The organism is Cryobacterium sp. PH31-L1, assembly GCF_030063145.1.
In the GTDB taxonomy this organism is placed as follows: domain Bacteria; phylum Actinomycetota; class Actinomycetes; order Actinomycetales; family Microbacteriaceae; genus Cryobacterium.
The window spans coordinates 114,176-171,846 of the sequence record NZ_JASISM010000006.1 but is presented as its reverse complement, the minus strand read 5'-3'; the positions used below and the strand labels follow the sequence as shown (position 1 = coordinate 171,846).

Below are 57,671 nucleotides of genomic sequence, written 5' to 3'. Positions count from 1 at the left end.
CCTTGCCGCGGCGGAGCCGCATGGAAGCGCAGGTGACTGCGGCGTAGCGTCCGAGAGTCCGCTAGCCCCTACATGACTGCACGGGCCCCGCTTCTCCGGTTGTAGGAGCGGGGCCACTAGCGCTGGTCGTACGTGAACTCACCGTTCATCATCGTTGCCGCGACCCCGATCTGGGCGATGGACTCAACCGGTGTCGTCAACGGGTTGCGATCGAGCAAGACGAAGTCAGCGAGCTTTCCGGGTGCGATACTCCCGACGACGTTGCCAGCGCCCGTCGTTTGCGCCGAGCCCAGCGTGTAGGCCCTCAGCGCCTCGGCGACACTGATGCGCTCGTCCGGCCCATAGACCGCGCCGGCAGCGTCGAGTCGTTCGACAAAAGCCTGAACATTGCGCAGCACGTTGCCCGACGTCACCGGACGGTCCGAACTGCCAGGTAAAGGAATACCTGCCGAGAGAAGTGATGCTGCGCGGTAGGACAGCGGCACCCGGTCAGCTCCGAGGGCGCGGGCCATCTCCACACCAAAGGCTCGGATGAAGCCTGGCTGCGGCACCACGATCGCACCCACGGTTTTGATTCGGGCGAGGTGAGCATCCGTTATGACGCCACCATGCTCGATACGATTCGGCACAGGGCGGTCGCCGTAGAGTGACCGCGCTTGCTCGAATATCTCGATCGCGAGGTCTATGGCGGAATCCCCAATGGCGTGCGCTGCGATGGACCAGCCCGACCGGTAGGCAGCGAGGATGCGCTCCGTGAGCTGCCCGACATCGCCCTGAAAATAGCCGTGGTTGTGCGCCGCACCCACGCAATACGGATCATTCATTGCGGCAGTCAGACCCAGCAACGAGCCGTCCAGAAACACCTTCGTCGGCCCGACTCTCAGGAGATCGTTGCCGAATCCGGTTCGCACGCCAAGGTCGAGCCCCAGCTTGATCGGGTCGTCTGCGTGCCCGACCACGGGGTGGAGTGCGTCGAGTGCCACCATGAGTTGTGCCCGCGCAGAAAGCACGCCAGTGTCGAGTGCCGCCTGATACGCCGCCAGCTCGAGCGGGCTGTGACCAATCCAACCGCCGCCGATTCCTGCTTCAGTAAAGCTCGTGATTCCTTCTGCTGCGTAGACCGACGTAGCTCGGTCTATCGCAGCCGTGATTGTTCGCTGGGAGTGCGGCAGGAAGAGATCTTGGACCTGCTGTTGGGCACGCTCTTCGAGCAATCCAGTGAAGTGCCCCCCGGCGTCACGCACGGCTAGGGCGCCGTCTTCCTCGACCCAATCCGCGGCCAGGAACCCGGCCAGTTCAAGTGCCGCCGTGTTAACGATGCCGGCATGACCGGAATTGTGTCGAATAAACAGTGGATGCTTCGGTGCGAGCCGGTCCAAAATGGCGATATCGGGATACTGTCCGCCAAACGACTGGTGGTTGAACCCGGACGCTAAAACCCAGTTTCCCTCCGCCGTCTCAGCGATATTCGCGGAAAGGGCCGCGTACACGTCGTCCAGTCGACGGAGCGGAGCGCAATCGATTTCAGTGAGAGACAAGCCAAACCACGTGGTGTGGCAGTGCACGTCGTTGAATCCGGGCAAAACGGTCAACCCTGCACCATCGATCTGCCGCGTTGCCGCATACCCATCGAGGTCGGCCCCGACCGCGACGACTCGGCCATGGAGGACTCCGATCGCCCCAGCCCCCGGCCGGCGGTCGTCCATGGTGAGCACAGTGGCATTTCGAATGATGAGGTCGAGCGGTGGCATGGCCATAACGTCTATCTGCTTTCTGGAGCGCCGACGGGTACGAGACCTACGAGTGTTTCTGCGACGAGGCACGGTTTCGCGGCACCCTCAACCTCGATGCTGTAAGTGACACCGAAAACTCCTAGTTCCCCTTTCATGGCGAACGATCCGACAACGGCGCGGGCACGAATGCGCGAGCCGACCGGAACGGGCGCAGGAAAGCGCAGCTTGTCAATGCCGTAGTTGAGCACGTGAGCGACGCCCTCGACACGGTACAGCTGACCGGCAAAGAAGCTGAGAAGCGACATCGTCAGATATCCGTGAACGATGGTCGTGCCCCACGGTGACAGCGCCGCAAACGCAGGGTCGCAGTGCAGCGTCTGCCAATCCTGCGTGACGCGGGCGAAGGCATCCACATCGTCCTGGCTGATCAGCAGCCAAGGGGTGGGTCCAAGCTCCTCGCCGCACGCAGCCGTCACGGCGTCAACCCCCGAGAACACCCGTGGCAGGGCCGATTCAGCCATGCGGACCGCCGGCCACATACAGAATCTGACCGGACACGAAGCCAGCACCGACTCCGACAAAGAAGGCCACCGCCTCCGCGACGTCGTCGGGGTCGCCAACCCGGCGCACAGCAATCGTGGCCGCAGCGCTTGCCTGGAAGTCTTCAAAAGTGACGCCGAGCCGCTCGGCCGTAGCGCGAGTCATATCGGTCGCGATGAACCCTGGCGCGACCGCGTTCACGGTCACCCCGTATGGGCCGAGTTCCCAAGCCAACGTCTTGGTGAATCCCTGAACTCCCGCTTTAGCCGCCGCGTAGTTGGCCTGACCGCGGTTGCCGAGCGCCGAAGTGCTTGACAGGTTGACGATGCGTCCCCAGTTCGCCGCCACCATGTGGCTTTGCACCGCGCGGGACATGAGAAAAGCGCCGCGCAGGTGCACACCCAGCACGAGATCCCAGTCGACAGTCGTCATCTTGAACAGCATGTTGTCGCGCAGAACTCCCGCGTTGTTCACAAGAACCTGGGGGGCTCCAAGCTGCTCTGCAACGAGTGCCACAGCGCTTGCCACAGAGACCTCATCCGCTACATCGACCTGCACGGCGATGGCTGTGGCTCCCCCCGCAACGAGGTCTCGCACGCAGTCCTCGGCAGCGGCGAGGTTTAGGTCAAGAACGGCGACCGCCATTCCGTCTGCGGCCAGCCGTCGCGCGATCGCCGCACCGATGCCTTGTGCGCCACCCGTCACAATCGCGACCGGTCTCGTTGTTGTTGTCATTGGACTCCCCACCCGTTAGTTGTTGCGATTGGTTGTGCTGATCAGCTCATGCGTTCAAGTGCCAGGGCCATGCCCTGCCCGCCGGCAACGCACATTGCTTCCATTCCGAATTGCTTGTCGTGAACCCTTAAGGAGTTCACGAGGGTTGTCGCAATCCGGGCGCCGGTCATGCCGTAGGGGTGGCCAACAGCGAGGCTTCCGCCGTTCACGTTTACGCGCGCCGGATCAATTCTCAGGGCCCGAATGTTCGACAGCACTTGCACGGCAAAAGCTTCGTTGATCTCGAATTCATCGATCTGGCTCAGGGGCATTCCCAGCCGATCGAGAAGCCGAGAAATTGCACCAACTGGCCCGATGCCCATGATCTCCGGTGACACTGCGGACACTCCGGTCCCGAGGATGCGTGCCAACGGCACGATACCCAGCTCCCGTGCCCGGTCATCGGACATGATCACCACGGCTGCAGCGCCGTCGTTGAGCGGACAGCTGTTGCCCGCCGTCACCGATCCGCCAGCCCGAAATGCCGGTTGCAGCGCGGCAAGTGCTTCGAGCGTAGTCTGCGGCCGTGGGCTGTCATCTGCGCGTACGAACGAACCGTCTGCGCGGCGATACGGACTGATTTCCTCAGCCCAGAAACCGCTGGCGGCGGAAGCGGCCGTAAGCGTCTGACTGCGCAGGGCAAAAACGTCCTGGTCGAGACGAGTGATCCCCGTTAGGGAGGCTACGTTTTCGGCAGTCTGACCCATCTGAATGTAGACGTCGGGCAGCGCTCCGTCTTCGCGCGGGTCACGCCACGGCGCGGCTGATTGAGCGTTCAGAGCGGCTCTCAGCCCGCTTCGCTCGGCCGCAGCCGCAAAATTGGGGCTGTGCGCCTGGGGTGAGCCGTCAACATTCGTTTGAGCGAAGCTCGAAATGGATTCGACGCCCGCGGCGATAAAGACGTCGCCCTCGCCGGCGCGAATCGCGTGGGCCGCCGAGCGGATGCTTTGGAGGGACGATGCGCAGAACCTGGATACGATCACGCCCGGCACTGTGTCCCAGCCCAGCTGAACGGCGATGACCCGGGCAAGGTTGCTGCCTTGAATCCCGCCGGGCACACCGCAACCGACGATGAGGTCGTCGATCTCGTGCGGATTCAGCTGCGGAATCTGGCTTAGTGCTGCGGTGATCGCCGCGGCAGCAAGGTCTTCGGGACGTTCGGCGGCCAGACTGCCCTTGAAAGCGCGTCCGATCGGGGTGCGCGCGGTGGCGACGATGACCGGCTCAGACACGAGGGGCCTCCCATCCGGCCAGTTCAGCGCGGGACGCGTTTAGCTTGTGCTGCTTTTGTGCCCGGGGAACTCGCCCGCTCGGGCAATCGAATGGCCCAGATGCTCTCCACCAGCTCGTGGATGTCCAGGTGCGGTTCCGTTTGTGGGCGGTCGAAGCGGGTGCCGCCACCGTGCAGGAGACTCGCGGCGAGGTCGACGTGGATGTCGGCAATCTCATCGACGGAGTACTTGCCTCCAGCTGAGTACCAGCGAGCAACGCCGGAGGACATTTCGAGGATTGCCATGCGCGCCGAGCTCTGGTCGGGTACGTGGAAATATCCGGCATCGACGCCGTCGCGGATCGCGTGCGCCCAGAAACGCTCGTAGGCGTCTCGTTGTTCCACGATGACCAAGCGGTCGACCGGATCAAGGGCTCCGACTTGGTTGTCGACAACATTGGAGGCATCACGGCTGAGGGCGTGAGTGACGACGTGCATGCGCACGAGACGGTCAAGACGTACCCGCACGTCGTCCGATTGCGCTTCGATGATCGACGCGGCCAGTACGAGGCGCTGGAGTGCGTCATGCATGATCTGAAAGAGCAATCGTTCTTTGGTGCCCATGTAGTGATAGAGGCTGGCCGTGGACAGTCCTGCGCTCGCGGCGAGCTCACGAATACCTGTGCCGTAGAACCCACGGTCTGCGAACAGTCGCACGGCGGATTCGAGGATGCGCTGGTGCGTCTCATTGATGGCCGGTGACGGCACGCCGGGTTTAGACAAAACAACTCCTTCAGACACGAACTCAGAGTCCGATCGTTCGATCGATTGTATTCGGTGAAACTCGGGGATTCAGTCATTCCATCGGCCTTCCGTTGCATCCCAGGTACCCGACAGGCTGCCGGCTTGGGCCAACTCGTGCTTGGCGATCCGTTCCGAGACGGTGCGGGGCAGGTCATCCAGGAGCTTCCAATATCGGGGCACTTTGAAGTAGGCCAACTCGGCAGCGCAGTGCGCCTGCACGCTCTTGAAGAGCTCACGCGCCGCATCAGACTGAGGCCGAATGCTGCCGACCGTTTCCGCACTGACGATATACGCGAGCACCTCCTCGCCCCGAAGCTCGTCGGCGATCGGCACGACGGCTACGAGATCGACCGACACATGCATGCCGAGCACTTCTTCAACCTCGATCGCGGAGATATTCTCGCCGCTTCGCCGAATCATGTCCTTGGTGCGCCCGCGATAGTAGAGGCGCCCCGCCGAATCGACACTGGCAAGGTCACCGGTGTGGAACCATCCCCCCGCAAAGGCGCTTTCAGTGGCTGCAGGGTCGTCGTAGTAGGCGTCCATCAAGCCGGCACCGCGCAGGAGCAGCGCACCGACCTCCCCCGAAGCGCACGGTTGGTTGGCACTATTGACAACAAGTGCTTCGCGGTGGCTTCGTGGTCGGCCCAGGCATCCGCTGCCTACGAGTTCGTCGTGTTCGAGTTCATCGACGTACAGGTCTGCGCCAGTCTCGGTCATGCCGTAGGCCTCGTACCACGGCACGCCCCATCGTTCCTCGAGGGTGCGATGTAGCCCCGCCGGAATGGCTGAGGCCTGGATCGCCCGAACGCGGTTGTTGCGGTCGTCTGGTGAAACGGGCATTTTCAGCAGCAGCGTGGGCATGAGGCCGAGGCAGTAGAAGTAGGTGACCTCGTACGCGCGTACCTGCTGCCAGAACGTGCTCGGGTGGAATCGGTCGAGCACCACGAGTTCGGCGCCCGAGAGCAGGGCGCTGACGACATTCCACTGCGGGTCGATGTAGTGAAACGGCTGAACGGTGAGCATCACATCGGTGGGCGCGAGGAACGGAAAGTCGTTCTCCATGGTCGTGGCGATCGACAACCAATAGTCGTGGCCCAACACGCATCCCTTCGGCTTGCCCGTCGTACCCGAGGTGTATTGAATGTTCGCGGTGTGGTCGCGCGTGGACTGATCCAGAGTCGGGACGATGTTGGCCGGGCCACCAGAGCGCCACTTGGTCAGCATCTCGTCGAGCGATAAGACTGCGCGCACGTTGGGGCATCGCTCGCCAACCTCGGTGGCCAACAGGCGAAACTCGTCAACGGCGAGAATAAAGCTTGCCCGGGCGTGGGCCACGACGTGGCTGGCGTCGGTGAGTCGGTAGTTCACATTGAGCGGCACAATAACCGCACCCAGACGGGCCAGGGCAAGCCAGGCCGCTGGAAAATCCAGAGTGTTACGCGCGAGCACGGCGACGTGATCGCCCGAGCGGATGCCGGCAGCGGCCAGTTCCCCGGCCAAGTTGCGGGTGACCAGCTCGACTTGGCTGAACGAAAGGGTGTCAGAGGTCTCATCGAAACGCCATGCGGTCTGTTGGGGCCACCGCGCTGCGGCGCGCAGGATGAGCTGCCCGAGGTTGTCGATCCCGGCGCCCGGCGTGGTCAATGGAGTATCGGTCGGTGTGGCGCTGGAGCTGCTTTCGGTTTGCCCGCGGATCATCTTGATGTCCTTCATGTGTTGTCCAATTTCAATCTATCGATCGATCGGTAACCCCTCCATGCTACGGTGCAATTGCAGTCCCACCAAGCACACCACCGGCCAAAAGAGGAAAAATGTCTGTTCGACTCGCCACCCACGCTGATCTCGAAACGATCCGTTCAATGCTGCGCACGCATGCCAAGACGGAGAGCGGCGTGGCCGCGGTTGCGGCCACGGACGATGGACTCGAGCAAGCCCTGACTGGGGCAGCACCGACCGTGTTCGTGACTGTCGTTTCACTGCCGGATGCACCCGAAACCATCGCTGGTTTGGCGATGTGGTATCCGACTTTCTCCTCATGGTCTTTGGCCAGCGGGATATGGCTCGAGGATCTCTTTGTGGATGACAGCTATCGAAATGCCGGCCTCGGTTTGGAGTTGATGAACGACCTGCGTACCCGCACGACTGGACGCCTCGAGTGGGACGTCTCAGCCGGCAACGACGGCGCCGAGCGCTTCTACCGCAAGTTGGGTGCCGTGGCCCAGTCCGGCTGGACCACCTATCGGTGGCTGCCGGCAAGCTGACGCGGGAGCCGGGCGATTGAGCTCGCCCGGCTCCAATCCCGACTACTGGCCCTTGGTCGCGAATTCTGCTTTGGCCACGTCTGCGTCCGCCGAATCTCCCGTGAGAAGTGCGTTGGATATTTCCACGGCCATAGCCGACTCGACCTGGCTGCGCACGGCAACCTCGAATGACTCCTTGGCGAGCGCTAGCGCGTGGTGCGGCTGGCTCAGAATCTTGTCGGCCAGTTCACGCGCCACGACGAGTCGCTCCCCCACCGCCGTAACACGGTTCACTAGACCGAGCTCGAGTGCTTTCTCCGCCACGAAATTCTCGCCGAGAAGAATCAGCTCTTTGGCCCGCGGCAGTCCGATCGCCTGCGGCAGGAGGTAGGAGATGCCGCCGGTTACCGACAACCCCACGGACACTTCGGGGAAACCGAAGGTAGTGCCCTCCTCCGCCACGATCAGGTCGCAGCTCAAGGCAAACTCGATGCCAGCTCCGAGCGCATACCCGTGGACGGCCGCAATCGAGATGATGGAGGCACTGCGAAGTAGCCGGGTGATGTCCTGAACGTTGTGTAGATGTTCGAGGGCCTCAGGAGATTCCGGTTGCAGCGTGCTCGACTTCAGATCGTGACCGGCACAGAAGGCCCGCCCCTCTCCTGTGACGATCACGACGACGGCCTGGTCGGAAATGGCACGGTCGAGCGCTGCCTTGAAGTCCGCAACGAGCTCGGGCGATGCCGCGTTCAATCTGTCGGGGCGATTGAGCCGGAGGACTGCTACACCGTCCTTCTGGGTTAGGGTGACGAACTCGGGTTGAGAGGTCGTGCCGGTCACTGTTTGTTCTCCTTGTCGGTCGTGCGGGTATGGGCGACAATACGCGTGCGCCGCCGTTCAGCCATCGGCTCGAATTTGGCTCAGGAAGCTCCGTGCACGCTCGGATTCGGGAGCGTCGAGCACCTTCTCGGGTGGGCCCTCTTCGACGATGCCGCCGTCGGCGAGGAGGACCACGTGATCGGCCACCTGACGTGCAAAGCGCATCTCGTGGGTGACGACGACCATGGTCATGCCCTCATCGGCGAGCTCCCGCATAACCTGGAGTACTTCACCAACCAGCTCAGGATCAAGGGCAGACGTGGGCTCGTCGAACAGCATCAGCTTTGGTGTCATGGCCAGCGCTCGAGCGATGGCCACGCGCTGCTGCTGACCACCCGAAAGCGCGCTCGGATAGCTGTCTGCCTTTTCGGCCAGCCCCACTCGCGCGAGCAAGGCCATTCCACGATCACGGGCATCCGCTTTGGAACGTTTGGAGACTCGGGTTTGCGCCATCGTAATGTTTTCGAGGGCGGTGAGGTGAGGGAAGAGATTGAAGGACTGAAATACCATGCCGACGTGTTCGCGCATGTGGTTGAGAGCGCTTTCTCGATACTCCAGGCGCACACCGTCAATGTCAACGGTCCCGGCCGTGAGGCGCTCGAGCCCGTTTATACATCGCAGCAGAGTGCTCTTGCCGGCCCCGGAAGGGCCGATCAGTACGGCGACTTCGCCGGAGCGAACTTGCAGGTCGATGCCGTTGAGCACAACGGTGTCTCCGAATTTCTTCACCGCCCCGGTGATGGTGACGCGCGGGGTGGTCGTGAGGGATGCGGTATTGATCATGGTCTAGCCTCGCTTTTCGAAGTAACGCTCGACGCGACCGGAGAAATAGGTCATCGCTCCGACGATTGCCAGGTAGTACAGGCTGACGATTGCGTAATAGGTGAGGGGCTGGAAGGTTGCCGCGGAAAGCCGTTGAGCGCTCATGAAGAGTTCATCGACAGTGATGAAGGACGCTACCGCGCTGTCTTTCAGAGAAATGATGGCTTGGTTGACGAGCGCTGGCACGACAACTCTCAGAGCCTGGGGTGCCACGACCTTACTCATCGTGGCTATGCGGCTCATCCCGAGCGAGCGGGACGCTTCAATCTGGCCGTTGTGGACCGAGTTGATGCCTGATCGAAAGATTTCGGCGACATAGGCAGAACTGTGCACGCTCAAGCCGATTGCTGCGGCGGTGAATGCATCCACCTTGACGACGGACACAATGCCGAAGTAGATGACGAAGAGTAGAGCGATGAGTGGTACCCCGCGCACTATGGCAAGGTAAGCAGTGGCGAATGCCGACAGGGCTCGTATCTTGCTCATCTTGAGGGCAACGATTATTGCGCCGAGGATGACTGAGAAAACGAGCGTGAGTGCTGTGAGGCTCAGTGTGACAGTGAGCCCTTTGATCAAGGTGGGCCAGCTGGTTATCAGGGCATTCAAGAATTCCATGTAGTACTCCTGGTGGTTGGCGACGATTCAGGTGGACGGCCGACATTGAGTTCGGCCGCCCACCGGTTGGCTAGCTGATGTCTTCGCCAAACCAATCAATGCTGATGGCGGCGTAGGTACCGTCTTCGTGCATCTTGACGAGGGCTTCGTTGATCGCGGCTAGCAGCTCTGGGTTGTCTTTGTTCACGGGAATGGCCGCGATATCGGGGTATAGAACGTCACCCACAGCAACGACCTCAAGGTCGGCGTTCTTAGCGAGGTAGCGTCCCATGAAGCCTTGGGTGATCACAGCATCGACTCGACCCGCTGCGAGATCACGCAGGGCATCAATGTCAGCTTGGTAGGTTGTGACATCGCTCACACCCTCGAGGGTGTTGGCATATTCCTCAAACGTGGTTCCGAGAGCGACACCTACGGTCGCACCCTGCAGGTCGGTCACGTCCTTGATCGATGAGTCCTTGCCGACGAAGAGCTCAGCGCCCGTCGAGTAATAGGAGTCGCTGAAGTCCACCTGGGTCTGGCGCTCCTCCGTGACCGCCATTGATCCGATAATTGCGTCGTATCGGCTGCTGGTGAGACCCGCAATCAATGTGTTGAAGGCACCCGTTGTCGGGGCCGCCTTGAGCCCCATCTCGGTGGCGATGGCGGAGCATATGTCGACGTCGAATCCCACGAGGGTATTTGTCTCATCGTAGAAGTTGAACGGTCGGTATTCCCCGCTCATCGCACACGTAAGTTTGCCCTCTTCTACCGTCGCAACCGTTGATGCCGATGCGGATGGGTCCGTTTCAACTTCAGCTGAGCATGCGGTAAGGCCGAGTAGCGACACAACTACGAGCGTTGCTGCCGCCAAACGACCGGGCGTAGCCCTTGAGGTGTGGATGTGGTTCATCAAATGTCCTTCTTTCATCTGGTGTGATTCGGTCGAGAAATAAAATTTTCGGGTCAGCGAAGTGATGGGGTGCCTAGCCGGCTAGAAACCGGGCCGGGTTGTCGCTCGCCATCCGGCTGAAGAGCCCCTCATCGAGTCCCGCGCTGAGGGCCCGACTTTTGAAGAGACCGTGAACGAGACCGAATCCGGGACCTCCATTCGCCTGAAGTTGGGACGGCACACAGACGTCCTGGGAGAGCAGAACCTGGTCGGCGAAACCGGCGTCCACAAGGCGAAGAACTAGTTCCACGCGATTTCGAACTGCATGTTCGGTCGCTTCAAACATTGTGTCGATCCCGACAAAAACGCCGCGTTTCGCAATGGCGATCGCGTAGTCAACGGCCGGCACGGTGTCTACATGGCCAACCGCAATCCGATCGGGCTGCATGGATTCTTCGGCGAGCAGATCCAGCTGGGCAAGTCCGACCGGCCAGCGCGCGGCGTGGGTGTAGAGCCCGGCATTGGTGCGGCGCGAAGCACGTGCTGCGGCCCGAAACGAGCGCTCTTCGCGCGCCGAAATGAACCACTTATCGGAGCCGATCTCGCCGATCACACCCGCACGCGCATGCGTTCCAGGAAAGCCCTCGGTTAAATCGACGACCATGCCGTCGGCAATTTCGTCCACAGAATGAGTGTCGAAGAATTCTTGGTTGAGGAATGGGTCCCGGTAATGCCCGGTGCCGAGCACGATATTCAATCCCGTGGTCTTCGAAAGGCGGGCAATGGCTTCGACATTCTCTATCGGACGCGTTGACCGGCCCCGGTCGCTCGCCGCCGTCACGGAAGCGCCCACGGTCAGGTCATGAGACGAAAGTTCGACAACCGTAGATCCACCTTGCTCGCGGAACACTGCCAATTCGGCAGCCAGGAGGTTTTCGTCGTGGCTTAGGCCGTCTCCCCGACGTTCCCGAAGAAGGTTAATGAAGAGGTGCTCGTGCGGAAGGGTTATACCGAGATCGGAAACCGGTATCGGACCCAGGACAGTCTGTATTGTCATGATTTTCTGCAGCCCCACTCAATTGGCAACAAGCTGAGCCTCCCCCTGCGTTGATCGATCGATCGATCGATCATGTGTTTTACAATAGAGGCGGCACCGGCCGCTAAGCAAGCCTCAGGTGCAAACGAAACACGAACGTCACATAGCAACTCCCAGAGAACGGAATCGTCCATGCCAGCGGAACAGACCATCGAAGTTGCGCTGAGGTGGGCGGACGTGGACGCCAACCGGCACGTAAACAACGTCGAATTCTTTCGGTTGCTGGAAGAAGCGCGGGCACGCTGGTTTCCGACCACGGGCGATGGTGCGTCTCTGCTCACCAGTGGAGTTGTCGTCGCGAGACAGGGCCTCGACTATTCCATGCCGTTGACTTATAGACACGAGCCGGTGCTGGTTGGCCTCAGAGTCTCGCGAGTCGGAACCTCGTCATTCACTTTGAGATGTCGCATTTACGATGCAGTAGTCGATTCGGACGATCGCGTCTATGCCGCAGGAACGGTAGTCATGGTTGTCGTCGAGGAGGGTCCTGGCCGATCGCGCCCGTTCACAGTCCCGGAGCGTCGGTGGCTGGAATCTCTCGTGGGATAGCGCGATCATCACGCTGTCGCACTGGACATTTGTCCAGGCAGCAGGGTCGCGAACCTGCCGTTCGGAAGGTGACAGGACTCAGCGCCCGCTGGTGAGATGGCTCTTAGCGGCCAACGCTGCGGCACTCCAGCCCGAGCAAAGGATTCAATTGTGACTTTCAGAGTGGGCATCGACACGGGCGGCACCCACACCGACCTCGTGCTGCTCGACGAGGAAACCGGTGCCGTCTGGGTGGACAAAGTGTCCTCGACGCCAAGTGATCCCGTCATCGGCGTCATCAACGGAATTGAGCGGGTTCTAGCAACGGCCGGAGTTAGCCCGGCACGGGTGTCGACAGTGGTCTATGGCACCACGGTGATGGTCAATCGAATCATCCAAGGCGATGGAACCGTCAGCGGACTAATCACAACGGCTGGATTCACCGACGTTCTCGAACTCGCTCGTTCACACCGGGCCGGCAGCATCTACAACATCCAGTGGGAACAGCCCATCCCACTCATTCCCCGCGAGCTCCGGCTCGGCGTGCGGGAGCGTATTGATTTTCGCGGACACATTGTCGAGCCGTTGAATGAAGCGGATGTGCACCATGCGATTACAGCGTTCGCGAACCGCGGCGTTGAATCGGTCGCTATTTGTCTATTGCACTCGTACAAGAACGATCAACATGAGCAGCGAATTGCCGCTCTGGTACGCGAGCAACTGCCAGCTGCATACATCTCAGTGTCATCGGACCTGAGCCCCACCATCGGCGAATATGAACGAGCCAGCACCGCCGCCGTCGATGCATTCGTCAAACCACGCTTGGCTGAGCATTTCGCACATCTGGAGGAGCAGTTGCGGAATATGGGCATCGATGCCGTTCTGCTCACCATGCAGGGCAACGGAGGCACGATGTCCTTCGACGCCGCACGGCGCCAACCGATCCGCGTGACGAATTCCGGTCCAGTCGCTGGCGTTATCGCCGGAGCTGCGATCGCGCGCAACCTCGACCTGCCTGCGGTGATCACGCTCGACATGGGCGGAACGAGCACCGACGTCGCCCTCGTATTGGACGGAGCGCCCATCGAGGTGCCCAGCGATGCCATGCAGGGTCATCCAGTGCAACAACCGGCCATTGAGGTCGACCCGATCGGCGCTGGGGGCGGCTCGATCGCTTGGGTCGACGACGGCGGGGCATTGCGGGTGGGCCCAGAAAGCGCCGGCGCACATCCTGGTCCAGCTGCTTACGGTGAAGGTGGAGTTCGTCCAACTGTCACCGACGCCGCTCTTGCTCTTGGTTACCTCGGGACCAGCGCGTTCCTCGGCGGCCGTCGAAACCTCGATCGCGATGCAGCGGTGCGAGCCATAGAAACCGTCGCCGAGCCCTTAGGCATGTCGATGCCTGCCGTTGCAAGCGGAATCATGGCCTTGGCCGCTGCCGCGTCGTTACGTGCCATCCGCCGACTCACCATCGCTCGCGGCCACGATCCCCGCGACATGGCACTCATCGCTTTCGGCGGCGCCGGCGGACTCATCGCCGCCGCACTGGCTCACGAATTGGGTACCCCCCGCCTCGTGATTCCTCAGAATCCCGGCAATAGTTCCGCCCTTGGCCTACTGCTCACGGACCAGCGCCACGACGTCCTTTCCTCATTCCTCTCCCTCTTGGCTGGAAGCGACGTAGAAGCACTAACCACCGCATTCGGAGGGCTCGAATTGGACTGCGCGCTCCAACTGGAACAGGACAATGTCCAGGAGGATTCCCGGGAAATCCGTCGATTCGTCGAGCTGCGCTACCTCGGCCAGACTTTCGAGCTCATTGTGCCGTGCCCGCCCGGGCCGATCACAACCGCCATTATCGACGGTCTGGAGCGCGAATTCCATCGCCAGCATGAGGGCCGATATGGACACGCGTCCCACTCCGATCCGATCGAGCTCGTGAACCTTCGCGTCACCGGAATCGGAAAGACCTACAGCCCCCTTCCGGTTGCGCTTGCGCGCGCGGAGGATGGCGTCGCGCCGATGCCCACCACGACTCGTAGCGCTTTCTTCAGTACTTGGCTTAACGTACCCGTCTTCGCTCGCGCCGCCATCCGGCAGGGCGATTCCATCACGGGCCCGGCGATCATCGAGGAATCCGGAAGCACCATTGTCGTTCCGCCCGGCCATCTGCTGGAACCCGCCGACGACGGAAGTCTCGTGATCTACGATCTCGCACCGGCCCTCGCCTCGTCTACTTCCTCAAGGAGCGTCTGACCCATGCCCACATCTCTCGTTCCAACGAGCACACTCGATGTCATCACGGTTGAGGTCATCCGCAGTGCTCTGGAATCTCTCGCCGAACAGATGACCGACACCATGGAGCGCACCAGCTACTCCCTGCTTCTCAAAGAAGGCAAGGACTGCTCCTCGTCTATTTTCGACGTCTCGGGTCGGCTCGTCGCTGAAGGCGCGAACATCCCCGTACATCTCAACGCTCTGGGACCGTGTCTGCGAGCAATGCTCCAGGAGCACATCCCGGCGAGCGACATGAAGCCTGGCGACATCATCCTGACCAACGACCCTTACGTCGGCGGCAGTGTCGGAGCTCACCACACGTCGGACTTTATCGTCTATCACCCGATATTTCTCGGCGAAAAGTTGATCGGATTCTCGACGATCTTTGCGCACCTGGCTGGTTCCGGCGGAAATGATCCTGAAGGCTGGCACACGACCATCTTCGAGGAGGGTCTGCGTATTCCGCCCATAAAACTGTTCAATAAAGGCGTTCTCGATGAGCAACTGTTCAAGCTCATACTTGCCAATACGAACTCTCCGTATGAACAGCGTGGGGATATTCTCGGGCAGGTGGCAGGGGCGAAGGTCGGTTCAAATGGCTTTCTCGCCTTAGTTGAGAAATACGGTCTTTTCGCGATCGATGAGGCCATCGACAGTCAGATCGACTATGCAGAGCGGCGTACCCGTAGTTATATCTCCCAGATCGCCGACGGACGGTATTTTGCCGAGACGACCCTGCTCGAAGACGGGAGCATGTGCGGCCCGGTCAAGCTTGCACTGACGGTGATCGTCGCTGGCGACGAGATCACCTTTGATTTCACCGGAACAGATGCATCCGTTGCCGGACCGATCAATTGCCCCATGTCGGCAACGATATCGGCCAGCTTGTTCGGCCTCTTGTCGCTTCTCCCGACTGACATTCCCAAAAATGAAGGCTCGTCAAACCCTGTGCATATCGTCGCACCGGAGGGCTCGCTCGTGAACCCGCGGTTTCCGGCCGCTGTGTACCAGCGCATGGCGGTCACCCACCAGATCGTGGACCTCGTCTTCGAAGCTCTCGCGCCGGCGGTCCCTGCCGCTGTCGTGGCCAATTCGTGCGGGATGGTCTATTGCGTCGCGTCGGCCATCAATCTCGAAAGTCACCCTGATGGCGGCGACGTTTCCGGGCGCCGAGGCTGGGGCAACGGTGCGGGACCGAGCGTCGGCGGGCTTGGCGCTCGCGCTACCAAAGACGGTCTGACGGGAATGCCCGGTTGGATTACCAATGTTGCGAGCACATCGATCGAGAGCTCGGAAGTCGAGGGGCCCGTTCGTTACCTGCGCAAAGAACTGCGCCCCGGCTCCGCGGGCCCGGGCAAGTATCGCGGTGGTCTGGGCGTGATTCTTTCCTGGCAAGCCCTCGGAAACGAGGTGAAGTTCTCACACACCTCTCAGCGCTCGGTTATCCCACCCCACGGCTTATTCGGTGGCGGCAGCGGCGGGGTGAGCCGCTGGATTATCAACGAAGGCACGCCTGCTGCACAGGTTCTGGCCAATCAAGCTGGACCAACCCTCGATCTTGAATTCGGCGACACCGTCACGTTCTACGCCCCTGGCGGTGGCGGATACGGCGACCCGTTGGAGCGCGATTCCGCTCGGGTCGCGCGCGATTGCCACCTCGGCTATATCGACGCGGCGCAGGCTGAAGCCGACTACGGCGTCGTCCTGACCCTTGATGGTCTGGTCGATGCCCCGAAAACCGCGGCGGTGCGTTCCAGCCGCGCAACCGCATCCGCTCCCCCAATATTTCCCCCATCAATCGCCGCAGCAAACAATGAAAGAAGGACAATCCTATGAAGACTCAACACTCGCTTACCGCTTTACGCCGCATTGCGGCGACCACGCTTGCGGCAGGATTGCTCCTAGGTGCCACCGCCTGTTCTGCTGCTGTTGACAAGGCCGAACCGACCGACACTGCGGCCGCACCTGCTGTCACCACCGTCGAGAAGGGCAAGTTCATCTGCGCCATGAGCGGCGAGTACCGGCCGTTCAACTTCTATGACGACACCAATACCCTTGTTGGTTTTGACGTCGACATCTGCAATGCGATCGCCGACAAGCTGGATCTGGAAGCAGCACCCGTAACCGGCGCCTTCACGACGCTGATCGCCGGTTTGAATAGCAATCGCTTCGACGCCATCGTCGGATCAATGGCGAGCACCGAAGAACGTCTCAAAGAGGTCGACTTCACCGACCCCTACTACTCCACCGGTGCCAGCCTCTTTGTGCACGAAGACTCGCCGATTGGTGATGTCACCGACCTTGCTGATTCCAACCTCGGAGTAGCGCTCGGCACCACGTTTGAAACCTATGCGCGCACCCTGACCGGTGTAGGCGAGATCACGACCTATCAGGCAACCGTCGACGCACTCCGCGACCTGGATGCTGGTCGCGTGGATGCCGTCATCGCCCAGGGCTTCATCGGGAAGTTCCTCGCCAATAGCGCCGATCTGAAGGTTGAATCAGTGGGCGACGTTCTGCTGCCTGACATCGCCGCTATCCCGGTCAACAAGGACAACCCGGAGCTTCTGGCCGCCATTAACACGGCGCTGAGGGCCATCCATGACGATGGCACTTACACAAAGATCAGCATGGAATGGTTCGGCGAAGACATTAGCTAGTTGCATTCATTGGTGGGCCGTGCGCTGCACGGCCCACCCCGCAGCCTCTCGAGCACGACAGAAAAGGAAATCATCATGAGCGCGGATAACCGGCCGAGCACCCTGCCCACGCAGCGCCCCGGAATCAGTGAGATCACCGTTGTCGGAGGCGGGCTCATCGGCCTGTTCACGGCGCTTTACGGCCAGCGCGCCGGGTACAAGGTTCGGGTGATCGAACGCAGCGTGGTCGGAAGTGGCGCGTCACAGGGGAACGCCGGCGAGATTTGCCCGTCAATGGCTAATCCGATGCCGGCCCCGGGCATGGTCAAGAACGGACTCGCGAATTCGCTCGCTCCCGATGCGGCTCTTCGCATTCACCTACCCCCAAGCGTGAACCTCAGCCGCTGGCTGCTGGGATTCGCCCGCAACTGCCGACCAATCGCGTACGAGCACGGTTTTGAAGCCCTATCATCGCTGTCCAAGCGCAGCTTCGAACTGTTCGAACAGCTCCCCGATCTGGGAGTTGCGACCACGTTGGACAAGTCGGGCAACCTGCGCTGCTTCGGCGATGACGCGCGGGCGCAACGCGAATTTGCAGTGTCACAGAACGTGCGTCGGTTCGGTCTCGCGGCACCGACGGAATTGATCTCTGGCGACGAAATTCGCGAACTTGCTCCCGTGGTGTCGAACAAAGTAGTCGCCGGGTATCACTGGCCCGATCAGTGGTTCGTCGATCCCTCGGTCCTCGTACGCGATTTGCACGCCGCCCTGCTTGCTGTCGGCGTCGAATTCATTGAACACACCGAGGTCACTGGCGTCACTCCATACCGCGACTCAGTCGTTGTGCATACGAATAAGGGCGACCACCCTGCTGATGCCGTCGTCATCGCGTCAGGCGCCTGGACACCGGAGGTGCTCAAATCTGTGGGTGTGCGTGCACCCATCCAGTCCGGAAAGGGCTACAGCTTTAGTGTCTCTCCCGAGACGATGCCCGAACACGTGATAAACATGCCCGAATCAAACGCTGTCGCTACGCCTATGGGCAACCGACTGCGCATCGGCGGCACAGTCGAATTCGACGGCACTATGGACAAGTTCAACCCGAGTCGCATCGAACGCATCATTCGCGCGGCCAGTCCCTACCTGACGGGAATTGATTGGAATGCCCGTTTCGACGAGTGGGTCGGTCCCCGGCCGATGACGCCCGACGGACTCCCCCTCATCGGCGCTGCTCGATCCAGCGACCGTGTGGTGGTGGCTGCGGGACACAACATGATTGGCCTGACTCTCGGTCCGGCATCCGCTGAACTGGCCATCAGTGCCCTCGGCGGGCAAAAACTGCCTGGTTGGAGCTCCGCCTTCGACGCGAATCGCTTCGGTAGCCGTGGGCCAGCCCCAACCTCCCGGCGTAGTCGGGTAGCCGTGTCCGCCTAGAGTTGCAAGAGCAAACCTGCGGAGGGCGAAATGCGGATTGGCCGAACCCAGCTCGATGAGAGCGAGGCGTGGCTGCTCCTGCACGTTTATCGGCAGGACGCGGTGATCTACTTCGACTTCGCCGGTAATCTGCCAGCGCTTGATCCGCAGCCAGATGACCTGCTGACCCTCGCCGATTTCGGTCGAATCCTTGCGCTCGGTGTCGAACTCGACGCCGGTCGGGTATCACGGGCACTCATTGCCGCGGTCAGCGCGAATTGGGGCGGCGTACCGCATCAATTACGGTTGCGGGACGCCGACCCGTCGATCGATCCACAACTTCTAGATCGAGTAACCGAGCTGTACACGCACTTTCGGTATCGGTACGGCTTGGGCGCACCCCTCGCTCTCGCAATATTGCATTTGCGTCGCCCATACCTCGTGCCGTTGTTCACCGACGCCTTGTTCGTGTTCTACGCGCCGCTGGCCAGCGAGATCGCTCACGAGTTTCACAGCTCAACACCCATGTTCTGGGAATCCATCCGTCGAGACCTCGTTTTCAACCGTGACGAAATGAACCGCCTCCGGGTACGACTTACCACTGATCCCGATGAGTACAGCCGTGCCCTGTCAAAGCTCAGCGACGTTCGACTGCACTGCATAATTGCCCAGCAGATGGTCGATTCTTCAGGCGTATGACTTACAAGCTTGTCACCCTGCCAGTTAGCACGCGCTGCCCCGATTCGCCCAATTCCTTCCACAGCTGCACGGCCAGGGAAAACGTCAGCATGTGCTGAGGGGCTCGCGGATCCATACCGAGCAATGCCTCGATGCGGTCAAGCCGATTGCCGAGGCTATGCCGATGCAGACTGAGAGCCACAGCCGTCGGCCCAGGATGGCAACCGGCATCGAAATAGGCGATTAGAGTCTCCAGCAAACGGGTGTCATCAGCGCCATCGCGCTCGATCAGAGGCCCGAGAAGCCCAGCCAGAAACGAGGTCGTCGCGTCAGAGCTGAGCAAGGGCGCCAGCATCGACTGGATTCCAAGGTCTTCGACTCGCTGGATTCCGTTCTCGGTGAGACTCTGCTGTGATGCAGCGATGTTGGCCTCGCGCATAGCTGCACGCAGGTTGATCGCATCAGACTTCACCCGGCTAACGCCGATTCTGACCCCGGTCCAACCGCGTCCGACACAGGCTTCCAGTAGTCGTTGCGCCTGATCGGTTCCGGATTCCTCGATGATGCAGTAGATGTGCTCGTCGATCGAACCGACAACGGGGGTTCCAGAAGTTTCAAGCGCATCCTCAGCGAGAGAACAGACCTGCCCTGTGCTGAGTTCTACTGGGGCGTTAAGGCACAGCACCCGATACCCCTCAACTGCTTGGAAACCGAGATTTTGAAGTTGGTTTCTCGCGTCTGACAGACTGAGACTGCCCTCATCGAGACCGCGCAGGAATGGTTCCACTGCAGAGCGGCGGGCGCGCCGAACGGTCTGCTGCCGACCGAGTTCAAGAAGCACGGCGACCGCGCAATGCCGAAACGCAATTCGATCCCGGTCGGTTGCCACCCGGGTACTGCGAAAGGCAAGAAAAACCTCTGGGTTGCGAAAAACTCGGACTGTAACGGCGGTGATCGTCGTACCATCCGGTTGTTTTTCCTCGGCCCAGTCCTGGTCTCGGAGCAGGCGCTTCGCCGTGATAAACAGGCCCTCTACTTCGGTCAAGATTCGGGCGGAGGGTTGCCGCGATCCAACGATCTCGCCAAAATAGCTAAAGGCAACAGCCTCCACCTCGGGCAGCGGTCGCAAGGCTAAACGCAATGCGCCACTGATTCCGGCATTCGCAAGCAGCGCCCTGGCTAACTGCTCATGCAGATCGAGCGCCTCTTCAGCCCGACGATCACGAGCCTGTACTAGTTGTGTATTCCACTGGCGTGCCAATCGCGTCGGCGTGAGAGCACTCTCGACGGTGGCGATGGCAATATTTCGCACGCGCGCCGCCGCAAGTACATCTGGGTCTAGATCGACCGCGGCGCCGAGGGTGGCAATTGCGACGGAACCACACTCAACCGCGTAATCGATCGCCAAAAGAGCCAGGTCGGGTCGAACAAGCAGAAGATGGCCTGCCAGATCGCCGTCGATGTGCTCCGGTGACCAAACGGTTACCCATGCAACGGTGGCGTTCAGACGATGGGAGGGAGCCCAGAGCACAGTTGTCGTAATCATTGCCGGCTGGGTTTGCCACAGGGCGCGGAGATCGGTGCCGGTCGTATGGAGGGAAGTGCCGGGGATCATATGTCGACCCTAGAGGGTCAACGTTCCGGACATGTGACGGCGCACGCCGCGGAAGACCACCGCACCTTCTCTACGTCGTCAGATCGCGGGATGCGGTGCGCTCCTCCCTGTCGTACGCATCAAACGACACAGGGAGCCACCGATGATCGACATCAACCCGAATGGCACGGGCCTTCCCGGCATCGAACAACTGCGCGTCATCGTCGGCGCGGTGATGACCATCGGCCTCGTGCTGAGCGTGCTCGCCCTCATTGTCGCGGCGATCGTCTGGGGATTCGGCGCCAACTCGTCCAACCCTCACCTCGCCTCCCGCGGCAAAACCGGCGTCATGGTGGCCTGCGGTGCCGCGATCATCTGCGGCGCCGCCGTCACCCTCGTCAACTTCTTCTGGAACGTCGGCCAGTCCGTCTGACACGCGATTCTAAAAGGGCAACCGATGAGCGTGTGCGATGTACCGGTCGTAGCGGATGTCTGCAGCGGCGTCACCGACGTCGCATCCGCTGTCGTCGCGGCCCCCTTCGACTGGCTCGCCAGTGCGATGGGCTCCACCGCCGCCTGGCTGTTCGAATCCGTCTGGGCTGCGTTCGACACGACCACCCTCGTCGACCTCACCGACCCGACCTACATCGACGTTTACAACGTGCTGTTCGGCGTCGCCGTGTTCGTCACCCTGATCTTCTTCTGCCTGCAACTGATCACCGGCCTCGTACACCGCGACCCGACCGCGCTGTCCCGCGCCGCGCTCGGCGTCGCCAAATCGGTTCTCGGATCCTTCGTCATCATCACCATCACCGGCCTGCTCCTCGAAATCACCGACCAGCTTTCCATCGGCATCGTGCAGGCCAGCGGCAACACCATGGAAGGAATGGGCAACCGCATCGCGCTGCTCGCCGTGGGCCTGACCGCGATCAGCCCCGGCGCACCCGGCGTCGGCGCCATCCTCACGATCTTCCTCGCCGGCCTCGCCATCAGCGGCGCGGCCATCGTCTGGTTCTCCCTACTCATCCGCAAAGCACTGCTTCTGGTCGCCATCGTCTTCGGACCGATCGCCCTCGCCGGCGCCACCTGGGATGCCGCCAAAGGCTGGTTCTCCAAATGGGTCGCCTTCGTCGTCGCGCTCATCCTCTCCAAGCTCGTGCTCGTCGTGATTTTTCTGGTCGCAGTCGCGCAGGTCTCGGCCCCGATCGATGCGGATCTGGCCTCCGTCAGCGACCCCATCGCCGGCATCGTGCTGATGTTCATTGCCGCCTTCGCGCCTTACATCACCTACAAGTTCCTCAACTTCGTCGGGCTCGACATTTACCACGCGATGTCGAGCGAGCAGGAGGCAAAGTCGGCGCTGAACCGCCCTGTGCCGGTGCCGAGCGCACCGATGATGAGTAGCGCGCAAAAGGTTCTGGGCCCAGGCGGCAGCGGTCGAGCGACACAGACTGGCCTTGCCCCATCGGCACCGTCCAGCAGCAGCGGACCGGGTCCCACGTCGTCGGCTGCCGGAGCCTCGGGTGCTGGCGCATCTGCGAACGCTGGTGCCGGGACGAGCGCCGGAACGGGCGGCGCAGCAATTGGGGCTGGCGCAGGCGTGGCCACCGCGGGAGTCGCGGCCGGAGCTGCAGGCATCGCCACCGCAGCAAAGGCCGGCCCGAAGATCGGCAGCGCGGTTGCACAGAAAGCGGATGCCCACACCCAATCCGCCGGCGATGCCAGCGCTCCGAGTGCGCCGACTCCTAACCCAAGGCGAGCATCGGCATCCGCTTCACCGCAGGAACTGCCGACCGGACGATAGGTCAAGGACGCGTAGACATGGACACCGACACGAACCGCGCCGACTACCGCCTCGCTCCGGTGCAATTCTCGCGACTAACCAAGCGGGGCGTGCTGCTGGGCTTGTCAGCGCCACAACTAATCGCGCTGTCGATCGGCACGCTCACCATCGTCACCGCGCTCTACACGGCAGGTGCCGCAGGTGTCGCGTGGACCAGCCCGATCTGGGGAATCGCGGCGGTGATCACCGGCATCCCGGTCGGCGGGCGCAAGATCGTCGAGTGGATGCCCGTCGTCACCCGATGGGCGTGGCGGTCGGGGCATGAGCAGCTGGCCTACCGGCGCCGCATCATCCGCCCGCGCCCGGTAGGAACCCTGTCGCTGCCGGGCGACGCGGCCGCGCTGCGCGAGTGGCACGATCCCGAATCGGGGGCGGTCATGATCCACGACCCGCACGCACAAACCCTCACCGCAGTCGTCGCGGTGTCGCACCCGGCGTTCGCGCTGCTCGACCCGGACGAGCAGCATCGCCGCGTGGTCGGGTGGGGACGCGTACTGGCCGGAGCGTGCCGATCGGGTCGGATCGCGCGGCTGCAGGTATCCGAGCGCACTCTGCCCGATTCCGGCACCGGCCTGGCCGAGTGGTGGGAGGGGCACGGCCTCAATGACGACAGCTGGGCGGCGACGACTTACCGTGACCTGATCGAGCGGGCCGGACCCGCTGGAGAACGCCATGCGACGACAATTGCGCTCTCCTTGGATCTCAGCGCAGCGGCTCGCCAGGTACGCACGCAGGGCGGCGGCATGCGTGGTGCGGCGACCGTGCTGCGGCAGGAAATGACCGCGCTAACCGGGGCTTTGCGTGCGGCGGACCTCACCGTCGGCGGCTGGCTCACCGCCGACGAGCTCGCTGTCATACTGCGCACCGCCTACGACCCGGCTATCGGTGTTGATCTGGAGCGGCATCCGCTGGTCGGGCGCTCGCTAGCCACAGCGGGCCCGGTCGCCGTCGCCGAGAGCTGGGATCATCTCCGCACCGACAGCGCATTTCACGCGGTGCTGTGGATCAGTGAATGGCCCCGGTCGCAGGTTTTCCCCGGGTTCCTGTCGCCGCTCGTCTTCACCAACGGCATCCTCCGCACGGTGTCGCTGCACTACCTGCCCGTGCGCGCCGACCAGGCCGCCCGCGACCTGCGCAAAAAGAAGACCGAGCTGATCAGCGACGCCCACCAACGCACCCGCATCGGCCAAATAGAGGATGCTTCCGCCACCGCCGAGTACGACGACCTGCTGCACCAGGAAGCCGACCTCACCGCCGGCCACGGTGTGCTGCGCACCACCGGACTCATCTGCGTCACCGCGCCTACGGTGGATGAGCTTGATGCCGCGGTGGCGTCGATCGAGCAGGCCGCCATCCAGGCTTCGTGCGAGACGCGCCGGCTGGTAGGGCAGCAGGCGCAGGCGTTCACGGCTGCTGCGCTGCCGCTGTGTCGGAGCGTGTGAGGTGTTTCAGCAGCAGTCTTCGTGGTCGACCTCGCGTTCCCTGGTCAGAGCGGCCACTGGAACTTTGCAGGCGTCGCCGCGCCACGCTTCAATGCCTTCCTTGACGGCGAAGACCACAATCACGAGGGCTGCGACCGAGTCTGCCCATGCCCAACCAAAGAGTGTATTCAGCAGTAGCCCGACCAGCAGAGCGGCGGAAAGATAGGAGCAGATCAGGGTTTGTTTCGAGTCAGCGACCGCTGAGGCTGAGCCCAACTCCCGGCCGGCGCGCCGTTCGGCGAAGCTCAGAAAAGGCATCACCAGAAGACTGACCGCGGCCAGCACAATGCCGACCGTGCTGTGTTCCGCTTCCCGAACACCGAATAAGGACAGCCCGGCATCGACGGTCACGTACGCGGCGAGGGCGAAGAACGCCCACGCAATGACTCGCAGCGCGGTCTTCTCCCGCTTCTCCGGATCGGGGGCTGCGAACTGCCATGCCACCGCGGCTGCGGAGAGGACCTCAACGATAGAGTCGAGGCCAAAACCGATGAGGGCCGCTGAGGACGCCAAACTCCCGGCCGCGATCGCAATGATCGCTTCGATGACGTTATAGGCAATGGTCGCCGCAACAATCCACCGAATCCGGCGACGGAGAATCTGCGTTCGGTCAGGCTGAATCGCAACCACTCGGTCGCCAGCGGGAAGGGTCATACGTCGGTCCCGCAACAGAGCGGCACGTCGCAGGCCTCATCGACGCAACCGAGACCGTCGTCGACGGCGAGCACCACATCCATCAGGGCGACCAACGCCCTTGTCACGTGGGGATCCGCAATCTCATAGCGAGTCGAGCGTCCTTCCGGAACTGCGACGACGATTCCGCAGCCGCGCAGGCACGATAGATGGTTAGACACGTTCGACCGCGACAACTCCAGCTCGCGTGCCAACGCACCCGGATAGCCCGGTGCGTCGAGGAGGGATAGCAGGATTCGAGATCTGGTGGGATCGGCCATCGCTCGGCCCAACCGGTTCATAACGTCCACCCGCGAAGAAATAGTCAGCATGCACTGACATTACAGTAGCGGCTGACCGATCACCACCGACCAGTTAGGGCCGATCGTGCCCACTAGCATCGGGCCGCAGCCGCAGCGCGACCCACAGTCCACACCGGCGGCAGATGTAGACGGTGTCGCTGAGGGCATGTAGCCTGCGGCGCGGATAGATGCGACCGCAGCAGGAACAGGTAAGTTCTGAGGCGCTATCCATGAGTCGCGAGCGCTGCCTCGATTTGTTCTTGGGTGGGAGCTCCGGCCAGGCCGTTCGGTGTGAGATAAATCCGGCACGCGAGGTCGCTGGTGCGACCATCCGTCGGGAAGAGGTCCACACCGTCGACGAGGATCGTCGGGGATCCGGCAAAGGGCAAACCTGCGGCCGTATCGGCAGAATCGATCAGCGTTGACTTGACTGCTGTGTTCGCGGGCATCGTGTTCGCGACCGCGCGCTGCCGGCGAAGAAATGTCTCTCCCGAGTTCGGGCAGTCTGCAATGTGGAGTAGCTCGATTGTCGCCATGAGTTTCTTTCTCTGCAGGTCGAGTTCCGCATCGTCCAACGGACTCGAAGCTTCTTCACTCAATTCTGTCACCGTAGTGTGGAACCGCGTATTGCCCCGCGCACCTCCAATGCGAAGCAAGAACGTGATTGGAGCGACGCATGGCTGGGTATGAAACCAAGGAACGCAAACCTCGATGGATCAGTGTCGTCTTCCTGCAAGGGGCTGAGGCCGACGCGGTGCTCGCCCTGATCGACCGAAGCGGAGCATCAGCTGCGTTCAATTACCTGCAACCACGGGACCTCGGCGAGGCCACGACCAACGCCGCCCTCGAGAACGGGTACGTCTACGACCGCATCCCGGCCGGCCGCACTGACCACATCATCGAGCATGACGGCTCTCCATACGCGCTGACCTACAGCAGGACATACCGGTACGTTTCGCTGTTGCGGTGGCATCCGCTCGAATCTGAAGTGGTACCGGCACGCCCGGCTCCCCGCCGAGACGACATCTGGGCCGCCCCGCGGTCAACGCGCCATGCTGAGCGCACGGTCACGCTGTGAAAGACGCCGATGTTGCCGAGCGGATGCACACGGCTGCGCTCGTCGAACCACGCGGCGAATTACGCCGCGACCGTCGCGCCCGCCGGCGCGAGGCAGCCAGGATCGAAGCGGATGCGCAGCAGGCCAAGACCCTCGCGGCCCGCACCCGCTGGCACGATAAACGGGACGAAGCACGATCGGGCGCCTACCTGCCCAAAGCCGGCGAGCCCGGTCCGGCACAGCTGCGAACGCCCGGACGACTAAAACTCCCCAAACACCAAGACACCACCGCGACGCTGTCCGGCCACTACCCATTTCTCGCCGAGGCCGGACTCGGATCGGCCGGCGTCTTCGTCGGGCAAGATCTCTACTCCGGCGGATCCTTCGTCTACGACCCGTGGGTGCTCTACCAGCAGGGCATGATCACCGCCCCGAACATCGTGCTGGCAGGCATCGTCGGCTCCGGTAAGTCCTCTCTGGCCAAGTCGCTCTACACCCGCTCGCTGCCCTTCGGCCGGCGCGTCTATGTGCCGGGCGATCCCAAGGGCGAGCACACCGCCGTCGCCGAGGCCGTCGGCGGCAAGGCCATCATCCTCGGCCACGGGCTCCGTAACCGGCTCAACCCGCTCGACGAGGGCCACCGGGCGGCATCCGTTTCGGATGCCGAATGGTCGGCGCAGCTGGCCGCGCGCCGGCGCGACCTGATCGGTGCCCTCGCCGAGACCGTGCTCGATCGACCGCTCAGCCCGCTTGAGCACACGGCGATCGACCTCGCCCTGGCCGATGCCGTGCGCAGCGCGGAGGTGCCGATCCTGCCGATGGTGGTCGATCGCATCCTCTCCCCCAATCCCGAGGACGACGAGGGACGCCTCGCCGCCGACGGACGCCTCGTCGGCCATGCGCTGCGCCGGCTGGTGGCCGGTGACCTCGCCGGACTCTTCGACGGACCCTCTACCGTGCGCTTCGACCCGTCGCTGCCGATGGTCTCGCTCGATCTGTCGCGGGTGGCCGAGAACTCGACGCTCATCTCCGTGTTGATGACGTGCTCGTCGGCGTGGATGGAAGCCGCCCTCGCCGACCCCGCCGGCGGCCAGCGCTGGGTGATCTACGACGAGGCCTGGCGCCTGATGGCGTATCCGGCGCTGCTGCGCCGAATGGATGCCCAGTGGCGACTTGCCCGCCACTTCGGCATCGCCAACATGCTCATCTTCCACAAACTCAGCGACCTCGACAACGTCGGCGACTCCGGATCCGCCATGCGCGCCCTCGCGTCTTCGCTGCTCGCGAACGCCGAGACGCGAATCGTATACCGGCAGGAACCGGACCAGCTCGGAACCACGGCGAGCGCACTCGGACTCAGCCGAACCGAGCAGAACCTGCTGCCCGCGCTCGGCACCGGTCAGGGGCTCTGGCGGGTGAAGGATCGTAGCTTTGTGGTTCAGCATCAGCTGCATCCCGATGAACTTGCAGCGTTTGATACGACGGCGCGGATGACGTCTGGGCAATAACTGCGCACCTTGTATTGATTGAGGAGGCCTGGCAATGGGACGAGAAGCGCGAATGACACTCGCCGACCGACCCGAGTCAAGCGCAAAGTCCGTCCGCCTCTCCTATATGCGAGACTTCTCGCTCCCCCACCAGAAGATTCAGCCGCATCGGCCCGAGTCAGAATTCACAAGCGGATGACCACCCAGCGACCGCAGGCCGACCTCGGCGACGAGCTGACCAACTTCGGTATTGGACTCCTGATCGGTGCGGCAGTGTTGGCCCTGCTGCTTCGGGGCTCCGGTGCTATCGCGGCCTGGGTAACGCACAACCCGCAACCCGCTGGCGGGCCGGAATCCGGGCTCGCCGTGCTCCTCGACCCGGGCAACCCGGCCGCCGCGCTTCAGGCGCCTGGTCTGAACGCGGTCGCTTATTGGGTGACGACGATCGTGCTGATGGGACTGGCATCCGCTCTCGCGATTTGGTTGTGGCGTTTGTTCAGGGGCGTCTCAACGAAGATCGACCCGCACCGCATTGCTGGCATCGCAACCCGCGCGGAGATTGCGCGTTCCGCATCGCGCTCCGCCATCATGAAGCGAGCGGCGCACCTTCGGCCGTCGCTCGTGAAGGCTGGCCCAACCGACGTCGGGTATCGAATCGGCCGATCGCGCAACACCGCGGTGTGGGCGAGCGTTGAGGACTCGATCCTCGTGATCGGCCCGCCGCGCTCTGGCAAGGGCGCGCACATTGTGATCAATGCCATCCTTGATGCTCCCGGTCCGGTCGTGACGACCTCGACCCGCCCCGATAACCTCACGACCACGCTGCGCGCCCGGCAACGGCTCGGACCTGTCGCAGTCTTCGATCCGCAGCAACTTGCGGCGGGTATTCCGGTGGGCCTGCGCTGGTCGCCAATCCGCGGGTGCGAGGATCCCCTCACGGCTATGATTCGCGCGGCCGGACTCGCCGCCGGAACCGGACTGGCCGCGGGCGGCGTCGACGGCGGCGGATTCTGGGAAGCCAAGACCCGCACGGCCCTGCAATCAATGCTGCACGCGGCAGCACTCGACCACTGCTCGCCCGCCGACCTCTTTCGCTGGACCCTCGACCCGGCCGCCGCCCACGACGCCGTCTCCATACTGCTGAGCACACCGGGCGCGGCCACCGGCTGGGGCGACTCCCTCCGGGCCACGCTCGAGGCCGACCCGCGCACGCGCGACTCCATCTGGCAAGGGGTCTCGCTATCGTTGGGTGCCCTAGCCGATCCACGCGTACTGGATGCCGTCTCACCGCCGGAGGGCGAGGGCTTCGACCCAGAAGCCTTCCTACGCAGCAACGGCACCCTCTACCTACTGGCGACCGGGGCGGGCTCGAACAACTCAGCCGCTCTTGTCTCCGCGTTCGTCGAGGACCTCGTCGAGACCGCCCGCCGCATCGCCGCCCGAAGCGCCGGTGCCCGGCTCGACCCGCCGCTGCTGCTCGCCCTCGACGAGATCGGCAACCTGGCGCCACTCCCCTCGCTTCCCACGCTTATGGCAGAAGGTGGCGGCAGCGGAATCACAACCATGCCCGTACTCCAATCGCTCGCGCAGGCCCGCACGAAGTGGAGCGACAACGCGGCCAGCACCATCTGGGATTCTTCCATCGTCAAGATCGTGCTCGGCGGAGGATCCAACTCCCGGGACCTGCACGACCTCTCGACCCTCATCGGCGACCGCGATGAATTGACCGACTCGACAACGGTCGGCGATCGCGGCTCACGGTCGTCGCAGCGGTCCATGCGCCGCGTACCGATAATGCCGCCCGACACCATCCGCACTCTGCCCTTCGGCACCGGCCTGATCATGCTCCGCGCGGCGCCTCCGATCATCGCGAGCCTGCAAATGTGGACCGCGCGCTCGGATGCCAAAGAGTTGCGTGCCAACCGCGAGGAAATCGAGGGGTTGATGCGGGCTCCGATACGGACGGTGTCCGCGCCGGAGCCGGTCAACGAGCCGGACTGACAGCGAGCTCGACGCTCCAGATCGCCTTCGCCGACCATTACGTGCGAAAGATCTCATTGCCGAACTGGGAGCATCCGCTCTACCTGCGTGACCCCGCCCGCTGGGTGCTCACCCCGGCGTCAGGACGCAGAACTCATTTCCCTCGGGATCAGTGAGCACCACCCAGGGCACCTCGCCCTGCCCAATGTCAGCATCCATCGCACCCAGGGTTCGCAGCCGGGTGACCTCAGCCGCCTGATCGTCGCGAAGGTACGGTCGGAGGTCGAGGTTCACCCGGGTCCACACGATGCTATCGGGGACGCGAACGAACTCCAGATACGGACCGGCCCCCGCAGCCGACCGCAGCCGTGCAAACTCGTCGGTCACCTCGTGCAAGGTCCAATCCATCGCCGCGTTCCAGAACCGGGCCATCGCCCGCGGATCTGCGCAGCTGACGACCACCGCGGCGATCGGTCCGGTGTCCGCGTAGATTGCACGAGGCTCGAGCACGCAGAACACGTTGCCCTCCGGGTCGGCCAAAACCGTCCAGGGTACGTCGCCCTGGCCGATATCAGCGGATGCTGCGCCCAGCGCCTTCAGCCGCGCCACCAATTCCGTCTGATGTGCCAAGGAAGAGGTGGCGAGGTCGAGGTGTGCGCAGTACTTGACCGTTTCGGGGTCCGGTACGGTGACGACGTCGACGCAGACGACGGCGGGATCCGGCACGACCAGGCCGTGGGGCTCAACGTTGGTAACGCCGGGACCCTCGCTGGAGACACGCCAGTCGAGCGCGTCCGCCCAAAAACGGCCGAGCGCGGCGTCATCTCGAGCCTTGAAATTCACCTGAACCAGTCGAAGCGCCATGACCCCCAAGCCTATTCGCCGGCCACATTTGAGACCAGATACCTGCCACCTCGATCTTCAGCTGAAAGTCCTGCCTCACTGACCGGATCCCCTCAAGTAGCGGCGCGAACGCCATGGTGCGCCTGTTGCACCTCCCAGTGAGCGCGGACCACGATGGTCTGCCCGAACCGCAGGAGGTCAAGTCCCATGGCACTTCACACGCAACAGTCTCTGTCCGGTTTCATCGCCTCGGAGCCACAGCAATCCGTGACAGAGAATGGCGACACCCGCTTCTACGTGCGCGTCGGCCAACCGCATTTCCGTCATGAATACAGCGGCAGCTTCACCGCACTTGAGCCGACGTTCCACGACCTCGTCGCCTACCGCGCCACCGCCGAACGAGCTCTTACCCGATTCATCAAAGGCGACAGCTTCGTCGCCGAAGGCTATGTGCGCACATTCCAGGTCGAGCGCGACAGCGAAGTCATGCAACGCGAGGAGTTCGTCGCCAAGAAGATCGGCCACGACCTCGCCCGCACCAACTATCAGGTCGACCGCACCCATCGTGACGCTACGGACTCCACGCGGGATACCGAAGTTGAGCACGGGGCAGAAGCGGCTCACACCGGCTCGAGGCGGTGAACCAGCGATGGCAGAGTCACTCGTCGAGTGGGCCTCCGGCGACCACGACGACGCGTTCGGAGAGAACTCCTTGGACGGCCTCGACGGGCCACTCATCGCAGAGCCGCCGCATCCGATCAACTGGAACGTGCTCAGCGCCGACGACGCCGAAGCCGAGTGGATCGAACTCAACCGGTGGGTGGACTGGCTGCGACGCACCTACGGCCTGCCAGCATCCGTCGTGCCGCCGTTCTGGCATCGACACCCCGAACTCGTCTGGGAACTCTCCGCACTGCACCTGCACTGGCTCGGCGCCTACGACCCCGACCAGCACGGCTCGGCCCCGTTCGGCTGGCATCGCGACTTCGCGGACGCCCGCCAACGCCTTCGAGACTGGGTCGCGATCTCGGGCACGCGGCTTGAGCGCGACCGGCCGACGCGGCAGACGACTTGGCCCGGAGAACCGCCAGCCGATGCCGTCGAGGATGTGGTCATCGGTGATCGTGATGAAGACTTTGTGCAGTTCGTCGTTGATGACGTCGCCAGGCGGCGGGAAGCCGAGGCCGCGTTCTATGCTCCCGTCCCGTCTAGTTGATACATCGACTTGGTCTTCTTCAGCGCTCCGGGTAGGCGGACGCGGCAAATGTATTCGCGATGAGAAGCGGAGACCGACCAAACCTTTACCAACGGGCGTCGGTGCGCTGCTACGCCGACGAGTCCATAGAAGAAGAATCGGCACGAACGCTCGTGACTTCGACGATCGGCGCGCTGACTCTGAATCCTGGGAGCACCTAAAGATTCCAAGCGTCCGTAAGGGGAACGTCTTACGGTGCGGTCGAGGGAGCCCGGGACGTGGTTCAAGAGCTAACGTGCAAAACTCGAAGCGCGGTCCCCGTAACGATCACCTACCGTCTCCGTGTGGAGTTAGTCTTCGCCCATAGAATCCGTCTATGAGTCCGAATCGACCGGCGCTGATCGCGGTTGCCGTAGCAGTCGGCATGTGTGGGTGCACAGCTGAGCCGTCGACAGTAATTCCGGCGGGGGCTGCAACCACCGCATATCCTGGCGAGCCGACACCTCTGCCGAGTGGTCTGGTCGACCCTTTTGCGGGCTACGCAACAGTCGTCGATGGGCGGCTGGCGATTGTCCTGTCCGGCAGCTCGAGTTGTCCGCCGCACGCGGACTCAGCGGATCTGGCGACGATGACGTTCGAATTCTCGGTCGAAACTGAAGGCCCATGCACGGCAGATTTGTCCCCCACGACGTTCGAGTTCTACGTGCCATCAACTGAGAATCTGCCGACCTTCATCACGATAAACTTCACGGCCGGCGACACGCCCAGCTCTCAGCTGCCGGTTCTGCGCTAGGCATCGATCGCGCACAGCCGTGCCAGCACCCCGCCAACACTTTCTCATGGCGTGACCACATGAAACCGTGGCGACTTACGATGCTATGGCTTAACCTGAATCCACCGATCGGGATTGGGATCTAGCGGCGCGTTAAACAGAGAATGCCCTTCTTATCAGGGAAAATTGTACTTACCACAGAACAATTCGACTGATCCAGAAGGACATCTCGTAGATGCAAGTTTCGCACACCACCCGGGCCGTGTCCGCGTCCTTTGACGATTCCAATCTCGTGTCGTCTGCGGGTTTGGTGCCTGCGATGAAACTGGCCGAGAAAGCAGGCCTGCGGCGCCTGGCCGACAAATGGTTGAGCGTCCCCACGGATAAGGGCGCGAACGCCGGCCTGAAGATCGCGTCCCTGGTTGCCGGGATGGTGGCCGGTGCGGATGCCATTGACGACATGGCCGTGTTGCGTCACGGCGGGATGCGGAAGCTCTTCGCCCACCTTTACGCGCCGTCGACGCTCGGGTCGTTCTTGCGCGCGTTCACGTTTGGCCATGTGCGTCAGCTTGATGCGATCGCGTCCCGGTTCCTGATTAGCCTCGCGGCCCTGAGTCCGCTGATCATCCCCGAGCCCGACGACTACGTGTTTCTGGACGTGGACGACACCATCATCGAGGTCCACGGGCACCAGAAACAAGGCGCCAGCTTCGGCTACTCCGGGGTCCGCGGGCTCAACGCGATCCTCGCCACAGCGAAGACGATCACCGGCGCCCCGATCATCCTCGCCCAGCGTCTGCGTCGGGGTGCCTGCTCGTCCCCGCACGGCGCGACCCGGCTGATCCGGGACGCCCTCGCCACCCTCCGCCGCCTGCCTGGGATGACCGCCGCCCGGATCCTGTTCCGCGCCGATTCCGCGTTCTACACCTTCGCGGCCATCCACGCCGCACTGGCCGGCGGTGCGGACGTCTCCGTCACCGCCCGCCTCGATTCCGCCGTCAGGAGGCGCATCGCGGCCATCCCGGCGACCGGGTGGACGCCGATCAAGTACACCCATGCGATCTTCGACGAGGACACCCGAACCTGGATCTCCAACGCTGAAGTCGCCGAGATCCCCTACACCGCGTTCACCTCACGGAAGAAGGCGGACCACATCAGTGGTCGCCTCGTCGTGCGCCGGATCCCGGAACTGAACAAGCACAAACTCGCCGGCCAAGCCACGCTCTTTGACCTGCACCGCTTCCACGCGTTCTTCACCACCAGCACCCTGGACACAGTCACCGCGGACACAACTCATCGCGCCCACGCGGCCATCGAGCTCGTGAATTCCGACTTGAAGAGCAGCGCCCTGGCCCACATGCCCGCGGGTGTGTTCGCCGCCAACGCAGCCTGGCTGGTCCTGGCCGTGATCGCCTTCAACCTCACCCGCGCCGCCGCGGTGACCGCCGGCACCGGTCTGGCCCGGGCCCGGGCCGCGACCATCCGCCGGAAACTGATCAACATCCCCGCGAGGATCGCCTCCTCAGCCCGGCGCATCACGCTCCACCTGCCCAAGAACTGGCCCTGGGAAACCGGCTGGACCCACCCCTTCGACCACGCCTTCGCACCACCGAGCCCCACCCCGACCTGACCCGCCCGCCCCGACCCGGCACGACCTGGAAGCCAAGTGGAACACCCCGAGCAGCGAGGCTCAGCGCACAACCACGCCCCAGCACGCCGCCACAACTCAAATCAGAAAACGACTCCCAACCTCAGCCGGTCGGTGGAATGAGGCTTAAAGAGGCCACTCTTTGCCGTCGCTATTCGCCGCGAAATTGTCTTGCATGACGACTGCCACAGGACAACGTCCTCGTCGCCGCGCAAGGGGAACGCTCACGGGACGTTGTCCAGTGCGATGGTGGTCGACAGTGACGCCAGCAAGGCGGTGGGTTGTGCACGCCACGCCGTCATCGGGTGTCCGGGTCCGATTCCTGGGTGACGCTTAAATCGTTCCCGTTGTCAGATGGCGGCCACTTCGTACTCCGCTCGTCGCCGTGAAAGGCGGGGTGGTCGGTTTGCTTCCACAACAAGCGGAATGTGCAAATGCTCGCCGCAAGTGGGGCTAACGACGCCGTAAACGTCAACCATTTGGGCGCCCAGTCGAGGAACAGGTCCGACACGAAGACCCCGCACGCCACCAAGAACGCACTGAGCACTACCCAGTACCACGGCGACAAGCTGCGGAGGCGTGACATAATCTCATCTTGGCAGTGCCCAGAGTGCCGGAATAGAGCTTGCGCCGATGTCGCTGACAAGAACCGGATCGAGGCCCAAGCGTTCGAGCCACATAGGACCTGCCCGATACTGCACGTCGAGCGTCTGCATGCCGGACGATCAGCGACGCAGCTCGAGGGTGAGAACGGCCGTCGAACCGTGGGTCTCGACGTGTGTCAGAGGGGAACCCCTACTGGACGGCATATCGCACTCCTCGTTCTCTAGATCTTCGGCGACGGAGTTCAGCAGCCTAGGCCGACATTCAGAAAATTTGCTTCGGCTGTCCATCGGGCGTATGGCCAAATCGTGCCAAGAGGAGGAGCACCAGCGCGGTGCCTGAGATCACCCCGTCCAGGAGGCCGGCGGGTAGCAGGAACACCATCAGAGCCAGCGTCACACTGCAATTGATCATGGAAAGCGCAAGTCCCCACAATCTGTTCCTCAGGAGCCCGACAGCGCCGAGCACCCGGAGAGCCGCGAAAATTCCGCTCATAGCCATCATGAGATAGAGGTTTTCTTGCAAATAGGGAAGGGCGAAGACATCGGCATTTTCGACGATGGTCGTCTGCGGGATCTTGAAAGCGAGGAGGACGAGGACGCCGATGAAGACGATCCTTTCCATAAGTACGCCTTGAATTAGGAGCAGGCCGGCCGCCCAGCGATATTGCAATCACTGAGTTGTGTCCATTCCGCAACCATATCGGCCGCACGACGGTCGAATGTCGAACCCCGGGACCCTCGTCCAGCACGGTCCGATTCAATCACCATTGGCTTGACGGTCGGTCCAGGGTGGCCGGACTCAGCACGGCTCGTGTCAACACGATTAGATGGGGTGATGAATGCAAATTATCGGTTTTCATCCGACGTTGCCGAGATCGACCGTGACCAGGTGCACCGTTGGATCAGCGAGCAGACCTACTGGGCGCCCGAGCGATCACGCTCACGGCAAGACGCAGCGATCGACGGATCACGCAATTTCGGCGTCTATGACAGCGTGTCCAACAGACAGGTCGCCTACGCGCGCGTCATCACCGACGGCGTCACGTTTGCCTGGCTCTGCGATGTCTTCGTCGACCCTGCGGTTCGCGGTCACGGCATTGGCAAGGCCCTCATCGCGGGCATTCTCGAGGAGTGCGATCCCCTGGGACTGAGGCGGATCGCCCTCTCGACCAACGATGCACACGGCCTGTATTCCAATCTCGGGTTTACCCCTTTGGACGCCCCAGAGACGTGGATGGAGCGCATCGTCAACCCTGGCGTGTAGCCGAGAGACGACTATCCGCGAGGTGGGATCTGCTCGCGTGTTCTCGACCGATATCGTGGGAAGATGCTTCACCTGACCCCCACGACTCCCTCGGATCTGAAGGACGTGACCGCGTTTCTTCGCGCAGCTGACCTCACTCTCAGCGGGCTTGACTCTCCCTCCGTGGAACTGTGGACCGCACGCGACGCGGAAAGCAGTCGCATCGTGGCCAGCACGGGCTACGAGCGCAGCGACGACAACCACCACGTTCTCATCCGCAGCGTGGCCGTCGACCCGGCCCTTCGAGGTCACGGCATGGGCCTCGAATTAGCACGCTTTGCTCTCGATCGCGCGGCCGACGCGGGAGCCGATCGAGCCTGGCTCTTCAGCCGACGTTCCGGCCCTTTCTGGCAGAAAGTCGGATTCGTTTCCGCAGACCGCAACGAGCTCGCGGTGGCACTCGCATCAACGCATCAGGTGCGACTCTTTTCTGAACCCGGACAGCTCCAACACGAGGTCGCCTGGAGTCGACTCCTGTAAGGACGTTGACGCCCAGTTTGCCCTGCAACCTGCCGCCCCCGCCCAAAAAGGGAACCCTCAACGGGAACTACCAACGAGATGGATCGAACATTGTGGCTACGACCAAACCCACGAGCTATCCATCCCGCTCACTTTGTCGACACTCAAGTGAGCAGACCCTGTGACCATTTCGGGCCCAAAGATGCTCACCGCTCAAAAGCATTCTTGCTGGCGCAATACTGCGGCGCCCGAGTTTGCCGCGTTGTCTCATGACCGCGTGATGGCCGCTTGAGAGTACCTTCACGCGACCAACATGGCACCCGCATCAGCCCGCAGCAAGAAGGTCTTGGCGCAGGCGGGCTGGCCGTCAATCGGGGATCACCCTCATGTGCCCATGCGCCTGGCAGCACTAGCCTCATATTATGGATCCGATCTTGCTCGCAACGCTGCTACCGCCAGACTTCGATCCGATCCAGTGCAAGCTTCACTGCGCGGTCTACAACGGTGAGGCATTTCCGATCGACGTCCTCGGTAACGACTCTGATGAATGGCAACGATGGAACTCGTGGCGCAATGTCAACGACGACTTCAATCGACAGTTCATTTTCTCGCTCGCGCAGGACCGACATGACCCGACGCTCTGGCTGTTTGGTGGGATCTGGGAAGTCGTGGGGCGCCGTCCCGATCCGCGGCAACACTCCTACGACGTCGTTCTTCGAGAGGACCTCATGGGTCCGTTCATCAAGAGGCTTTATGTACGCTTGGCACTCGCGGGTCGCAACCGACGCCGGAACATGGAGGCGTGTCTAAACGACATGACTGTTTCGATGATTACTGAGGAGCCATTCGACGGTGATCCGTTCCCCGGGCACGACCGCATCAATCACTCGCTAGCCGAGATCCAGGCGATAGTGAAGCAAGGGCGACCTGACTGGCGGATCGCCTTGGAGCAGATGAAGGGCGTCTACGTCATCCACGACGAGGCAACGGGTGAGCCCTACGTTGGCTCGGCGTATGGCGACACAGGGATCTGGCAACGCTGGTCCCACTACGCCCGCACGCTCCATGGTGACAACGTCGGGTTGAAGGTCCACCTCGCCGCGAAGGGCGAGGACTGCTTCCGAAAGACGATGCGGTTCGCTCTGCTGGAATTTTGGTCGATGCGAACCGACGACCAGCACGTAATCGACCGCGAAACCTATTGGAAGGAAGTCCTGATCTCCAGGTCGCTAGGCCACAACAGGAACTAGGATTTGCGCGACTTTGAGTCGACGCAAGGATCGCGACGTAGTCGTCGAGTTGCAATCGATGCTGCACAACTATCACTGCATGCGAGTGTCCTCCCGGATCGTCGTAGAACAGAGCCTTGGTGGCACCATCGCGCAGTGGCAGTCAGGCCATGAAGGAGACCAGACGTGCAGCCACGGAAATGAATCATCTTCTTGCGGAAGGCAAGGCGTAGGCGGCGCGTCTGACAGCCGTTGGATGCCGACGGTACTTTTCCGACGTCCACTGTGTGACCGCACGGAAGCCGGTCCGCTGCGGACGTCTGATGACTGCTCGCCTACTGAGCTGACCGTATTCCCATGCGAACGCCTCCCGACGAAGCCCCCCGTCTCCTTGCAGGTAGCGGGAGGCGTCGCGCCACTGCTAGGTTGCGTTCGTGCAAGCACCTGACTCGATCCCCTCAGTCGCCGAGCCCACGGTGATCTTCGTAATCAACCGGGAATGGTCCCCCGATGCAAACGCGAGAGCGACGTACGATGCGACCCGCATGTACTGGCGTGTGGGCGCGGACACTCGGCAACGTGCGGTCTACGCGCTCGGCGTCGCGGGCGGTGTTGTCCGAGGCGCATATCGAATCCAATCCTGGCATCCCGGTGACGAAGAGGGGCGGTGGGGCTTCGATGGTGTGCCTGCGCCAGAACTCGGCGCCGTAGGGACGAGCGTCGAACGGCTTGCACCGCCCAGGGGCGCGGCGAACCCTGTGCGTCGTTACCTCGACGGCATCCCAACGAGCGATGAGAAGCCGGTGAAGGCGATCGTCCGGGAACTGAACGTGGAGCCGCTCGCGCGGATCATGTACGGCCAACGCGAGTTGTTCCACAGCAACTTCCTCGCGTGGTTCTTCGACGCTCTGCCGAAGCTGGCCGATGCTGTGTTCCGTGATCTCACGACCGACGACGTCACAGGCTTGACCACAGTGCGGCGCGTTGAACGAGAACGAGAGAACCTCGACCTCGTGCTCCATTGGCCGGACGCGGCGCCGTTGGTCATCGAGAACAAGGTGTTCTCGCTTCCCGAGCGAGCCCAGCTCGACGAATATCGCGGCAAGACTGGGCGGTGGAAAGGTGAGCCCGCACAGCACATCCTGCTGAGCATGTCCCCACCGCATGAGCCGGTCGAGGGCTGGACCTACCTGAGCTATCAGGAACTTGCTGAACGCATCGATCTCGCCCTCCCTGACAATGACGACCGCAGCTACGAGGTCGAGACGGTCAGACGGTACTCGCGAGTCGTGAGGCTCCTGAGCGCGCTACTCGACACCACTGTCGTGCGCTCCATGCAGGAGCCTGCGTGGCTGGACAGTTCGCAACTCGCAGATATTGAATCGACCCAAACCCGTACCGCGCTCCGAAAGCTCCGCGCGCGGCGGGTGCAGGCTGTGATCGCGGCTGAAGGCCCGGCGGTGGGATGGACGGAGGCCGCCATCAGCCACGGCCAGCCTCTAGTCGGCTGGCGACGTCGAGTTCGGGTTGGTGGCGTCGAAATCCAAGCGGGGTGGCAGTACCAGGAAGGACAGTTTCGGTTGTGTGTCGTGTTGCCACACCTCGAGGGTCGCTCCAGAGAGGACAGAGACGCCCGCGAGGAATTCGCCACATCGCACCCGAGGCTGTTCGATTTCGCGCCGCTCTACGAGGTCCTCGCATCGCCGGATGCGCAAGTCATGCCGCGCGACGGCTTCGGGCACTTCGCTCCGTCGTTCGTGTACCGCTACGTGAAGGCGCCGGACCAGACCGTCGAGCAGCTCGTCGCGGCGACCTACGCGATCAATGCCGCGCTTGAGGCGTGACGAACTGCTCGCCGATTCTGTCCGCAAACCGGACCTCCAGCGGAAACGTCCCCGTGGAGATTGGAATGTGCCGCCAGCCTGAGCACACTTGTCGCGTTTTCCTGGCCCGTAAGGAAACCCCGCTCACGAGCGTCATACGGGACAACCCTCGGGAGCTCTGGCTGTCGCACAACCCTGGAAATACAAGATGTCTCACTCTTCATCAGCATTTGGTGAGAACTCACCGGATGTCGCGGCGCCTCGATTCCTATAACTACGTCACAGAACCTCCTTGCCGCGTTACCCTCCTCACTGTAGTCATGGCAAAACCGAGGAGCGCAGCCACAACTCTGAACGGATTCGCTGCTAGTGCTCAGGCGCAGCTTCATCACCTGACGGAATCAGTCCTGTGCCGCCCGCATGGGTGCAATGCGCGGAGCAAGTACCCCCAGGAGAAGCGCGGGAGTAGCAATGGGCGCCGGCTCCTCCGGTTCGATGTAGTGTTTCTTCGCGATCTCGGGGCTGTTTCCGAGAACCTCGGCAGCGGTCTCCGCGTCGGTCGCACGGGCAATCACAGTGCCGGCGGTACGCCGGAACGTATGCGGCGTGACTTTCAAATGAGAGAGCCCGGCATCGGCGAGCATTTTGCGCAGAGTTCGCCGCACGTTGTAGGGCGACAACGGCGTCCCGACCCGAGTGAAGAAGACCAGGTGGTCGTCGTGCTCGTCCTCAAGGAGGGCCAGTCGACGTCGCAATACCTCGGCCGTGAAATCTGGCACCTGCAGTGTTCGAGTCGATGTTGATGTTTTTGGGTGGTCTTGGCGGTAGACCGATTTTCCCTTGATGACCACCAGGGTGCCCGCGACGGTCACCTGCATGGGAACCACGGTGTCGTTGATGTCTCGTTTGCGCAGGGCGAGCGCCTCTCCAATGCGGTCGCTGGTACCGAGCATCACCTCGATCACGTCCTTGACCTGACCATCGGGCCGCGGTCCGCTAACAGCAGGCCCGCTGCGCCACGACGACACCGCCTGCCGCACCTCGTGCAAATGATCGAGATTGAGGGCGACCGGCTTGCTCGTCGGCGGCTTGAGGCGGGTCGTGCCACGCACCGGATTGTGGTGCAGCGCGTCCTGTCTCAGCGCGTAGTTGAACATGAGGTTGAGCACCACGCGACTGTGCCGGGCATGCGCGTAGGAGACCTTCGTCTGCCCCTTGAGAAACTGATCCAGCCGCCCGGTTGTGATCTCCCGCAGCCGGAACGACTTGAAGGTAGGTAGCACGAGACTGTTCAGTTCACGTCGGTACAGGTCCTTCGTTCCGGCGGCGAGATCGGAGCGCACCTGAACATCTGCCAGCCACGCTGCGGCGAGCTCGGTCACCGTGCTCTCCGGGGAGAGCTCGTCACCAAACCCCGTGGCAGCATTGCGCCGTTGGAGCTTCGTACGCAGGTTTTGCTTGGCTTCCCTGACGGTCGCCGCAGTCGTCGTCACCTTGCGCACGGCGCCGTCGCCGTCCCGATACCGAACCTCGGCTCGAATGTTGCCGCTGGGCATGCGGGTGGTGTTGATGTCTCCGTAGGTTCCGATCTCGAGCCGGTCACGCCCGGTCATCGTCGGGCGCCATCGGCGAAGTCGGCGGCATGGTCTTCCGATTCCATGGCTTCGACCCAGTGCTGCACTTCGGAGAGGCGGTAGCGCATCTCGCGGCCCACCCGGAAACCCCGCGGACCGCGGTGGGCGTGGCGCAGATCGTGAATGGTCTGGACGGGGACGCCAAGGTGGGCGGCGAGTTGACTGGTCGTCAGCACCGGCTCGAGTCCGGGGAACGTGTGCAGGGTGTCCATACACAACAGGTGCGCGAGCCATCCCGAACGTTGCCGAGGTGGTCCAAGGCGCACCTGGCGCGGGGACAAAAAAACTCGGCGCGACCATGGGCCGCGCCGAGTTTGCGCCGAGTCTGTCATTTTTCACTCCCTCATGAGGGACCGAAAAACCTAACTGACCTGGACTTTTTAGTTGCGGGGGCAGGATTTGAACCTACGACCTCTGGGTTATGAGCCCAGCGAGCTACCGAACTGCTCCACCCCGCGCTACAAGTACAAATTTAGCACACCCTGAAAGTTCGGTCGACCACTTTGCGTTGATATCGCCAATTGGGCACCGAATCTGCGTCTCTACTGGCATCAAACACCATGGAGTAGCTCGCCGCAAGGAAAATGTTCAACGCCCCCGCCCGTGGCGCAGCGCACACAGGCTGCAAGCCCCCACCCAAGACGGGTGAGGGCTTGCAGCCTGTGCGCGGGTCTGACTTACTCGCCGAGCAGGGCGAGCATGCTCGCGATCGTCTCGGAGAGCTTGGCGTCTGCCGTGCCATAGTCGGCGAAGTTGCCGGCGGCGAGTGCGGTTGCCTTGTCGGCGAGCGCAGTCTTGGCGACGGCGAGCAGCGACTTGAGTTCAGCATCCGTTGCCGGATCGCCGGTCGACGTGCTGGGCACATCAGTGCCCGTGGCCGGCGTCTCACCTGTCGTGCCACCAGTGGCCGCCGTGTCGGGCACGGCCGTGTCACCCGCAGTCGCACCGGAGTCGCCGCCGAACAACACGTCGAGGGCGCCGTTCAGGGTGTCTTCGAACGCGATCTGATCGCCGAAGGCCACGAGCACCTTCTGCAGCAGCGGGTAACTGGTCTCACCGGTTGACTTCACGTAAACAGGCTGCACGTAGAGCAGTCCGCCACCGACCGGGAGGGTCAGCAGGTTACCGTTCAGCACGGTCGAGGACCCCTGTCTAAGCAGGTTGAGCTCGGTCGACACAGTCGGGTCGGCGTTGAAGACGTTCTGCACCTGGCCGGGGCCGGGCACGGTGCCATCCTTGGGCAGGTTGAGCAGTCTCAGCTGGCCATAGCCATCCGCCCTGACACCGTCCACTGATCCGGCGTCGGCGTCCACAGCGAGGTAGCCGTAGAGCACGTTACGACTGGATTCACCGGTCGCTTCCGGCTGGAAAGTGGAGTACATCGAGAACGACGGCTTGTCCGACCCTGGTACCTGCATGGTGAGGTAGTACGGCGGCTGCAAGGTGGGGTTGGCTGCGGGCGAGTCGGGGTCGTTCGGCGAGATCCACGCGTCGTCCTTGGAGTAGAACGAACCCGGGTCGGTGACGTGGTACTGGCCGAGGATGGCCCGCTGCACCTTGAACAGATCAGCCGGGTAGCGAACGTGGCTCATGAGATCGCCGCTCATCTCGCTCATGGGCTTGAGCGTCGACGGGAAGATCTTCTGCCAGGTCTGCAGCAAGGGCTCTTTGTCGTCCCAGGCGTAGAGGGTGACCTCGCCGCTGTAGGCATCGACGGTGGCTTTGACCGAGTTTCGCATGTAGTTGATGCTGTCCAGCGCATACGGCTGGGCAGGAGTCTGAGTGTCGGCGATGGCGTCGCTCAGGCTAACTGGGGTCGAGTACGGATAGCTTGCCGATGTCGTGTATCCATCAATAATCCACTTCACGCGACCGTCAACGACCGATGGGTAGGCGTCGGAGTCGAGGGTCAGGTACGGCGCGACCTTCTGCACACGGGTGACCGGATCACGGTCATAGAGAATCTGTGACTTGTCGTTGACCGAATTGGCCAAGAAAATCTGCTCCGACTGGAACTTGAGCGCGTAGATGAGCTTCTTGAACGCGTTGTCGAGTTTCGGTCCGCCGTCGCCGCTGAACGTCGTGTAGGTCTGTCCCGCACCCTCTGTGCCGGATGGGTAGTCAAGTTCAATTGACTTGCTGCCCTCTTCAGCACCGACAATCGAATATTCCGGTGAAGTTTCGCCGAAGTAGATGCGCGGTTCAAAGTCACCGAGCGCACCGCTTGTGGGAATGCCCGATTCGAGGAACACCGGCTGCCCGTCGACCGAGCGCTGGTTGCCGTAAGCAGCAACCACACCATAGCCGTGGGTGTAGACGGTCCTCGAGTTGACCCAAGTGTTGCCAGTGTTCAGGCCGTCGAGGTTGAGGTCTCGCACAGCAACGACGGTGTCCTGCGACTCGCCGTCGATCATGTAGCGGTCGACGTCGAGGTTGTTGGGGAACTGGTAGTACTGGCGGAACTGCTCAAGCTGCCCGAACGAGTCACTGACCAGGGCCGGGTCGAGAATACGAATGTTCGCGGTGGTCGCGGCGTCGGCGCGCAGGGCGCCCGGCTCAGCCGTGGTCTTCGCGTCGTAGGCGATCTCTTCGATGTTCGCAACGCCGTAGGCGTCCCGAGTGAGGTCGATATTGCGCTCGATGTACGGCGCTTCGAGCGCCTTGGCACTGGGCTCCACCTGAAAACGCTCGACCACCCACGGGTAGAGCGAACCGATCAGCAGGCTCGACACGATCAGCAGCGCGGTGCCGATGACCGGCAGGCGCCAGCGGCCGATGATGGCCGTGAGAATGAAGAGCAGGGCAACGACGGCGGCGATTCCGGCGAGAATGGCGCGGCCGGGGATGGTCGCGTTCACGTCGGTGTAGCCGGCGCCGGTAATGAGCGTGCCCTGGTTGGTCAGGGTGGAGTACTGGTCGAACCAGATGCTCACGGCCTGCAGCAGCAGGTACAGGGCCGCCGTGACGGCGATCTGAACGCGAGCGGCCTTGGAGATGAGGACTTCACGACCGGACACCCGAATGGAGCCGTACAGGTAACTGGTCGCGACCGCGACGAGAGCAGCGATGAGCACCACAGCGGATGCGAAGGCGAGCACGGCCTGGTAGAACGGCAGGTCCATCAGGTAGAAGGAGATGTCGAAGTTGAACTGCGGGTCAACGCGCCCGGTTTCGGTGCGGTTGAGCCACATGAGAACGGTCTGCCAACGGGTGGCAGCAGCCACGCCGGCGAAGAGGCCGAGGAGTGCGGGGATACCGTACATCGCGAGGCGACGCAGCGGCTCGATGACCTGCTGGTAGCGATCGAGCTGCGAGTTGAGCTTCGCGTAGACCGGGCGCAGGCGGTAGGCCAATTGGATGCTCACCCACACCGGTACGGCCATGGCGACAAACCCGATCAGGAACAGCACGGTGCCGGCGATCCACTGGGTGGTCAGCACGTTAAGGAACCCGAGTTGGTCGAACCACAACACATCGGTATACAGTCCGGCGAAGATAAAGAACAGGATCACCAGCCCTGCGATAATTGCTGCGGTGATTGCTAGCGGGGCTCGGCTGCGCCGTGGGGCGTTGTCGGCTGCTGATGAACTCACGAATTGGCCTCTTGCGCTCAGTCGTTGGGTACAGGGTGATCATTGACTACATGATCAGGGTCAGCCTCCATCCTAGTTAGGCGCCCCTGAGAGAGTCATCACTGCCAGTCGTTCAGGGGACTACACTGTTTCGTTATTTGACCGGGCAGGTCGGCAGGTCGCTGGTGTCGCCGGTCTTGATTCCGTCGAGAGCCGTGAGCGCCTGATCGAGCGTCGACACCGAGAATACGGTCAGACCGTCGGGGATATTTCCGGTCACCTCGTCGCAGTTATCGCTGGGGGCCAGGAACCAGGTGGCCCCACTCTCCAGCGCGCCGTGCAGTTTCTGCTGGATGCCGCCGATCGGACCGACCGCGCCGGACTGGTCAATGGTTCCGGTCCCTGCAACGTTTTCGCCGCCCTGCAGCTGACCGGGGGTGAGCTTGTCGATGATGCCGAGCGCGAACATCATGCCGGCACTGGGACCGCCGACCTTGTCGAGTTGAATCTGCACCTCGAACGGAAAGTCGTACGCGACCGAAACGTTGACTCCGGCCACGACGGTGCCCTTGCTATCGATCGGGGTGACCGAGACGGTCTGGGCAACCCCGGCCCGCACAATGTCGACGCTAGCCGCCTTGTCGGCCCCGCTGGTCTGCAACGCAGCACGCAGTTCGGCAACGTTGTCCACCGCCGTACCATTGACCGCGGTCACCTGGTCTTTGGGCTCGATAATGCCCGCAGCGGGGGAACCGTCGGGCAGGCTGACCACCGAGACCATCGTGGGATAGTCGTAGCCGAGGTGCGTGAGTGCGGCAGCGATGGCATCCTGTTGGGAATTTATCATGTCGGCGCTGGACTGCGCGTCGCGCTGCTCGGTGCTGACGTTCTCGGGAAAGACCTGATCAATGGGCAGTACTGCCTCGCTCGGGTCGAGCCAGGCTCCGGCCACCGTGAGCCAGCTCGGGCGGTTCTCCCGATTGCCGAGCAACGACACCGTGAGCAGGTCGAGCGTGCCCTTGGTCGGGTAGACCGTCTCGTCGGGGATAGTGATGAGCGGCGTTTCGACGTCATCGGCGTCGGTGGCAGAGCCGAGGGTGTTGAAGACTGGCCCTGGCTTCTCGATGACGTAGGGGGCCGGCATGATGCCGAGAATCACCCCGGCAACGAGGGCGATCAACAGCGCCATCCAGCCGATCGATGGGCGCCGGCGCCGTGCACTGGTGGGTGCCGGTGAGTCATCGGTGAAGAGAGCCACCGTGCTCCTTCCGTGTTGGTTCTGTTCTGGTTACTGGTCGTGTTCGCGACGGGCGCACAGCAAGCCCTTCAGCCTAGGATATTTCCCAGCCCCGAGCGGGCTACTCGCACTAGCGTAGAAGTATGCAACTGAGAGGGGCCTGAAGTGGCCGACGACTCCCTACCCCCGAACGATCAGAACCCGAACGAGCCGAGCGACGAGTTTCGCGACATGCTGCGCGACATTCTGAGCGGCAAGAGCGGAATCGACCCGAGCCAGCTTGCTGGTGCTGCCGGCCTGCCGAACGACCCGGCCAGCGTAGCCGCCCTCATGCAACAGCTCCAGGGTGCCATGAACTCGCAAGGCACCGGCGTGGACTGGCAGATTGCGCTGACCCAGGGCCAGCAGCGAGCGGCCAACGGCCAGCTCACGGCGACCGATGAGCAGCAGACCCAGCTGCGCCAAGCCTTTCACATTGCGGCGCTCTGGCTCGATGACGTCATCTCCGTGGCCGAACTGACCCTTGAACCACGCCTGATGACCCGCCGCGAATGGGTCACCGCGACCATGCCGCTCTGGACGCAGCTGGCCGAACCCGTCGCCACGAGCATCTCCGACTCTCTCACCCGAGTCTTCGCCGAGCAAGTGCCGGAGGAGATGCAGGGCATGGTCGCCAATGCGAGCCAGCTCGTGCGCAGCATCGGCGGTACCCTGTTCGCCATGCAGCTCGGCCAGGTCGTCGGCCAGCTCGCCAGCGAGGTCGTCAGCGGCGGCGACGTCGGCATTCCGCTGCTCGGCGAGCAGCAGGCCGCTCTGCTCCCCCAGAACGTTGCCGACTTCGGCAACGGCCTCGACGTTCCAGCCGACCAGGTGCAGATCTACCTGGCCGTGCGCGAGATCGCCCACGCCCGCCTGTTTCGTCACGCCCGCTGGCTGCGCCTGCACCTGACCAGCGCGGTCACCGCGTACGCGCGCGGAATCAGTATCGACTCCAGCCGGCTCGAAGAACTCGCCGGAAGCTTCGACCCGTCGAACCCGGAAGACCTGCGACAGGCCATGGTCGACGGCTCGCTCATTCAGCAACAGGACGAGTCGCAGATTTCAGCGCTGGCCCGCCTCGAAACGATGCTCGCCCTGGTCGAAGGCTGGGTCGACGTCGTCACCGCGCGAGCCACCATCCGGCTGCCCAAAGCGGATGCCATCGCCGAGACGGTCAAACGCCGCCGGGCTTCCGGCGGTCCGGCCGAATCCGCCTTCGCGACCCTCGTCGGTCTGGAGCTGCGCCCGCGCCGCCTGCGGGAGGCCGCTGCCATGTGGCAGGCCGTGACGGATGCCGTGGGTAACGAAGCGCGCGACGGGCTCTGGGCGCACCCCGACCTGCTGCCCACCGAGCAGGACATCGACGATCCCCAGCAGCTCGTTGCTCGCCTCACGAGTGCGGCTCGCGGAGAGCCCGACGTGCTCGACGACGTCGACCAGGCCCTCGAAGACCTGCTGCGCGATGACGGTGCCGAGCGCCCGCACGAGGAATAGAGCACTCTTCTACCCTTCAGGTGGGGTCGCAACGTTGCGGCAACCTTTGCTGATCTACCGTCGTGCAACGGACGAAATGTCCCAAACGAAGGAGTTTGGCAATGACGATTACCGAGAGCGATACGAAAAAATCCACCCGGGTGCCTACGACCATGCACGCGGCCGTGGTGCACGAGTTCGGCCAGAACCTCACCATCGATGAGGTTCCGGTTCCAACCCCCGGCCACGGCCAGGCCTTGGTCAAACTGATCAGCAGCGGTGTCTGCCACACCGACCTGCACGCCGTGGAGGGCGACTGGCCGGTCAAGCCGAGCCCGCCGTTTATTCCCGGCCACGAGGGTGTCGGTGAGGTCGTCGCCCTCGGCGCCGGTGTCGATGACCTCGCTGTCGGCGACTTGGTCGGCAACGCTTGGCTCTGGAGCGCGTGTGGCAGCTGCCAGTACTGCCGTACCGGCTGGGAAACCCTGTGCGAAGCGCAGCAGAATGGCGGCTACAGCGTCGACGGTTCGTTCGGGCAGTACATGCTCGTCGACTCCCGCTTCGCGGTGCGCATTCCGCACGGCGCCGACCCGATCGAAATCGCCCCGGTGCTGTGCGCCGGCGTCACCGTCTACAAGGGCCTCAAGATGACCGAGGCCCGTCCGGGCCAGTGGGTCGTCATCTCCGGCATCGGCGGCCTCGGTCACATCGCCGTGCAGTATGCCAAGGCGATGGGCCTGCGGGTAGCCGCCGTCGACATCGCCGACGATAAGCTCGCGCTCGCCCGCAAGCACGGCGCCGAACTCGTGATCAATGCCCTCGACGGCGACCCGGTCGCCGCAATTCAGAAAGCCACCGGCGGAGTGCACGGCGTACTCGTGACCGCGGTTCACCCGGCCGCCTTCGGCCAGGCCATCGGCATGACCCGTCGTGGCGGCACCATCGTCTTCAACGGCCTGCCGCCGGGAGATTTCCCAGCCCCGATCTTCGACATCGTACTCAAAGGCCTCACCATTCGCGGCTCCATCGTGGGTACCCGTCAGGACATGGAAGAAGCCCTGCAGTTCTACGCGCGCGGCCAGATTCACCCCACGGTCTCTGAACGCCGCATCGACGAGGTCAACGAGGTACTCGACGAGATGAAGCACGGCAAGATCGACGGTCGCGTGGTCATCCGCTACTAGATTGCCCCACCACGATCTGCACTGAGGTGCGGGCTGCGGACACGTTCGAATCCCAATGTTCGAGCGTGGTCGCGCCCGCACCTCTGGTGTGCCTGTGGATAACTTCTTCGCGTTCTGGCCAGGTGCGTCATCATGTCGGCATGGCCCTCCGACTGAACCCTCGATACCCACTGGTCTGGCGCACACCGGATTGCGTCCAACTCGGTGTCGACCAGGCCATCGTCACGATCGGTGGGCTCACCCTCGCCCATGAAGCCGTGCTGTCAGCCCTCACTGCGGGGGTGCATCGATCGGGTGCGATGCTGCTGGGAACCCTCGCCGGGGCATCCGCTGCGGAGGTGACGCACCTGCTTGAACTGCTCGAACCGGCGCTGCTGTACGTGCCGGACGATGCAGAACCCAAGGTCACGCCGCTGCCCCGCACTGTGCTCGTCGACGGTGTCGGGCCGACCGCTTTGCGCGTGCGTACCCTGCTGGCCAACCTCGGCATCGAGGATCCGCTGCCCGGCGATGAACCCGACCTGGCCGTGCTGGTCGGGCAGTACGTGTTCTCACCGGAACGTCACGGACACTGGCTGCGCCGTGACATTCCGCACCTTCCGGTGGTGTTCAGCGACAGTGCGGCGCGGGTCGGGCCGTTGGTCGAACCGGGCCAGGGGCCCTGCCTGACCTGCCTGGAACTGGCACACGTCGACAACGATCCGGCGTGGCCGGCGATGGCCTGCCAGCTGGCCCCGCGGCAGGCTCCGAGTGAAACGCCCAGGCTGAGTTTTGAGGTGGCCGCCCGAGTGGCCGGGCTCGTGCAGGATCGCCTGGAGACGGGGCGGTCAGTGGTGTTCGCCCGGTCGTTGAGCATCGACGCCGTCACCGGCTCCGTCACGCCGAGCGAGCACCGGCTGCACGAGCGGTGCGGCTGCCAAGCTCTTGCAGAAAACGGGACCGTTCCCGAGGCGCGCGAGCCTGCACCCCAGAGGACGACCAGCTGAGCGCGAGTCGGCGGCGGGCCCGCGTGATGCCGACGTAGAGCAGCCGACGTTCCTCGTCGATCTGATCGAAGGTGCTGGCGTAGCTGATCGGCACGAGACCTTCGCTGAGCCCGACCACGAATACGTTGTCCCACTCGAGGCCCTTGGCCGAGTGCATCGTGGCGAGCGTCACGGCCGATACGGTGGGTTCGTGCTGGCCGGCCTGGCGTTCCATCAGCTCGTCGGTGAACTGGCGAAAGGTGGTGCCCGGGGGGGCCTGGTCGACCAGCCCCATGAGGGCATTGAGCGATTCCCACCTAGCCTGTACCGCACCGCGGGTTTCCGGCGCCGTCTGGCTCCAGCCGAGCGACCGTAGCACGTCGCTGACCGATTTGAACAGTGGTTCGCCGATGATTGAAACGGATGCCGCGCGCAGGCTCATCACCGCCTGCTTCACCTCTGGCAGGTCGAAGAACCGTTTGGCCCCGCGAATCTGGTAGCTCACGCCCACCTCGGTCAGCGCCGTTTCGAGCAGCGCGGCCTGCACGTTGACCCGGAACAGTACGGCCACGTCTTCGGGTTTGGTGCCGGTGTCGATGAGTTGCAGAATCTGCTCGGCGACGCCGCGCGCCTCGGCCATATCGGAGGCATAGCCGCGCACCGACGGATCGGGACCGGTGTCGGACTGTGCGGCGTGCAGGGTGAGCGCGCCGGAACGGCCGCGCATCAGCTGATTGGCGGTGGCCACGATCGGCGCCGTCGACCGGTAGTTCTGCTCGAGCCGCACCACCGTGGCGTCTTCGTAGTGTTTGGGAAAGTCGAGCAGGTAGTCGCTGCGGGCGCCCGCGAAGGAGTAGATGGTCTGGCTGGCGTCGCCGACGACGCAGAGGTCGCGGCGGTCCCCGAGCCAGAGTGCGAGCAGGTCGTGCTGAAGCGGGGAGACGTCCTGGTATTCGTCGACGACGAAGAATCGGTACTGTTCGCGCACCTGCAGTGCCACCGACGGTTCGGCCTCGATCATTCCGGCCATGGCGAGCAGCACGTCTTCGAAGTCGATCTGTTTGCGATCGTCTTTGAGCTTCTCGTAGGTCTGCTGCAGGGCGACCACCTGGTCCACATCGAGCCGACCGGGCAGGCTGCGTCTGGCGATGCCGGCCGCGTACTGCTCGATGCTCAGGCCGCTGGTCTTGCGCCATTCCACCTCGGCGGCGAGGTCACGCAGAGTAGCGGTGTCAATTTTAAGGTGCAGGGCTTCGGCGGCGTGGCCGAGGATGCGCCCCTTGCCGTCGAGGATGCGCGGTGCCTGCCCGCCGACGACGTGCGGCCAGAAGTAGTTCAGCTGGGACAGCGCGGCGGCGTGAAAGGTGCGCGCTGCCACTCCCCCGGCACCGAGCTGTCGCAGGCGACCGCGCAGTTCGGCGGCCGAGCGGCTCGTGAAGGTGAGCGCCATGACCCGGTTGGGAGCATAGGCACCGGTCAGCACGCCGAGGGCGATGCGGTGTGTGATGGCGCGGGTCTTACCGGTTCCGGCGCCGGCCAGCATGCAGACCGGGCCGATCAGCGCCTCGGCGGCGATCCGCTGCTGCTCGTCGAGACCGTTCAGTAACGAATCGGCGGTCACCGTCACGGGCGGATCAGTTCCGTCGCGGCCGGCAGCGGCGCGCCGAGCCAGCGCTCGATCATGGCGTGCGCGATCGAGGACGGGCCGGGAAGCAGCATCCACTCGCCTGCGTCGTGCAGTTCCTGCCGGCTGAACCAGCGCAGCGCCAGAATCTCGGCGCCGTCAGGCAGCAGGTCGTGGGCCGGCTGGTCGTCGGCGAGCCGGGCGGTGAACCCGCACATGACCGAGGCCGGAAACGGCCACGGCTGCGAGCCGACATAGGCCGGGTCGGTGACCCGGAGGCCGGATTCTTCGAACATTTCGCGGATCACGGCCGATTCCAGAGCCTCACCGGGTTCGACGAAACCGGCGAGCAACGAATATCGGTTGTTCTCCCACATAGCGTTGGAGCCGAGCAGAATGCGATCGTCGGCGTCGGTGATGAGCACGATCACGGCGGGGTCCGTGCGCGGAAAAACCTGGCTGTTGTCGACCGGGCAGCGACGCACCCAACCGCCCTCTTCGACCAAAGTTGCAGCGCCACAGCGCGGGCAATGGGCGTGCGAAGCGTGCCAGTTGAGCAGGCCGAGGGCCTCGGTGAAAAGACCAGCGTCACGATCATCCAGCACGGTCGCAACTGTGCGCAGGCTCACCCAACGCGTCGAATCGGACTCGAGGCCGACAGCGGCGGCGTCATCGAGTTGCACGGCGACGATTTGGGTCCCGAAAGCTTCGGGCAGGTCGGTCGAGAGCGACCGACCCAGGTAGACGCGCACACCACCGTTGTCCACGCTCGTCGGCGGCAGCAGGGCGAGGTGAACGGCGTCAGTGTGGTCCGTCGGCGCGAGCAGAATTTTGCCGTTCCAGACGGGCAGAACGCGGGTGGTGGCATCAGCCCAGAGCTGGTCGAACAGGCCGGGAATGCCGCGGCTGAGGTGATCGCGGTCGACCGCGTGCCGAGACAGCGGCAACCGCGTCGTGAAAGTGAACGACATGGTGAATCTCCGAGCTCTGCGAGAACGTGGGTGTGGAGGCGTGGCGAATAACCAGCAGGTGCGTAATTCGATCTAACCTAGTAGGCATGGCCAGAACTCAACTCACTCTAGCCGCGTTAGCCACCTCCGCTGTTCCGGGGCTCGACGTGGCCTACGCCCGTAAGCACAGTGCCGGCGCGCACGGACTGTTCGACTCGGCGCTCGTCATCGACAAAGACGGGCGGGCGCTGATCATTCGCGTTCCCACCAGTCAGTCGGCCGAAACGGAGCAGTCCGCCGACCTCGTGGCGCTGCGCGCGCTCACCACTGGCAACCGCAGCCGGCTGCCGTTCGACGTGCCGGAATATGTCGGCCAGACGCCGATTCAAGGCACCCGCGCGGTCGTCTACGAGCTTCTGGCCGGTGACAGTTTCGATGCGGATGCCCTCACCGGGCACGAGGGTGTCTCCGGATCGATCGGGCGGGCCATCGCCGCGATCCACTCGCTGCCGAGCGCTTTCATCGGCACCGCCGGGCTTCCCCAGCAGAGCGCCGAACAGTGCCGCAAGGATGCGATAGACCTGATCGACCGCGCCGCCAACACCGGCTACCTGCCCGCCGCACTGCTGCGCCGCTGGGAACAGGCCACCGACGATGATGCGCTGTGGCAATTCGCACCGGCCGTGGTTCACGGGTCGATGTCGGCCGATTCCATTCTGATCACCGACGACGCCGTGTCGGGCATTCTCGGCTGGTCCGGCCTGGCCGTCGGCGACCCGGCCCGCGACCTGAACTGGTTGCTTGCCGCGCGCGGTGATGCTGCCGAACTGGCGATCGACGCCTACTCGAACGCACGCCAGGGCAGCGATACCCACATAACCCAGCGCGCCATGCTCTACGCCGAGCTCGAGCTGGCCCGCTGGCTGCTGCACGGCGCCAGCAGCCACGACCAGTCCATCGTCGATGACGCCGTCGCCATGCTCGACGGGCTCGTCGACACGGTGCACAGCCACACCCAGCAGCCGCTCTCCCCCGAAACCGGCCCGATCATGACCGTCGACGACGTGGAGACCATGCTCGACCACATGCCGCGCGCCGCCCGGGATTACGACCAGCACGCAGCGATGCACACCGACAGCTACAACTTCTCGGGACTGACCATCGATTCCGAATCCGACGACGACTCCGAGGACGATTCGTCGAGCACCGGGGTCATCGCCCCAGACCAGGCGGCGAGAAGGTCTGCCTCGGAGTAGAGCCGCTCCGGGGCTATGACGGTATCGTCGGCGACGAAGTAGAACACCGCGTCGACAATGCTCGGATCGATCCCCTTCCAACGAGCGTAGGCCAGCCGGTAGAGCGCGAGCTGGGTCTGCTTGAGTTCGAGGTCGGTGGCGTTCTTCGGCGCACGCCCGGTTTTCCAGTCGACCACCTGAAACCCGGTCGGCGTTTGGTAGACGGCGTCGAGTTTGCAGACGAAAACCTGGCCGCCGAGTACGTGGTGAATTTCAATCTCGACGTCCACGGGCGCCCGATCGGCCCATTCGGACCGTTCGAAGGTGGCCTGCAGTACCGCGAACTGCTCCTGCTCGGGCACGCCGAGGTCACTCAGCGTGCCGGTACCGCCATCGTCGTCATCGATGCCGAAGTCCAGTTCGTTCAGTGCGGCATCGACTCGGTCGGTGCCGGTGGCACCGCCGGCGCGCCTCTCCACCCAGGAGTGAAACAGGGTTCCCAGCCGCGTGGCCCGATAGGGACGCTGCGGCATCGGGCGCCGCAGCTCGGCGGCGACTCCGGCCGGGTCGTCGACGTAATCCTTGAACCGGGAGGCCGGAATGCGGGTGGGTACGGGGGCCGCCGCGCCACCGGCCAGCCGCAGGGCGCGCTCCTCGAGCAGCAGGGTGACCGCGTGGGACCAGCGAGTGGGGGCATCCGCTTGGCTGCCCGACACGCGGGTCGCTGCGGCTTCAACGAGCGCGCGACGGGTGCCTAGCGGGTCGAACGGCCACAGTTCGGTGCCGTCCTCTGCAGACTCCGGCTTGATGACCTCGTCGCTCGCGTCAGGGATGGCGCGGATGAGACCGGCCTCGGCGAGTTCGGTCAGGTAGCGGCTGGGCCGCCGCATGGTCGATCCGGGGCCCCAGTACGAGCCGGTCAGCAGCAACTCCCGTTTGGCGCGGGTGGTGGCCACGTAGATGAGCCGGCGTTCTTCGTCGTCGTGCCGTGTCGCCAGCTCGGCCTTGTAGGTCTGGAAGGCCAGCTCGTAGTCGAGCTGGGTCTCGTGGCCGATGATCTCAAGTTCGGGCAGTTCGGAGCGGTCGCCGCGAAGACCGTAGGGCAGTTCGCCGAAACGCAGCCAACCGCTCGTGTCGCGAGCAGCCGCGGGGAGGCTCTTCTCGTTCAGGTTTGGGATAGCCACGAAGTCCCATTCCAGGCCCTTGGCGCCGTGAATCGTGAGCAGCTGCACGGTGCCCTGTTCGGAGAGTTCGGCGCGCGGGCCGAGGTCGTCCTGCAGCTCCGCGCGCTTCAGCCAGCGCAGAAAACTGGCCAGGGTGCCCTGCTCGTCACTGTCGAGGAAGGCGGCAACCGTGTCGTGGAAGGAGTACAGGTTGGCCAGTCCGAGATCGTTGGCCTCGTTCGCGGTCAGTTCGATGTCCAGCCGAAATTCCTGCTCGATCAGGCGCACAAAATCGAGCAGCGGCAGGCCGGCGCGAGATCGCACCCAGGCCAGCTGCCGCCCGGCCGATTGCACGCGGGCGCGCCCCAGCTCGCTGAACCCGTCGAACTGGCCGTGGGAGTCAGGCGCAGTGCCGAGAAAATCGAGCGCGTCGACGAGGGAACTGCCCTCGTCGCCGGCGACGGATGCCCGCAGCTTGCCCCGCAGATCGGCCGAGATGGCCTGCTGCGCCCAGTCATGTCCGGCCAGCCAGCGCGCCACGTCGGCGAGCGCCGCGAGGTCGCGGGCGCCGACCCGGTAGCGGGCGCCGCTGAGTAGGCGTACCAGTTCGCTGCCGGCCGCAGGGTCGTGCACCACGCGCAGCACGCTCACGACGTCGGCGACCTCCGGGGTCGAGAGCAACCCGCCGAGGCCGAGCACGTGGGCGCGCACGCCGTGTGCTCGCAGTACCTCGGCGAAGTAATCCATCTCGCGGCGGGCACGAAACAGCATGGCACCGCTGTAGTCGGCGGGGCCGTGGTCGCCGACCAGCCGGGCGGCGAACCAATTGGCGACGGCGCCAGCCTCCTCCGCGATGGTTTGCGCCATGACCGCGGCGACGCCGCCTGTCTTGGTGCCGGCCGGCACCTTGAGCGTTTCGACTTGGATTCTGCCCGGCTTGGCCCGCAGCGCTTCACTGAGCGGGGCGACGAGAAGGTTGGCGGCATCCAGAACGCGGGCAGGATTCCGCCAGGTGAACGACAGCGACATGGTCGGGGCGGATGCTGCCGGGCTGAAATCATGCGCGAAGCCGAGCAGGTTTGCGGAACTGGCGCCACGCCATCCGTAAATGGACTGGTGCGGGTCGCCGACGGCCATGACCGGGTGGTCACGAAACAGGGTATGCAGCAGTTCGGTCTGTAACACCGAGGTGTCCTGGTATTCATCGAGCAGCACCACCCGGTACTGGTCGCGGTAGCGATCGACGACCGCATCGACCTTTTGGCAGACCTGAAGTGCGAGGGCCACCTGGTCTGAGAACTCGATCAGGCCGAGGCGTCGCTTCTCGCTGCTGTAGTGGGCGGCGAGTTCAGCGAGCACCGGCAGCGGTGCGACTGCGGCCAGGGATTCGACCGCCGAATCGTAGGGCTTCTTCTTGCGCGGGTTGCCGTAGGGCAGATCGGGGAGGTAGGCGAAACTCTGGGCCAGAGCGGCGAGGTCGTGCGGCGCTCCCGGGGAGCCGTCGTGCCAGGCTGGCGGGTTCTCGGCGAGGGCACGACTGAGCTGCAGCACGGCGTCGGTGACCTGATCGAGGCTCTTGCCGAACGGCACCAGCCGGCCGTCGCCGTGCTCGATGACGACCCGCCGGGCAAGCAGCCAGGCGCTCGTTTCGCTCAGCAGAACCGACTCCGGTTCCCGGCCGAGCAGCAGAGCATTGTCGGTGAACAGACGACTGGCGAAGGAGTTGTAGGTGGAGACGTTCGGGGTGTTGAACAAGTCGGAACCCGCGGCTGCGCTGGGGTCATCAGCGTCATCGGAACCGGCGATCATCGGCATGAGGCCAGCTCGGTCGAGCTCGGTGATGCGGCGGTTGATGCGCTCGCCCAGTTCGCCGGCTGCCTTCCGCGTGAAGGTGAGCCCGAGAATCTGGTCGGGACGGGCGTGGCCGTTCGCGAGCAGCCAGAGCACCCGGTTGGCCATGGTCTCGGTCTTGCCACTGCCAGCCCCGGCGACCACCAGGGTGGGAGTGAGTGGCGCCTCGATCACCGCCTGCTGTTCGCTGGTGGGCGGCGGCAGTTCGAGCTGCGCGGCGATGTCGAGGGCCGAAATTGTCGTGATCGTCGTGCTGAGACTCATGAGCTGACCTGCTTGATGACGTGGATTCGGCAGGACCCGTGGGACCGCGGGTCGAGGCAGTGCGAGGTGATCTCGGCGATGAAAGTGGCGCCACCCATTCCCGTCGCGTCGGCACCGACCCGCTCGCGGAAAGCATCGAGCTGCTCCGGCGTGAAGGCGGGCTGGGTGGGATTGCGGTAATTCTGTTTGACCGTGCCGGACGAGACGATGACCAGGCGGGACCCGGCCAGTTCAATATCCCCGGACACGCCCTCGATGACGCCGTCCTGGAACGCCAGCTGATAGGCACCGAGTTGCGGATGCTCCGCGACGCCGACATCGCTGGTCGCGTCACCCTTGCCGGTTTTCAGGTCGACGATCACGGCCCGGCCGTCGGCCTGGCGTTCTACCCGGTCGATGGTGCCGGAGAGCACGGCACCGCTCACCTCAAGCTTGAAGGTGCCCTCGGCGCTCAACAGCTCACCACCGCCGCGTTCGAAATCGAGCAGGTAGGAGGCGAGCCGGTCGGTGAGCTCCCTGGCTGCGACCTTCTGCACGCGCGACTGCCAGTCAGCGTCGAAGTCAAGCTCATTCCAGCGCGCCTCCACGCCCTGCCAGAGGGCTTCGGGCCGGCGATCGGTCGCGTCTTCCATGACCTTGTGAATGATCGTGCCGAGGTTCGCTGCGGTGTTCGAGCTGCCACCGCCGACTTGGCCGATCAGCCAGTGCAGCGGGCAGGTTTCGAAAGCGGCCATGCGCGACGGCGAGACCCGCACGGGATCATCGCCGGCCTCTGGATCGTTGAGCGGGCGCACGGTGCTGGGGTCGGTCAGCCCGTACCACTGGTCGGGCGCGGCGCCGGGCACGTTTTCGCTGGCTAGGCGGGCCAGCGTGGCCGCGGCATCCGCTGCCCGGGTGGCCGTTTCGGTGTCGGTGCGGGCCGACGAGCGGATGGCGCGGGTCAGGTCGCGGCGCAGCCGCCCGGCCAGGCCGCGCAGCGACAGGGGGTAGCGGGCAAGATCGTCAACGCCCAGGTCGGGCTCAGGCGCGGGAAGCAGGCGCAGAAACACCGAGGGTTCGTTCTCT

51 protein-coding genes and 1 tRNA gene (2 of these 52 running past the window's edge) are annotated in these 57,671 nt (G+C 63.5%); 26 read left to right on the top strand and 26 right to left on the bottom strand.

The genetic code is table 11. The features are described from left to right. Positions 1–47 carry the final stretch of a flavin-containing monooxygenase gene (locus QMF22_RS13340; protein ID WP_283454390.1) on the top strand. Its footprint begins 1,369 nt before the window's first position, so only the last 47 of its 1,416 coding nucleotides appear in the window; the start codon falls outside the window, past its left edge; the stop codon is at positions 45–47. 69 nt (positions 48–116) lie between these two features. On the opposite strand, the gene QMF22_RS13335 is transcribed toward QMF22_RS13340, so the two are convergent. From QMF22_RS13335 to QMF22_RS13310, 6 genes are all read right to left on the bottom strand, one after another. Then, positions 117–1,706, bottom strand: coding sequence for an amidohydrolase (locus QMF22_RS13335; protein WP_283454688.1), 1,590 nt, complete (start codon positions 1,704–1,706; stop codon positions 117–119). Positions 1,707–1,762: 56 nt separating this feature from the next. Then, positions 1,763–2,254: a MaoC family dehydratase gene (locus QMF22_RS13330; protein WP_283454389.1), complete on the bottom strand. Its 492-nt coding sequence runs from the start codon at positions 2,252–2,254 to the stop codon at positions 1,763–1,765. Then, positions 2,247–3,008 carry an SDR family oxidoreductase gene (locus QMF22_RS13325; protein WP_283454387.1) on the bottom strand — a complete coding sequence of 254 codons (762 nt, stop codon included), beginning with the start codon at positions 3,006–3,008 and terminating at the stop codon, positions 2,247–2,249. The genes QMF22_RS13330 and QMF22_RS13325 overlap by 8 nt, the downstream gene beginning before the upstream one ends. 41 nt (positions 3,009–3,049) lie before the next feature. Further along, entirely contained in the window at positions 3,050–4,279 is a 1,230-nt protein-coding gene (locus QMF22_RS13320) for an acetyl-CoA C-acetyltransferase (RefSeq protein ID WP_283454384.1), read from the bottom strand. A 23-nt stretch (positions 4,280–4,302) separates the two neighbouring features. After that, a complete protein-coding gene (locus QMF22_RS13315; protein WP_283454382.1) occupies positions 4,303–5,040 on the bottom strand; it encodes a TetR/AcrR family transcriptional regulator in 738 nt (245 codons plus the stop codon). 69 nt (positions 5,041–5,109) lie between these two features. Then, entirely contained in the window at positions 5,110–6,777 is a 1,668-nt protein-coding gene (locus tag QMF22_RS13310) for an AMP-binding protein (protein ID WP_283454380.1), read from the bottom strand. Between the two features lie 98 nt (positions 6,778–6,875). On the opposite strand from QMF22_RS13310, the gene QMF22_RS13305 reads away from it, so the two are divergent. Beyond that, on the top strand, positions 6,876–7,325 hold the full coding sequence (locus QMF22_RS13305; RefSeq protein WP_283454378.1) for a GNAT family N-acetyltransferase: 450 nt from the start codon (positions 6,876–6,878) through the stop codon (positions 7,323–7,325). 42 nt (positions 7,326–7,367) lie between these two features. Here the strand turns inward: QMF22_RS13305 and QMF22_RS13300 are convergent, their stop codons facing one another. From QMF22_RS13300 to QMF22_RS13280, 5 genes are all read right to left on the bottom strand, one after another. Further along, positions 7,368–8,144 carry an enoyl-CoA hydratase/isomerase family protein gene (locus tag QMF22_RS13300; RefSeq protein WP_283454376.1) on the bottom strand — a complete coding sequence of 259 codons (777 nt, stop codon included), beginning with the start codon at positions 8,142–8,144 and terminating at the stop codon, positions 7,368–7,370. A gap of 57 nt (positions 8,145–8,201) precedes the next feature. Next, a complete protein-coding gene (locus tag QMF22_RS13295; RefSeq protein ID WP_283454374.1) occupies positions 8,202–8,966 on the bottom strand; it encodes an amino acid ABC transporter ATP-binding protein in 765 nt (254 codons plus the stop codon). Positions 8,967–8,969: 3 nt separating this feature from the next. After that, positions 8,970–9,620, bottom strand: a complete 651-nt coding sequence (locus QMF22_RS13290; protein WP_283454372.1) for an amino acid ABC transporter permease — start codon at positions 9,618–9,620, stop codon at positions 8,970–8,972. Between the two features lie 70 nt (positions 9,621–9,690). Next, positions 9,691–10,344, bottom strand: coding sequence for a transporter substrate-binding domain-containing protein (locus tag QMF22_RS13285; RefSeq protein ID WP_283454370.1), 654 nt, complete (start codon positions 10,342–10,344; stop codon positions 9,691–9,693). A 241-nt stretch (positions 10,345–10,585) separates the two neighbouring features. Next, positions 10,586–11,566: a phosphotriesterase family protein gene (locus QMF22_RS13280; RefSeq protein WP_283454368.1), complete on the bottom strand. Its 981-nt coding sequence runs from the start codon at positions 11,564–11,566 to the stop codon at positions 10,586–10,588. 54 nt (positions 11,567–11,620) lie between these two features. On the opposite strand from QMF22_RS13280, the gene QMF22_RS17530 reads away from it, so the two are divergent. The 6 genes from QMF22_RS17530 to QMF22_RS13255 all read left to right on the top strand — a co-directional run bounded on the left by QMF22_RS17530 (position 11,621) and on the right by QMF22_RS13255 (position 19,143). Beyond that, the gene (locus tag QMF22_RS17530) at positions 11,621–12,136 is read left to right on the top strand and encodes an acyl-CoA thioesterase (RefSeq protein WP_502846957.1); all 516 of its coding nucleotides are present in this window, start codon (positions 11,621–11,623) and stop codon (positions 12,134–12,136) included. Positions 12,137–12,286: 150 nt separating this feature from the next. Continuing rightward, positions 12,287–14,371 (top strand): hydantoinase/oxoprolinase family protein, encoded by a 2,085-nt coding sequence (locus QMF22_RS13275; protein ID WP_283454365.1) that lies wholly within the window; start codon positions 12,287–12,289, stop codon positions 14,369–14,371. 3 nt (positions 14,372–14,374) lie between these two features. After that, the gene (locus QMF22_RS13270) at positions 14,375–16,228 is read left to right on the top strand and encodes a hydantoinase B/oxoprolinase family protein (protein ID WP_283454363.1); all 1,854 of its coding nucleotides are present in this window, start codon (positions 14,375–14,377) and stop codon (positions 16,226–16,228) included. Beyond that, on the top strand, positions 16,225–17,052 hold the full coding sequence (locus tag QMF22_RS13265) for a transporter substrate-binding domain-containing protein (protein WP_283454361.1): 828 nt from the start codon (positions 16,225–16,227) through the stop codon (positions 17,050–17,052). Before QMF22_RS13270 ends, QMF22_RS13265 begins: the two co-directional genes overlap by 4 nt. 75 nt (positions 17,053–17,127) lie before the next feature. Continuing rightward, positions 17,128–18,465 carry an NAD(P)/FAD-dependent oxidoreductase gene (locus QMF22_RS13260; RefSeq protein WP_283454359.1) on the top strand — a complete coding sequence of 446 codons (1,338 nt, stop codon included), beginning with the start codon at positions 17,128–17,130 and terminating at the stop codon, positions 18,463–18,465. A 30-nt stretch (positions 18,466–18,495) separates the two neighbouring features. Then, positions 18,496–19,143: a hypothetical protein gene (locus QMF22_RS13255; protein WP_283454357.1), complete on the top strand. Its 648-nt coding sequence runs from the start codon at positions 18,496–18,498 to the stop codon at positions 19,141–19,143. A 1-nt stretch (position 19,144) separates the two neighbouring features. Here the strand turns inward: QMF22_RS13255 and QMF22_RS13250 are convergent, their stop codons facing one another. Further along, positions 19,145–20,737 carry a PucR family transcriptional regulator gene (locus tag QMF22_RS13250; RefSeq protein WP_283454355.1) on the bottom strand — a complete coding sequence of 531 codons (1,593 nt, stop codon included), beginning with the start codon at positions 20,735–20,737 and terminating at the stop codon, positions 19,145–19,147. A gap of 142 nt (positions 20,738–20,879) precedes the next feature. Between QMF22_RS13250 and QMF22_RS13245 the strand changes: the two genes are divergently transcribed. From QMF22_RS13245 to QMF22_RS13235, 3 genes are read left to right on the top strand one after another with little or no spacing between them, the layout of a single operon-like run. Beyond that, on the top strand, positions 20,880–21,149 hold the full coding sequence (locus QMF22_RS13245) for a DUF6112 family protein (RefSeq protein ID WP_104090819.1): 270 nt from the start codon (positions 20,880–20,882) through the stop codon (positions 21,147–21,149). Positions 21,150–21,173: 24 nt separating this feature from the next. Continuing rightward, on the top strand, positions 21,174–22,520 hold the full coding sequence (locus QMF22_RS13240; protein ID WP_283454352.1) for a TrbL/VirB6 family protein: 1,347 nt from the start codon (positions 21,174–21,176) through the stop codon (positions 22,518–22,520). A gap of 17 nt (positions 22,521–22,537) precedes the next feature. Next, on the top strand, positions 22,538–24,001 hold the full coding sequence (locus tag QMF22_RS13235) for an SCO6880 family protein (protein WP_283454350.1): 1,464 nt from the start codon (positions 22,538–22,540) through the stop codon (positions 23,999–24,001). Positions 24,002–24,007: 6 nt separating this feature from the next. On the opposite strand, the gene QMF22_RS13230 is transcribed toward QMF22_RS13235, so the two are convergent. From QMF22_RS13230 to QMF22_RS13220, 3 genes are all read right to left on the bottom strand, one after another. Next, positions 24,008–24,694 carry a cation efflux transmembrane domain-containing protein gene (locus QMF22_RS13230; protein ID WP_283454349.1) on the bottom strand — a complete coding sequence of 229 codons (687 nt, stop codon included), beginning with the start codon at positions 24,692–24,694 and terminating at the stop codon, positions 24,008–24,010. After that, a complete protein-coding gene (gene cmtR, locus QMF22_RS13225) occupies positions 24,691–25,044 on the bottom strand; it encodes a Cd(II)/Pb(II)-sensing metalloregulatory transcriptional regulator CmtR (protein WP_283454346.1) in 354 nt (117 codons plus the stop codon). The genes QMF22_RS13230 and cmtR overlap by 4 nt, the downstream gene beginning before the upstream one ends. A gap of 194 nt (positions 25,045–25,238) precedes the next feature. Then, a complete protein-coding gene (locus QMF22_RS13220; RefSeq protein WP_283454343.1) occupies positions 25,239–25,622 on the bottom strand; it encodes a thioredoxin family protein in 384 nt (127 codons plus the stop codon). A 68-nt stretch (positions 25,623–25,690) separates the two neighbouring features. Between QMF22_RS13220 and QMF22_RS13215 the strand changes: the two genes are divergently transcribed. From QMF22_RS13215 to QMF22_RS13205, 3 genes are all read left to right on the top strand, one after another. Continuing rightward, a complete protein-coding gene (locus QMF22_RS13215) occupies positions 25,691–26,092 on the top strand; it encodes a hypothetical protein (protein WP_283454340.1) in 402 nt (133 codons plus the stop codon). 23 nt (positions 26,093–26,115) lie between these two features. Next, positions 26,116–27,579 carry a putative type IV secretion/conjugal transfer ATPase gene (locus QMF22_RS13210; protein WP_283454686.1) on the top strand — a complete coding sequence of 488 codons (1,464 nt, stop codon included), beginning with the start codon at positions 26,116–26,118 and terminating at the stop codon, positions 27,577–27,579. Positions 27,580–27,753: 174 nt separating this feature from the next. Then, positions 27,754–29,559, top strand: a complete 1,806-nt coding sequence (locus QMF22_RS13205; protein ID WP_283454339.1) for a type IV secretory system conjugative DNA transfer family protein — start codon at positions 27,754–27,756, stop codon at positions 29,557–29,559. Between the two features lie 108 nt (positions 29,560–29,667). Here the strand turns inward: QMF22_RS13205 and QMF22_RS13200 are convergent, their stop codons facing one another. Beyond that, positions 29,668–30,402, bottom strand: a complete 735-nt coding sequence (locus QMF22_RS13200; RefSeq protein WP_283454337.1) for a VOC family protein — start codon at positions 30,400–30,402, stop codon at positions 29,668–29,670. A 186-nt stretch (positions 30,403–30,588) separates the two neighbouring features. On the opposite strand from QMF22_RS13200, the gene QMF22_RS13195 reads away from it, so the two are divergent. The 4 genes from QMF22_RS13195 to QMF22_RS13180 all read left to right on the top strand — a co-directional run bounded on the left by QMF22_RS13195 (position 30,589) and on the right by QMF22_RS13180 (position 33,978). Next, positions 30,589–31,023, top strand: a complete 435-nt coding sequence (locus QMF22_RS13195; protein WP_283454335.1) for a single-stranded DNA-binding protein — start codon at positions 30,589–30,591, stop codon at positions 31,021–31,023. Between the two features lie 7 nt (positions 31,024–31,030). Next, on the top strand, positions 31,031–31,597 hold the full coding sequence (locus QMF22_RS13190; RefSeq protein ID WP_283454333.1) for a hypothetical protein: 567 nt from the start codon (positions 31,031–31,033) through the stop codon (positions 31,595–31,597). Positions 31,598–31,952: 355 nt separating this feature from the next. After that, on the top strand, positions 31,953–32,369 hold the full coding sequence (locus QMF22_RS13185; RefSeq protein ID WP_283454331.1) for a hypothetical protein: 417 nt from the start codon (positions 31,953–31,955) through the stop codon (positions 32,367–32,369). A gap of 214 nt (positions 32,370–32,583) precedes the next feature. Further along, positions 32,584–33,978 (top strand): IS1380 family transposase, encoded by a 1,395-nt coding sequence (locus tag QMF22_RS13180; RefSeq protein WP_283454329.1) that lies wholly within the window; start codon positions 32,584–32,586, stop codon positions 33,976–33,978. Between the two features lie 885 nt (positions 33,979–34,863). Here the strand turns inward: QMF22_RS13180 and QMF22_RS13175 are convergent. Then, entirely contained in the window at positions 34,864–35,223 is a 360-nt protein-coding gene (locus QMF22_RS13175) for a hypothetical protein (RefSeq protein WP_283454326.1), read from the bottom strand. Between the two features lie 213 nt (positions 35,224–35,436). Between QMF22_RS13175 and QMF22_RS13170 the strand changes: the two genes are divergently transcribed. The 4 genes from QMF22_RS13170 (at position 35,437) to QMF22_RS13155 (ending at position 39,436) form a co-directional block, all read left to right on the top strand. After that, positions 35,437–35,865, top strand: coding sequence for a GNAT family N-acetyltransferase (locus QMF22_RS13170; RefSeq protein WP_283454325.1), 429 nt, complete (start codon positions 35,437–35,439; stop codon positions 35,863–35,865). Positions 35,866–35,928: 63 nt separating this feature from the next. Then, complete coding sequence (locus tag QMF22_RS13165) at positions 35,929–36,384, top strand: GNAT family N-acetyltransferase (RefSeq protein WP_283454323.1); 456 nt, start codon at positions 35,929–35,931, stop codon at positions 36,382–36,384. 401 nt (positions 36,385–36,785) lie between these two features. After that, positions 36,786–37,613 (top strand): GIY-YIG nuclease family protein, encoded by an 828-nt coding sequence (locus QMF22_RS13160; protein ID WP_283454320.1) that lies wholly within the window; start codon positions 36,786–36,788, stop codon positions 37,611–37,613. A 413-nt stretch (positions 37,614–38,026) separates the two neighbouring features. Next, complete coding sequence (locus QMF22_RS13155; protein WP_283454318.1) at positions 38,027–39,436, top strand: PD-(D/E)XK nuclease family protein; 1,410 nt, start codon at positions 38,027–38,029, stop codon at positions 39,434–39,436. A 380-nt stretch (positions 39,437–39,816) separates the two neighbouring features. On the opposite strand, the gene QMF22_RS13150 is transcribed toward QMF22_RS13155, so the two are convergent. The 5 genes from QMF22_RS13150 to QMF22_RS13130 all read right to left on the bottom strand — a co-directional run bounded on the left by QMF22_RS13150 (position 39,817) and on the right by QMF22_RS13130 (position 45,879). Next, positions 39,817–41,028, bottom strand: a complete 1,212-nt coding sequence (locus tag QMF22_RS13150) for a tyrosine-type recombinase/integrase (RefSeq protein ID WP_283454316.1) — start codon at positions 41,026–41,028, stop codon at positions 39,817–39,819. After that, complete coding sequence (locus QMF22_RS13145; protein ID WP_283454314.1) at positions 41,025–41,261, bottom strand: helix-turn-helix transcriptional regulator; 237 nt, start codon at positions 41,259–41,261, stop codon at positions 41,025–41,027. Before QMF22_RS13145 ends, QMF22_RS13150 begins: the two co-directional genes overlap by 4 nt. Positions 41,262–41,433: 172 nt before the next feature. Continuing rightward, a tRNA-Met gene (locus QMF22_RS13140) sits at positions 41,434–41,507 on the bottom strand. A 219-nt stretch (positions 41,508–41,726) separates the two neighbouring features. Then, complete coding sequence (locus QMF22_RS13135) at positions 41,727–44,642, bottom strand: UPF0182 family membrane protein (protein ID WP_283454312.1); 2,916 nt, start codon at positions 44,640–44,642, stop codon at positions 41,727–41,729. 133 nt (positions 44,643–44,775) lie between these two features. Beyond that, the gene (locus QMF22_RS13130; RefSeq protein ID WP_283454310.1) at positions 44,776–45,879 is read right to left on the bottom strand and encodes a YlbL family protein; all 1,104 of its coding nucleotides are present in this window, start codon (positions 45,877–45,879) and stop codon (positions 44,776–44,778) included. Between the two features lie 210 nt (positions 45,880–46,089). Between QMF22_RS13130 and QMF22_RS13125 the strand changes: the two genes are divergently transcribed. From QMF22_RS13125 to QMF22_RS13115, 3 genes are all read left to right on the top strand, one after another. Further along, a complete protein-coding gene (locus QMF22_RS13125; RefSeq protein ID WP_283454684.1) occupies positions 46,090–47,391 on the top strand; it encodes a zinc-dependent metalloprotease in 1,302 nt (433 codons plus the stop codon). A 152-nt stretch (positions 47,392–47,543) separates the two neighbouring features. Beyond that, a complete protein-coding gene (gene adhP, locus QMF22_RS13120; RefSeq protein ID WP_283454680.1) occupies positions 47,544–48,554 on the top strand; it encodes an alcohol dehydrogenase AdhP in 1,011 nt (336 codons plus the stop codon). Positions 48,555–48,694: 140 nt separating this feature from the next. Beyond that, positions 48,695–49,540, top strand: coding sequence for a TOMM precursor leader peptide-binding protein (locus QMF22_RS13115; protein WP_283454309.1), 846 nt, complete (start codon positions 48,695–48,697; stop codon positions 49,538–49,540). Here QMF22_RS13115 and QMF22_RS13110 read toward each other — a convergent pair. Both QMF22_RS13110 and nudC read right to left on the bottom strand, forming a co-directional pair. Then, positions 49,431–51,140 (bottom strand): ATP-dependent helicase, encoded by a 1,710-nt coding sequence (locus QMF22_RS13110; RefSeq protein WP_283454678.1) that lies wholly within the window; start codon positions 51,138–51,140, stop codon positions 49,431–49,433. The two genes, QMF22_RS13115 and QMF22_RS13110, sit on opposite strands and share 110 nt — an antisense overlap. Positions 51,141–51,142: 2 nt before the next feature. Beyond that, positions 51,143–52,114: an NAD(+) diphosphatase gene (gene nudC, locus QMF22_RS13105; RefSeq protein ID WP_283454307.1), complete on the bottom strand. Its 972-nt coding sequence runs from the start codon at positions 52,112–52,114 to the stop codon at positions 51,143–51,145. Between the two features lie 86 nt (positions 52,115–52,200). On the opposite strand from nudC, the gene QMF22_RS13100 reads away from it, so the two are divergent. Further along, positions 52,201–53,349, top strand: a complete 1,149-nt coding sequence (locus QMF22_RS13100) for a phosphotransferase (RefSeq protein ID WP_283454305.1) — start codon at positions 52,201–52,203, stop codon at positions 53,347–53,349. Here QMF22_RS13100 and QMF22_RS13095 read toward each other — a convergent pair. Both QMF22_RS13095 and QMF22_RS13090 read right to left on the bottom strand, forming a co-directional pair. Then, positions 53,232–56,606, bottom strand: coding sequence for an ATP-dependent helicase (locus tag QMF22_RS13095; protein WP_283454302.1), 3,375 nt, complete (start codon positions 56,604–56,606; stop codon positions 53,232–53,234). The genes QMF22_RS13100 and QMF22_RS13095 overlap by 118 nt on opposite strands. After that, a protein-coding gene (locus QMF22_RS13090) for an ATP-dependent helicase (protein WP_283454300.1) crosses the window boundary here: on the bottom strand, positions 56,603–57,671 show its 3' end. It continues 2,138 nt past the right edge of the window; 1,069 of the gene's 3,207 nt are visible here — the last part of the coding sequence; its start codon lies off the right edge, out of view; it ends in the stop codon at positions 56,603–56,605. Before QMF22_RS13090 ends, QMF22_RS13095 begins: the two co-directional genes overlap by 4 nt.

What these genes read in the sequence shown, in the direction of transcription:
- QMF22_RS13335 (WP_283454688.1), bottom strand. Translation starts at nt 1,706, where the DNA reads ATGGACGACCGCCGGCCGGGGGCTGGGGCGATCGGAGTCCTCCATGGC.
- QMF22_RS13330 (WP_283454389.1), bottom strand. Translation starts at nt 2,254, where the DNA reads ATGGCTGAATCGGCCCTGCCACGGGTGTTCTCGGGGGTTGACGCCGTG.
- QMF22_RS13325 (WP_283454387.1), bottom strand. Translation starts at nt 3,008, where the DNA reads ATGACAACAACAACGAGACCGGTCGCGATTGTGACGGGTGGCGCACAA.
- QMF22_RS13310 (WP_283454380.1), bottom strand. Translation starts at nt 6,777, where the DNA reads ATGAAGGACATCAAGATGATCCGCGGGCAAACCGAAAGCAGCTCCAGC.
- QMF22_RS13305 (WP_283454378.1), top strand. Translation starts at nt 6,876, where the DNA reads ATGTCTGTTCGACTCGCCACCCACGCTGATCTCGAAACGATCCGTTCA.
- QMF22_RS13295 (WP_283454374.1), bottom strand. Translation starts at nt 8,966, where the DNA reads ATGATCAATACCGCATCCCTCACGACCACCCCGCGCGTCACCATCACC.
- QMF22_RS13290 (WP_283454372.1), bottom strand. Translation starts at nt 9,620, where the DNA reads ATGGAATTCTTGAATGCCCTGATAACCAGCTGGCCCACCTTGATCAAA.
- QMF22_RS13285 (WP_283454370.1), bottom strand. Translation starts at nt 10,344, where the DNA reads ATGAGCGGGGAATACCGACCGTTCAACTTCTACGATGAGACAAATACC.
- QMF22_RS17530 (WP_502846957.1), top strand. Translation starts at nt 11,621, where the DNA reads ATGTGTTTTACAATAGAGGCGGCACCGGCCGCTAAGCAAGCCTCAGGT.
- QMF22_RS13270 (WP_283454363.1), top strand. Translation starts at nt 14,375, where the DNA reads ATGCCCACATCTCTCGTTCCAACGAGCACACTCGATGTCATCACGGTT.
- QMF22_RS13265 (WP_283454361.1), top strand. Translation starts at nt 16,225, where the DNA reads ATGAAGACTCAACACTCGCTTACCGCTTTACGCCGCATTGCGGCGACC.
- QMF22_RS13260 (WP_283454359.1), top strand. Translation starts at nt 17,128, where the DNA reads ATGAGCGCGGATAACCGGCCGAGCACCCTGCCCACGCAGCGCCCCGGA.
- QMF22_RS13255 (WP_283454357.1), top strand. Translation starts at nt 18,496, where the DNA reads ATGCGGATTGGCCGAACCCAGCTCGATGAGAGCGAGGCGTGGCTGCTC.
- QMF22_RS13250 (WP_283454355.1), bottom strand. Translation starts at nt 20,737, where the DNA reads ATGATCCCCGGCACTTCCCTCCATACGACCGGCACCGATCTCCGCGCC.
- QMF22_RS13245 (WP_104090819.1), top strand. Translation starts at nt 20,880, where the DNA reads ATGATCGACATCAACCCGAATGGCACGGGCCTTCCCGGCATCGAACAA.
- QMF22_RS13240 (WP_283454352.1), top strand. Translation starts at nt 21,174, where the DNA reads ATGAGCGTGTGCGATGTACCGGTCGTAGCGGATGTCTGCAGCGGCGTC.
- QMF22_RS13235 (WP_283454350.1), top strand. Translation starts at nt 22,538, where the DNA reads ATGGACACCGACACGAACCGCGCCGACTACCGCCTCGCTCCGGTGCAA.
- QMF22_RS13230 (WP_283454349.1), bottom strand. Translation starts at nt 24,694, where the DNA reads ATGACCCTTCCCGCTGGCGACCGAGTGGTTGCGATTCAGCCTGACCGA.
- cmtR (WP_283454346.1), bottom strand. Translation starts at nt 25,044, where the DNA reads ATGCTGACTATTTCTTCGCGGGTGGACGTTATGAACCGGTTGGGCCGA.
- QMF22_RS13215 (WP_283454340.1), top strand. Translation starts at nt 25,691, where the DNA reads ATGGCTGGGTATGAAACCAAGGAACGCAAACCTCGATGGATCAGTGTC.
- QMF22_RS13210 (WP_283454686.1), top strand. Translation starts at nt 26,116, where the DNA reads ATGCACACGGCTGCGCTCGTCGAACCACGCGGCGAATTACGCCGCGAC.
- QMF22_RS13205 (WP_283454339.1), top strand. Translation starts at nt 27,754, where the DNA reads ATGACCACCCAGCGACCGCAGGCCGACCTCGGCGACGAGCTGACCAAC.
- QMF22_RS13200 (WP_283454337.1), bottom strand. Translation starts at nt 30,402, where the DNA reads ATGGCGCTTCGACTGGTTCAGGTGAATTTCAAGGCTCGAGATGACGCC.
- QMF22_RS13195 (WP_283454335.1), top strand. Translation starts at nt 30,589, where the DNA reads ATGGCACTTCACACGCAACAGTCTCTGTCCGGTTTCATCGCCTCGGAG.
- QMF22_RS13190 (WP_283454333.1), top strand. Translation starts at nt 31,031, where the DNA reads ATGGCAGAGTCACTCGTCGAGTGGGCCTCCGGCGACCACGACGACGCG.
- QMF22_RS13185 (WP_283454331.1), top strand. Translation starts at nt 31,953, where the DNA reads ATGAGTCCGAATCGACCGGCGCTGATCGCGGTTGCCGTAGCAGTCGGC.
- QMF22_RS13180 (WP_283454329.1), top strand. Translation starts at nt 32,584, where the DNA reads ATGCAAGTTTCGCACACCACCCGGGCCGTGTCCGCGTCCTTTGACGAT.
- QMF22_RS13175 (WP_283454326.1), bottom strand. Translation starts at nt 35,223, where the DNA reads ATGGAAAGGATCGTCTTCATCGGCGTCCTCGTCCTCCTCGCTTTCAAG.
- QMF22_RS13170 (WP_283454325.1), top strand. Translation starts at nt 35,437, where the DNA reads ATGAATGCAAATTATCGGTTTTCATCCGACGTTGCCGAGATCGACCGT.
- QMF22_RS13165 (WP_283454323.1), top strand. Translation starts at nt 35,929, where the DNA reads ATGCTTCACCTGACCCCCACGACTCCCTCGGATCTGAAGGACGTGACC.
- QMF22_RS13160 (WP_283454320.1), top strand. Translation starts at nt 36,786, where the DNA reads ATGGATCCGATCTTGCTCGCAACGCTGCTACCGCCAGACTTCGATCCG.
- QMF22_RS13150 (WP_283454316.1), bottom strand. Translation starts at nt 41,028, where the DNA reads ATGACCGGGCGTGACCGGCTCGAGATCGGAACCTACGGAGACATCAAC.
- QMF22_RS13145 (WP_283454314.1), bottom strand. Translation starts at nt 41,261, where the DNA reads ATGGACACCCTGCACACGTTCCCCGGACTCGAGCCGGTGCTGACGACC.
- QMF22_RS13125 (WP_283454684.1), top strand. Translation starts at nt 46,090, where the DNA reads ATGCTGCGCGACATTCTGAGCGGCAAGAGCGGAATCGACCCGAGCCAG.
- adhP (WP_283454680.1), top strand. Translation starts at nt 47,544, where the DNA reads ATGCACGCGGCCGTGGTGCACGAGTTCGGCCAGAACCTCACCATCGAT.
- QMF22_RS13115 (WP_283454309.1), top strand. Translation starts at nt 48,695, where the DNA reads ATGGCCCTCCGACTGAACCCTCGATACCCACTGGTCTGGCGCACACCG.
- nudC (WP_283454307.1), bottom strand. Translation starts at nt 52,114, where the DNA reads ATGTCGTTCACTTTCACGACGCGGTTGCCGCTGTCTCGGCACGCGGTC.
- QMF22_RS13100 (WP_283454305.1), top strand. Translation starts at nt 52,201, where the DNA reads ATGGCCAGAACTCAACTCACTCTAGCCGCGTTAGCCACCTCCGCTGTT.
- QMF22_RS13095 (WP_283454302.1), bottom strand. Translation starts at nt 56,606, where the DNA reads ATGAGTCTCAGCACGACGATCACGACAATTTCGGCCCTCGACATCGCC.